The following is a 57,247-nucleotide window of genomic DNA, read 5'->3' as shown; positions in this document are numbered from 1 at the left end:
TAAAGTAGCGCTGTTGCCCTCAAGCTCACATCCTTGCCAGGTTACGGCTATATAGTAATTATTATCATATGCTAATGATAATAATTATCATTCAATTAAGAAAAAGGCAATCTTTCGACCGCAAAAATCTGGTAATAAGAAAACGGAAACGGGATTTTGCAATATGACTCTCTGTCCGGGCTCCGCTTTGCCAGTAAATCCGAGAGGGGTGGCAGAATGCGCCTACTGAACGGAGGTTTTACAAAACAGGAATAGAGGAAATTAATTATTTTTCAAGGCGTTAATGACAAGAAACACCCAGGTAAGATGGTATAGCACGGTTCAGGGTTCACCGGCGCTTCTCTGCCGACGGCGAACCGTTCTTACAGTTTGCCAGCGACTTTCCGTCAGGGTAATGGCGGGATCGGATACGATTGTAGTCATTCGGTATATGACAATGAAAGTGATGTTGGCGCCAACATACAAAGCGCCTGATAATATTTATCAGGCGCTTTGCAGACAGAAAACCATTAAACATCGGTTTCTCGTTCCCCAGGATCTACCGGGAAAAATGGCAACCCACAGTTAGTGGGTTTTACTGCCGTGTCTTGAGAAGTACCTTCTTGTATTCCCAAGTCGTCCAGGAGACGCCGCAACCAATAAAGTTCAATCGCCTGCACTTTTCTCTGTCGTTTGTCTTCCCTTTCAGAAGGCGGGCGAATATCAGACTCATGAGTACATGTAACACAATAACCTTTTAACTCTATCCACTTAGGCTTAGGGGGATCCTTAGGCTCGGGAGGCGTCGGGCTGGCAACGCACGAACAGGCACTTATACATCCAGGCATAACGTTTTCCTTTTCAAACAATTCGCTTTAGTTGGAAGTTCTACTTGAGAAAATAGGAATGGTTATTCAGATATTTTTACCGTCGCATACTCCTGTAATAATAAAAGATACTGTAAATAATTTACTCTCAGCTACTATTCAGTAGCAGATTGTTATTCTTACATTGCTTTTATTTCAGATTTACGTCAAAAAGGGCTAAATATTTTCACTATAAAATTCGTTAAAGAGTGTTTGTGTACTTGTAGACATTGTGGCGTCTTCGGTACGCAAATGGGTTAGTGTACAATCTTTAAAACAGGTATTATTTAAATTAGCCTCAGCCAAATCAGCCCCGTCCAGGTTCGTAGAAATGAAACTCGCCTTTCGCAGATTTGCCCGGGTTAAGACAGCGTCTTCCATAATTGCAGCCATTATAGTAGCACCCTGTAATGTCGCACCGCTCATATCAGCACGTATAAGGGTTGCGCCTGAAAGATTAGTGTGATCCATATTTGCACCGGAGCAATTACATTCTATCATGCTACAGCCTAACAGACTCGCGTGTTGTAAATTGGCGCCAGTAAGATTAGCGTGATCGAGGGTAGCGCCACACATAATGCTATCTTCCAGACAGGCGTTCTTGAAATTACTGTCGCCTAATGATGTTCCCGATAGATTTGCGCCCTTAAAATTTGCACCTTCACAATCCGCCATAAACAGCACTGCCCCCTCTAAATTTGCGTCGCTTAAGTCTGCGTCACATAAATTTTCTGCCGTCAGATTTGCTCCGATAAGGACAGCGCCTTTAAGATTCATGCCTCCCTGGGCAGTTAATATTACAGAATCCTGAGGGAGAGAAAATTCGCATCTGAATAGTAAAGCTCGGCATATTTTTTCAAAAGAGGCAAGCGGAATTTCTCTTGTCTCAGAATGGTCGCCTTTACTGACCCGTACAATAACTTGTCCAGCTTCGTTATTCTCACCAGGAAGATTAAATTCGACACGATACCCATCCATATCATCCAGTATGATGTTTTCTGGCAACGGAGCACCTCTGTCAGGCATTGTACTTTTCAATGTTTCAGCCATAGTCTCTATCAATTCATGATATTGTGTTTCATTTCTCCGACGTATCCCACCACAGGTAAAAAAATTAATGATATGTTGCAGAATAGTTTTGGGCGAGGTAGCTTGCCGCATAGCAGCAGAAGTCCCCGCGCCAAAAGCAGATGTAGCCATACCAGCCAGACTATCGAGTGAACGCTGCATATATTTTCTCCCAGAGAGAGCAACACAGTACATGATAAAATTTATCATATAGATTTGCATTTAGAGATAAGGTGAATACCCCCTTTACGTCTGGTTACATAATAACGTATCACGACGCGTTGCTGTCTGGCTTACACAATAGCAGCCAAATAAATATATTGGCTTATACTCGTCATACTTCAAGTTGCATGTGCTGCGGCTGCGTTCCCTCACCCCAGTCACTTACTTTAGTAAGCTCCTGGGGATTCGCTCGCTTGTCGCCTTCCTGCAACTCAAATTATTTAGAGTATATAACATTATTTAAAATAATAAACACGGCATTCGTTTTAATACTACGTTCAGGACTCATCCCACTCATTAGCAGAAAACCTATTAAAAAGCGTGTTCAGGCGTTTTATTGCTACCATTGATAAACTGTTTAACAACATCGTCTGTACAGGCCTTCTTCGTTGCCTTTACGTTTAACTCAATCAGGCTACCGTCTCGGTTATAAGTCTATCGAGTAGTAGGGACGTAGTATGACGATGCAGCCAAGTGATATGGAAAGATATAATCCATTATTAATGTTAAAAGAAGTCATGGCGCAGACGCCTTATCGCCATAAACGCTGGGGAGAGCGTAAGTTTCGCTATAAATTTGTATTACGTTGCCTTATTAACCCCGTAACGACAATTAAATACTTCAATGAATTATGCCATCTGTCTCAGCCCAGAACGCTGATCATTCATCGTCCACTGTTGCCGGCAAAAATCCAGCGGCCCTATTTGTATACCGGACTTAGCATGCGTTGCCGGGCAAGGGCTATTCTGGAACACTACCAGTTCGTTCAGTCCTTTCCGGAAAATAAAATTAAAAAGATCCTCCTGTCCGAGGAACAAATCTTACTCGCTCACCTGGAAGGAAAAAACGGTGCTCTGGTAGATATCTACTGCGGTCCCTGTGGCTATGACAGAGAAGGTGAACTGACATTAACGCTGTGCTTCAATGATACGCCGTTGGCACGTTTATCATTTTCCTTTATCCGCCATGAAGGGAAGCAAATAGCGCTGGTTGCCGGGTTACAAGGGCCCAGTAAACATGTCGGCCCACAAGTCATACGTAACGCCACCAAAGATTGTTACGGTCTCTTTCCTAAACGGATGCTGTATGAAGCATTTGCGACATTGATGCAGGCCTGTAATGTCGACGAGATTTATGCGGTAAGTGAAAACAACCATGTTTATCGTCAACTCCGGTACTTATTCCAGAAGAAAAAAACTTTTGTGGCCAGCTATAGTGAATTCTGGGAGTCGCTAAACGGCGTTAAGAAAGGTGCCTTATATCATCTGCCATCACAGGTGATGCGTAAAGCGCCTGAAAGTATCCCCAGCAAAAAACGCGCAGAGTATCGGAAACGCTATCATATTCTGGATACAATAATACAAGAGGTTAACAGCCTCTCCCGGTAGAACTATTTCATACGCGGATGTGCAGATCCTGCTACCGTTCAGCGGAGCTCTTTGAAATCTGTATCGCTACTGGATGGTTAAATACAGAATGGCTTGCGAGTGAAAAGCGCGGCATTAAACCGTCGCTTTCACTCATGCTATGATCAACATCTTAATCTTATTCCCTTCACCATAACGTCATCGATTAGCATGTTAACCATTAAATACAAGCTAAACATTTTTCACTTTTTTATTTGGTTGAGCGAAAAAATAATACAAAATAGCATTTTCAGTAAGCTAAGTCAGGAGTTTTGGTGAAAATACAAGAAGTTAAGCGTATATTAACCCGCTGGCAACCGTCTTCCTTTTCCCTATACCGGGAGGTGTTTACGCAATACGGCGGTAGTATCAATATGCACCCAGATATTGTGGATTATTTCATGAAGCGCCATAACTGGCATTTTAAATTCTTCCACTATAAAGAAGATGATAAGATTAAAGGCGCCTACTTTATCTGTAATGATCAGAATATTGGCATCCTGACGCGCAGAACCTTCCCGCTATCTTCAGATGAGATACTTATTCCGATGGCGCCAGATTTACGCTGCTTCTTGCCCGATCGTACTAACCGACTTTCGGCGTTGCATCAGCCACAAATACGCAATGCCATATGGAAACTCGCCAGAAAGAAACAAAATTGTCTGGTCAAAGAAACGTTCTCTTCTAAGTTTGAAAAAACACGCCGTAATGAATATCAGCGGTTTCTTAAAAAAGGCGGAAGTGTAAAAAGCGTTGCTGATTGTTCTTCTGATGAACTGACTCATATTTTTATCGAGTTATTTCGGTCTCGTTTCGGCAATACTTCATCCTGCTATCCCGCTGATAACCTTACCAACTTTTTTAGTCAACTGCATCACCTTCTGTTTGGGCATATTCTTTATATTGAAGGGATACCCTGTGCATTTGATATCGTACTGAAATCTGAAAGCCAGATGAACATCTACTTTGACGTATCTAATGGTGCAATTAAAAATGAGTTCAGGCCACTCAGTCCCGGCAGCATACTAATGTGGCTAAATATTAACCGTGCCAGACATTACTGCCAGGAAAGACAAAAAAAATTACTTTTTTCCATCGGCATACTAAGGCCTGAATGGGAATATAAGCGCATGTGGTCGACCCCCTATTTTACCGGAAAATCGATTTGCTAAAAAGAAAGCCTGGACGTAAATATGTTTTTTACGTCCAGATTTTTCATAAGTCCTGATGAACTGATAAAAAACGAAAGTTTAATCATAATTTGAAAAATAAGTTAACCACCATATAATCATAATGACAATTACTCGAAATTCACTTACACTATACTCGGTTTTATGGAATTGATTAACACGGTATGTTACAGATAACGTGCTAAAAAGCGTGCAGCGGTTATACATTTTCATATGTGTGTGTCATTAACCTGGCGTCAGGAACAGATGATGATGACAACTACCCTTTTATCTCTTCTGGCCTGGCATACCGTCAGTAGATTAAAGGAGTAGCCTTGCTTTATGGCATTACAAAAATGCGGGTGGGGTCGATGCTCAATGTATACGTTATTTGTAACAACGCTCTTGTGCATAAACAATACGTTATTGCCAACAGCACTGAACGGGTACAGTGGTTCTTGCTGACAACAGGCTTAAAGATCGCCTTAACACGGGATACCTGATAACTGGATTATATTATGACACATGCAGACTGGCTGATTCTTGGGTATACAACTGTTATTATTATTTTTGGTATTGTATGTTATATCGGATTGCTTAAATTGATAACGAAAGGCAAGCATGAAAAATAACGCACTTACCGGGAAGAATATACTCTCAGGAGATAAAATGCTTCGGCAATGATATGACACCACTGCCGAAATGCTATTTTTAAAGAAATCAATCAGGTATTGAGGGTGATTTTATCATAGCCGCGCCAGCGATAATTCAACAACGAGAGCAGCCAGAATAGCACAAAAGCACCCACTACCCAGAAGCCCACATTCCCCATATGATCGTTAAGCGTGCTGACGGTCTGCCAAAATGTTCCGCTTAACTGTAACGCATCATCAATCAACCCCAGCGCCTCAAGCCCGCCAATCGCCAGCGCGACAATGACGGATGCGGCGGTAATGGTCATATTATAATAAAGCTTACGTAATGGATGCGAGAAAGCCCAACCGTAAGCGCCGACCATGACAAAGTTATCCAGGGAATCCACCAGCGCCATCCCGGCGGTAAACAGCACAGGAAAAATCATCATCGACCAGAGAGATAGCCCCTGGTTGGCTGCTGAAGCGGAAATGCCCAGCAACCCAACCTCGGTTGCGGTATCAAATCCCAGACCAAACAGAAAACCGACAAAATACATATGCCAACTGGAAGTGACCAAAAGAAACGTACGCTGAAATATACGCGTCATCAGCCCGCCAGGTATCGCCTCGTCATGCGCCCTCACTGACTCGCCGCGGGTAACCGAGCGAAATTGCCGCCAGACGTTGAACAAAATAAACAGGTTAAGCAGGGCCATCGCCAGCAGAAAAAAAGCGGAAACAGCCGTACCAATCAACGAACCATATTGATGCAAAACATCAATACGATCGCGAAATGCCATCGACGTCACAACAATCGCCAGACATGCCAGAACGACAATGGTCGAATGACCCAATGAAAAAAACGCCCCCACGCCTAAAGGCGTTTTACCCTGCTGCATCAGTTTACGGGTGACGGTATCGATGGCTGCGATATGATCGGCATCAACCGCATGACGCAGCCCAAAGCTATACGCCAGTATGGCTGCGCTTAGCATGACTGCATGGTGATGAAAAACACAGAACGCCCAAATCCAGGCCAGGATGTTAACCCCGACAAGAAAGACGGTTAATGCTATTCCCCGTCGTTTAGTATGATTATTCATGCCCCTGCACCCACTATAGTTTTAATTAACGCTACGGTTTGTAGGGGGAATGTATGATCATTTGATTAAAACGTCACACCTCAAGATGCGACTTTTTGTAAACGTGCTTTACCGCTGACACATTTGTGCGCATTACTGCGGAACAAGGCTTAAAAAGCGTATCCGAACGTATAACCCTCCCAACGCTTCACTACGGGAAAAATGGGGATGAGTACGGTGCAGGCGTGCGATATCATTGACCAAAGCCAGACCAATACCCGCCCCGGCCACATTTCCTACGTTATCGAGCCGGTGGAACGGCTGTAGCGCCAGATGGATATGTTCATCATCAATGCCGGGGCCGCTATCTTCGACAACCAGCGTCACGGCATCGCCATCCCGTTCAAGCCGCGCGGTGACGATGCCTTGCTCAGGCGTGTATTTCAGCGCATTATCCAGCAAGTTTCCGCATAGCTCGCTAAGCAGTACCTCATCCCCCTCGATCCACATCGCTTCCTGTTCGCCTTCGTAGCCCAGGTCGATATGTTTACTCCGCGCCTGCGCCAGGCGGGTAAAGCAGCCGCTCTGTACGATATCGTACAGATTCACCGGGGAAAAGCGCCGCTCGCCCTGCTCTTTATGCTTTACCGCAGAAAGTTGCAACAATCTTTCCGTGAGCTGAATGGTACTATCCAGCGTTACGCTCATCGCCTGCAGACTTTCGTACCAGTGATGAGGGTGCTGGCTGGCTAACGCCACCGCCGCCTGCGTTTTTAACACCGCCAGCGGCGTTTTTAACTGGTGAGAAACATCGGCACTAAAGCGTTCCTGCCGGGAGAGAATGCCGCGGAGCCTGTCAATGTAGCGATTAAACGCCACGATTAACAAGCGTGTTTCCGACCACGGCAGCAGTTCCGGCAGCGGCGTTAACAGACCCGGTTCGCGGCGTACCATTAATGACGAAAGTTGACGCATAGGGCGCAGGATCCGGCGTAATAACCAGCCAACCAGCACCAGGGTCAGCAGCACCAGCAGCCCCTGTGAGATCCAGGAAGAGAACAGCAGTTGGCCCGCCAGATAACGACGGGACTGCAGCGTCTCTGCGACATAAATCTCCGCCATGCCGATAATGCCGCCTTCGTTGACCGGCTGTAGCAAACGCGCCACGCGGATCGCCTCGCCGCGATACTCGGTATGATAGAACCACGCCAGCGCCGGATAAAGCCGGGTACGGGGAGTAGCGGGCGGCATGGCGGGCAGATCGTCATAACCGGAAATGACCTTTCCGGAAGGGTCGACGACTTTGTAATAGAGTCGATCATTCATATTAAGCTCGAAGCTATCCAGCACCACCCAGGGCACGTTAACTTCCAGATGGTTATTGCGCACCACCAGCCGTTCCGATACCGTTCGCGCCGAGGAGAGCAATGTACGATCATAAGCCTGAGTGGCGGCCTGTAGCGCATTGACATAACTGTTAAACGCCGACAGCCCCCATAGCAGAATCAGCGGCAACCCCAGGAACAGTAAGAGTTGCAGGTACAACGATTGCGGCTTAACCCACTTCATCGCCGCGCTCCAGCACATAACCCAGGCCGCGCAGCGTCGTAATTCGTACATCGCTTCCCTGGAGTTTTTTACGCAGTCGATGAATATAAAGTTCGATGCTTTCAGGGCTTACCTCATCGTTCAGGCTGAACACCTGTTCAAAAAGCTGCTGACGCGAAACCGGCCGCGTTCGTCGGTACATCAATACGGTTAAGAGCGCCTGCTCACGCGGCGTCAGCGCTAACGGCTGTCCCTGTAACAGAAAATACCCTTCATCATGAAAGATCAATTCACCCAGTTGCTGAACTTCATGAACCTGCCCAGCGCTGCGTCGGAGCAAGGCCCGTAAACGAGCATCCAGCTCTTCCAGTTCAAAGGGTTTCGGCAGATAGTCATCCGCGCCGACGTTGAGACCTTTTACGCGATCCGCCACCGCGCTTCGCGCCGTGAGCAACAAAACGGGCAAGGTCTGACCGCGTTTACGCAGCCGTTGCACCACCTCCAGTCCATCCATTCCCGGCATATTGATATCCAGCACCGCCAGAGCGTACATTTCACTGTGCAGAAGATGGTCAGCCGCCAGGCCGTCAAATACGCAGTCCACGGCAAAGCCGTTTTGCACCAGCGCTTTCTCCAGCCAGTGAGCCAGCTCACGGTTATCTTCCGCCAATAAGAGACGCATATCACATCCTGTAAAGTTTCTGCCGCATTGAAAGGGAATTGAAAGGTTATTGTTTTAACAATCACGCAACCGAACTGCTACATGTCGGCTCACATAATCACAAAAATCTTCTTCCGAACCTGAAAAATCCGGACGTCCGGCGTGAGGATAAAAAATGAAAAAACAATTACTTCGTACCCTTACTGCAAGCATTTTATTAATGAGTACCTCTGTTCTGGCGCAGGAGGCGCCGTCGCGAACGGAATGTATCGCGCCAGCCAAACCTGGCGGCGGTTTCGACCTCACCTGTAAGCTGATTCAGGTGAGTTTGCTGGAGACTGGCGCTATCGAGAAACCCATGCGGGTAACGTATATGCCCGGAGGCGTCGGCGCTGTGGCCTATAACGCGATAGTCGCCCAACGCCCTGGCGAACCTGGGACTGTGGTCGCCTTTTCCGGCGGTTCGCTGCTCAACCTGTCGCAGGGGAAATTTGGTCGCTACGGCGTGGATGATGTGCGCTGGCTGGCAAGCGTGGGCACTGATTACGGCATGATCGCCGTGCGTGCGGATTCCCCGTGGAAAACGCTGAAAGATCTGATGACGGCGATGGAAAAAGATCCCAACAGCGTGGTCATTGGCGCTGGCGCCTCTATTGGCAGCCAGGACTGGATGAAGTCGGCATTGCTGGCGCAAAAGGCGAACGTCGACCCGCACAAGATGCGCTACGTTGCCTTTGAAGGCGGCGGCGAGCCGGTGACGGCATTAATGGGCAACCATGTTCAGGTTGTCTCCGGCGATCTCAGTGAAATGGTGCCTTATCTGGGCGGCGACAAAATCCGCGTGCTGGCCGTCTTTTCAGAAAATCGTCTGCCGGGCCAGCTTGCCAATATCCCTACCGCTAAAGAACAGGGCTACGACCTGGTGTGGCCGATTATTCGCGGCTTCTACGTCGGGCCCAAAGTCAGCGATGCCGATTACCAGTGGTGGGTGGACACCTTCAAGAAGCTCCAGCAAACCGACGAGTTTAAAAAGCAGCGCGATCTGCGCGGCCTGTTTGAGTTCGACATGACCGGCCAGCAGCTCGATGACTACGTGAAAAAACAGGTTACTGATTACCGTGAACAGGCGAAAGCCTTCGGACTCGCGAAATAATCGCGGAGGCAATGATGAGCGATCGTATCTTTGCGGGTATCTGGCTGTTGCTCTGTATCGCCGGGCTATTCATCGCCTGGCAGATCCAAAGCGAATACAGCTATGAACCCGTCGGCCCCCGCCCTTTTCCGCTGGGGATTATCGGCCTGATGGCGCTCTGCGCGCTGGCGCTGTTATTGCGCCATCCCGACACGGTGAGCTGGCCGCGCCGCCATGTTCTGCAAAAGCTAATTACCATGATCATCATCCTGTTGATGTATGCCTGGGGATTCGAATGGCTGGGTTTTCCCATCGCCACCGCGCTTCTCACCATGGTTATCGGGATGCTGTTCGGCGCCACGATTCCGGCGGCGGGTATCTCCGGCGCGGTATTAGGCATTCTGCTGTGGTATGCCTTTGACCGGCTGCTTGATGTCACCTTACCTCTCGGCGCCTGGCTGAGTTAACGGAGCAACGATGGATACCTGGATATATCTTTCTCAGGGCTTTGCGGTGGCAATGACGCCGGAAAACCTGGTTATCGCGTTGATTGGCTGCTTCGTGGGCACGATCGTCGGTCTGCTGCCGGGCCTGGGACCGATCAACGGCGTGGCAATCTTACTGCCGCTGGCCTTTGCGTTGCATCTGCCTGCGGAGTCGGCGCTAATTCTGCTGGCGACGGTGTACATTGGCTGTGAGTATGGCGGCAGGATCTCCTCCATATTGCTCAACGTCCCCGGCGATGCGGCGGCGATCATGACGGCGCTGGACGGTTACCCGATGGCGCAGCAAGGAAAAGGCGGCGTAGCGCTGTCGATTTCCGCAGTCAGCTCATTTTTCGGTTCATTAATCGCTATCGGCGGCATCATTCTGTTCGCCCCTTTACTGGCGCAATGGTCGCTGGCCTTCGGTCCGGCGGAATATTTCGCCTTAATGGTTTTTGCCATCGCCTGTCTTGGCAGCATGATGGCGCAAAATCCGCTTAAATCATTTCTGGCAGCGCTGATCGGTCTTGGCCTTGCGACCGTCGGCGTCGACGCCAACACCGGGGTTTATCGCTTTACCTTTGACAGCGTTCATCTTTCCGACGGCGTACAGTTTATCGTCGTGGTGATCGGCCTGTTCTCGGTATCAGAAATACTTTTAATGCTGGAACATACCAGCAGCGGGCAAACAATGGTCCGCAAAACGGGTCGAATGTTGTTCAACCTGAAAGAAGGCGCGCAGTGTATCGGCACCACCCTGCGTTCTTCGGTAATCGGCTTTTTTGTCGGCGTATTGCCCGGCGCCGGGGCGACCATCGCCAGCGCCATTACCTATATGACCGAGAAAAAACTCAGCGGCAACAGCGATAGCTTCGGCAAAGGGGATATTCGCGGCGTCGCGGCGCCGGAGGCGGCAAACAACGCCTCTGCCTGCGGCTCCTTCATCCCGATGCTGACGCTGGGCGTTCCCGGTTCCGGCACTACGGCAGTGATGATGGGGGCGCTGACGCTGTACAACATCACGCCAGGCCCGGCAATGTTCACCGAACAGCCGGATATCGTCTGGGGACTCATCGCTGCGCTGCTGATTGCGAACGTGATGCTGCTGATCATGAATATCCCGTTGATCGGTCTGTTCACCCGTATGCTCACCATTCCGCTGTGGTTCCTGGTACCCGCCATCGCTGCCGTATCGGCGGTAGGGGTGTATGCGGTACACAGCACCACCTTCGATCTGGTGCTGATGGTCGCGCTCGGCGTGTTAGGGTACATTTTACGTAAAATGCACTTCCCCATGTCGCCGCTGATCCTGGGATTCGTACTGGGGGAAATGCTGGAGCAGAACCTGCGCCGCGCACTCTCTATCAGTAACGGCAATATGGCGATTTTGTGGCAAAGCGGCGTTGCCAAAGCCCTGCTGATCATGGCGATCATGGTCATTGTCGTACCGCCAGTGTTACGTCTGATCCGTAAACACAGCCGTAAACCGCAGGTTGACGCCGGTTAATTGACTGCTGAAATACGTTGTACTTGTCCGGCCTACGCGCTCATGTGCCAGGCCGGGCAACCCCGCCAGCATCACTCTCCCCATAACTCGCTCATTTTACCCCCCTTCTTGCCGTTGTCAGGCTCGTGGCACCGTTAACCTCACCTTTCGCATTGTTAAATATTTGTTGTTTTTGATCACAATAATTAAACAAAAGCGGTTATTTCATACGCGTTCCTGAAAAATGTCGATATTTTTAATTTATGGCTACGAAATGAGCATCGCCATGTCTCCCTGACCATCTACCGAGAGGAATGATTCTGATGAATGCACTGACTGCCGTAAAAGCGAACACAGATGATTTAGCCCAACGCCATACTGGTTTCACCCTTGCCCCTTCGGCGCAGTCGCCGCGCCTGCTGGCGTTAACGTTTACGGCGGATACCACAAGACAATTTCTCCATCAGGTTGCGCAGTGGCCGGTGCAGGCGCTGGAATACAAATCTTTCTTACGTTTTAAAATCGGCAAGATCCTCGACGATCTGTGCGGCAATCAGCTACAACCGCTGTTGATCAAAACGCTCCTCAACCGTGCACAAGGCGCGCTGTTGATCAGCGCCGAAGGGATCGATGATGTCGCACAGGCAGAAGAGATGGTCAAACTGGCGACGGCGGTGGCGCATCTTATTGGTCGCTCCAACTACGATGCGATGAGCGGCCAGTATTACGCGCGTTTCGTGGTCAAAAACGTCGACAACTCCGACAGTTATCTGCGCCAGCCCCACCGCGTAATGGAACTGCACAATGACGGCACCTATGTTGAGGAGGTGACCGACTACGTGCTGATGATGAAAATCGACGAACAAAATATGGAAGGCGGTAATTCGCTGCTGCTGCACCTTGATGACTGGGAACATCTGGAGTCGTTTTTTACCCATCCGCTGGCGCGTCGCGTCATGCGCTGGGCGGCGCCGCCAAGCAAAAATGTTAGTCATGACGTCTGGCACCCGGTGTTTGATGTCGACCAACAAGGCCGCCCGGTCATGCGTTATATCGACCAGTTCGTCCAGCCAAAAGACTTTGAAGAAGGCGTCTGGCTCAGCGAGCTTTCAGACGCGCTGGAAACCAGTCAAAACATCCTCTCCGTGCCGGTACCGGTCGGCAAATTCCTGCTGATTAACAATCTATTCTGGCTACATGGACGCGATCGTTTTACGCCGCATCCTGACTTGCGTCGCGAGCTGATGCGCCAGCGCGGTTACTTCGCCTACGCCGCCAGCCATTATCAAACTCACCAATAAGCGCCACGGCGAAGGAATTACGCGGATGTATGATTTTGTGATTATCGGCGGCGGCATTATCGGCATGTCGACCGCCATGCAACTTATTGATCTCTATCCGGATGCGCGCATCGCGTTGCTGGAAAAAGAGTCCGCGCCAGCCTGCCACCAGACCGGGCATAACAGCGGCGTGATCCATGCCGGGGTGTACTACACGCCCGGCAGCCTCAAAGCGCGGTTTTGTCTGGCGGGCAATCAGGCGACCAAAACCTTTTGCGATCAAAACAACATCCGCTACGACACCTGCGGCAAAATGTTGGTCGCCACCTCGGAGCTGGAAATGGCGCGGATGCGCGCGCTATGGGAGCGGACGGCGGCCAACGGCTTAGAGCGCGAGTGGTTAAGCGCGGCGGAGCTGCGTGAACGCGAACCCAATATCATTGGCCTGGGCGGGATTTTTGTCCCTTCCAGCGGGATTGTCAGCTATCGCGATGTCGCGACGGCCATGGCGAACCGCTTTCAGGCCAAAGGCGGCGAGATCATCTACCATGCCGAGGTCAGCGCGCTGACAGAACATGCCGCTGGCATTGTTATTCGCACCTCGCAAGGTCGGGAAATAGAAACCGCTACGCTTATCGGCTGTGCAGGACTGATGGCGGATCGGCTGGTCAAAATGCTGGGCGTGGAGCCCGGTTTTATTATCTGCCCTTTCCGCGGCGAGTACTTTCGTCTGGCCCCGCGACACAACCGGATCGTTAACCATTTGATCTACCCGATCCCCGATCCGGCAATGCCGTTTCTCGGCGTCCATCTTACCCGCATGATCGACGGCAGTGTCACGGTCGGGCCGAATGCGGTGCTGGCGCTTAAACGCGAAGGCTACCGTAAGCGCGACGTTTCCTTCACCGACACCCTGGAGATTTTCCGCTCCGCCGGCATTCGCCGCGTACTGCAAAACCATCTGCTTTCCGGGCTGGGCGAGATGAAAAACTCGCTGTGCAAAAGCGGCTATTTGCGGCGAGTACAAAAGTATTGCCCCAGCCTGACCGTCAACGATCTCCAGCCCTGGCCGGCAGGCGTGCGGGCGCAGGCGGTTTCACCGGACGGCAAACTGATTGATGATTTTCTGTTTGTCACGACGCCGCGTTCCATTCACACCTGTAACGCCCCCTCCCCGGCGGCGACATCAGCGATACCTATCGGCGCGCATATCGTCAGCAAAGTTCAGGCGCTACGCGAAAGCCAGAGCAACCCCGGACGTACGCTGCGTGCGGCACGCAGCGTGGACGCACTACACGCCGCATTTACCCGTTAACCCTTCAGACAGGAAGCAATTATGCAACTTAACGACTCTACCCTGTTCCGCCAGCAGGCCTTTATCGATGGCGACTGGCGCGACGCGCGCGGCGGCGATGTCATCCCCGTGAGCAACCCCGCCAACGGGAAACCGCTTGGCAATGTGCCCAAAATGGGGGCGGAAGAGACGCGCGACGCCATCAACGCCGCCAATCGCGCCCTGCCCGCCTGGCGCGCGCTCACCGCCAAAGAGCGAGCCAATATCCTGCGTCGCTGGTTCAATCTGATGATGGAACATCAGGACGATTTGGCGCGTCTGATGACGCTGGAACAGGGTAAACCGCTGGCGGAAGCGAAAGGCGAAATTAGCTACGCCGCCTCGTTTATTGAATGGTTCGCCGAAGAGGGGAAACGTATCTATGGCGACACGATTCCAGGTCATCAGGCCGATAAACGGCTGCTGGTGATTAAGCAGCCCATCGGCGTCACCGCCGCGATTACCCCGTGGAACTTTCCCTCGGCAATGATCACCCGTAAAGCCGGCCCCGCGCTGGCCGCAGGCTGCACAATGGTACTCAAACCCGCCAGCCAGACGCCGTTTTCCGCGCTGGCGCTGGCGGAACTGGCCCGGCGCGCCGGAATTCCCGCAGGCGTATTTAACGTCGTTACCGGTTCGGCAGGCGATATCGGCGGCGAGCTGACCAGCAACCCGCTGGTACGCAAACTGTCGTTTACCGGCTCGACGGAGATTGGCCGCCAGCTAATGGAACAATGCGCCAAAGACATTAAAAAAGTGTCGCTGGAGTTGGGCGGCAATGCGCCGTTTATCGTCTTTGACGATGCCGATCTGGATAAAGCCGTTGAGGGCGCGCTGGCTTCGAAGTTTCGCAACGCCGGGCAGACCTGTGTCTGCGCCAATAGATTGTATGTTCAGGACGGCGTTTACGATCGTTTTGCGGAAAAACTCAACCAGGCGGTAAATAAGCTCGCGGTCGGTGACGGCCTGCAAGCCGACGTCGCTATCGGGCCGCTGATTGATGAAAAAGCCGTGGCGAAAGTCCAGGAACATATCGCCGACGCGCTGGAAAAAGGCGCCCGCGTCATTACGGGCGGTGAAGCGCACAAATTGGGCGGCAACTTCTTTCAACCGACCATTCTGGCGGATGTTCCTGATAACGCGAAAGTCGCCAAAGAAGAGACATTCGGGCCGCTCGCGCCTCTGTTCCGCTTCAGCGACGAGGCGGACGTCATCAGGCAGGCTAACGATACTGAATTCGGCCTGGCAGCCTATTTTTATGCACGCGATTTAAGCCGCGTTTTCCGCGTCGGCGAAGCGCTGGAATACGGCATCGTCGGTATTAATACCGGCATTATCTCCAACGAAGTCGCGCCTTTCGGCGGCATTAAGGCCTCCGGATTAGGCCGTGAAGGTTCCAAATACGGCATCGAAGATTATTTAGAAATCAAATATATGTGCATCGGCCTTTAACAGGAGAGTCGCTAATGAATACCAATAACGCTTTAATGCAGCGCCGTCATAACGCCGTTCCTCGCGGCGTGGGCCAGATTCACCCAATTTTCGCCGAGCGGGCGGAAAATTGTCGGGTCTGGGATGTCGAAGGCCGTGAGTATCTCGATTTCGCGGGCGGCATTGCCGTCCTGAACACCGGTCATTTACATCCGGGCATTGTTTCAGCGGTCGAAGCGCAGTTGAAGAAACTGTCCCATACCTGTTTTCAGGTGCTGGCCTATGAACCGTATCTGGCGTTGTGCGAACGCATGAACCAGAAGGTACCGGGCGATTTCGCCAAAAAAACGTTGCTGGTCACGACCGGTTCAGAAGCGGTTGAAAACGCCGTGAAAATCGCCCGCGCGGCAACAAAACGCAGCGGCGCTATCGCGTTTAGCGGCGCTTACCACGGTCGTACCCACTACACGCTCTCTCTGACCGGGAAAGTACACCCGTACTCTGCTGGTATGGGATTGATGCCAGGCCATGTCTACCGCGCGCTTTATCCTTGCCCGCTACACAACATCAGCGACGACGACGCGATCGCCAGCATTGAACGCATCTTTAAAAATGATGCCGCGCCGGAAGATATCGCCGCCATTATTATTGAGCCGGTACAGGGCGAAGGCGGATTTTACGCCGCCTCTCCCGCGTTTATGCAGCGACTGCGCGCGCTATGCGACCAACACGGCATTATGTTGATTGCCGACGAAGTGCAAAGCGGCGCGGGCCGGACCGGTACGCTGTTCGCCATGGAACAGATGGGCGTTGCGGCAGATATTACCACGTTTGCGAAATCGATCGCCGGCGGCTTTCCGCTGGCAGGCGTTACCGGCCGGGCAGACGTGATGGACGCTATCGCGCCGGGCGGGCTGGGCGGCACCTATGCCGGAAACCCGATTGCCTGCGCCGCCGCGCTGGCGGTACTGGACATTTTCGAGCAGGAAAATCTACTGCAAAAGGCGAATACGCTTGGCAAAACGCTGCGCGATGGCCTGATGGAGATAGCGGAAACGCACCGTGAGATTGGTGACGTGCGCGGACTGGGCGCCATGATCGCCATTGAGTTGTTCGAAAATGGCGACCCCGGCAAACCGAACGCGGCTCTGACCGCCGACATTGTGACCCGCGCCCGCGAGAAAGGGTTAATTCTGCTCTCCTGCGGTCCTTACTACAACATCTTGCGCATCCTCGTTCCACTCACTATTGAGGCCTCGCAGATTCGGCAAGGCCTGGAGATTATCGCCCAGTGCTTTGATGAGGCGAAACAAGCGTAATGTCCAATAAGCAGCGTCGGGTGGCGACGTAACTGTCTTATCCGGCCTACAAAAACCGTTTCGATTGTAGGCCGAATAAGCCAGGCGCCATCCGGTAAACGAGCGCAATAACAATAAAGAGGTTTTAGGATGGGGCAATTGTCAGAATCACATGCATTAGGGGGCGGGCTGAAATCACGCCACGTCACCATGTTATCGATCGCCGGCGTCATCGGCGCCAGCCTGTTTGTCGGTTCCAGCGTGGCGATTGCGGAGGCCGGCCCTGCGGTACTGCTGGCCTATCTGTTCGCAGGACTTTTAGTCGTCATGATTATGCGAATGCTGGCTGAAATGGCCGTCGCCACACCGGATACCGGTTCTTTTTCCACCTATGCGGATAAAGCGATCGGCCCCTGGGCCGGGTATACCATCGGCTGGTTATACTGGTGGTTTTGGGTGCTGGTTATTCCGCTGGAGGCCAATATTGCCGCCATTATTCTGAATTCATGGATACCGGGTATTCCGGTATGGCTATTTTCATTAGTGATTACGCTTGCCTTAACCGGAAGCAATTTATTGAGCGTCAAAAATTACGGCGAGTTCGAATTCTGGCTGGCGCTATGTAAAGTAATTGCCATTCTGGCGTTTATCGCGCTGGGCGCGACAGCGATTAGCGGTTTTTATCCGTATGCTGAGGTAAGCGGTATCTCCCGGCTATGGGATCACGGTGGTTTTATGCCTAACGGCTTCGGCGCGGTGTTAAGCGCCATGTTGATCACCATGTTCTCTTTTATGGGCGCGGAAATCGTCACTATTGCTGCCGCGGAATCCGATACGCCGGATAAACATATCGTACGCGCCACCAATTCTGTTATCTGGCGAATTTCCATCTTTTACTTGTGTTCCATTTTTGTGGTGGTGGCGCTGATCCCGTGGAATATGCCGGGTCTGAAAAGCGTAGGTTCGTACCGCTCGGTACTGGAGCTGCTTCATATTCCGCACGCAAAATTCATTATGGACTGCGTGATTTTGTTGTCGGTGACCAGTTGTCTGAACTCCGCATTATATACCGCCTCCCGGATGCTCTATTCCCTTAGCCGCCGCGGCGATGCGCCTGCGATAATGGGAAAAACTAACCGTAGCAAAACGCCCTGGGTAGCGGTTCTCCTCTCTACCGGCGCGGCCTTTTTAACCGTTATCGTCAATTATTATGCCCCGGCAAAAGTGTTTAAATTTCTTATCGACAGTTCCGGCGCCATCGCGCTGCTGGTCTATCTGGTGATTGCGATTTCGCAATTGCGGATGCGTAAAATTCTGCTGGCGCAGGGCGGAGAAATTAAGCTGAAAATGTGGCTTTATCCGTGGCTCACCTGGCTGGTTATCGGCTTTATCTGCTTTGTCCTGGTGGTGATGCTGTTTCGACCGGCACAGCAACTAGAAGTCATTTCGACCGGGCTGTTAGGGCTGGGCATAATAGGTACTGTCCCCATTATGTCTCGCTGGAAAAAACTGATAAGGTGGCAAAAAGCCCCCCTGCAAAACCTACGTTAGTTATTCCCGGCGTCAGCCGGGAAGCTTCTCAGGAGTAAAAGATGACCGCCCTTTCCCAACCGACGGCCATAGATGGCTATCGCTGGCTTAAAAATGACATTATTCGCGGCACTTATCAGCCGGATGAGAAACTGCGGATGAGTTTATTAACCGCCCGCTATGCGCTTGGCGTAGGGCCGCTGCGCGAGGCGCTGTCACAACTGGTGGCGGAACGGCTGGTCACCGTGGTGAATCAAAAAGGCTATCGCGTGGCATCCATGTCAGAGGCGGAACTCCTCGATATTTTTGACGCGCGCGCCAATATGGAAGCGATGCTGGTACGCCTGGCGATTGAACGCGGCGATGATGCGTGGGAGGCGGAGATCCTGGCGCGAGCGCATATGCTCAGTAAACTGGAAGCCAGCGATGCCAGTGAACATATGCTCGATGAATGGGATCAGCGCCACCAGGCGTTCCATTCCGCCATTGTCGCCGGGTGCGGCTCCCACTATCTGCTACAGATGCGCGAACGCTTATTTGACCTGGCGGCCCGCTACCGCTTTATTTGGTTACGTGAAACCGTTCTGTCCGTCGAGATGCTGGAAGATAAACATATCCAGCATCACACGCTAACCGAAGCGATACTGGCGCGCGAGGCGGCACGCGCCAGCGAATTAATGCGTCAGCATTTGCTGACGCCGATTCCCATTATTCGCCAGGCGATGGCAGGGAAAATGTAGCCTGGCGCGGCCTGATAGCCATTATTCTTCAGGAATACGCAACACTTGTCCCGGATATATTTTTTCCGGGCTTTTCAGCATCGGTTTATTTGCCTCGAAGATTTTATTATACAGATTGGCGTTACCATACACTTGCTTTGAAATAGCGCTCAGGGTGTCGCCTGATTTTACGGTATAAAACTGACTTTCAGCCGCTGGCGTCGTGGTTTTAACCTGATCGTCAACGCTGCTAATCCCGGCGATATTCCCCACGGCAACCAGAATTTTTTCTTTTGCCTCCTGACTCAGCCCATCCCCCGTCACTGTCGCTTTTCCATCCGCAATTTGCACATTCACTTTATCAGCGTCGGGTATTCCCGTTTTATTTAAATGTTCCTGGACTTTTTTCGCCTGATCGTCCTTATCATGATTAGCGGTTACCGCGTCCCAGAGTTTTTCACCTGCATCTTTTACAAAATTGAAAAGTCCCATATTCACCTCGCTTGTCAAAAATACACACAAAGAAAAGTGTAGCAGAGGGAATGAGGTTATCCTGATAAGCGGCGCTTATGCGCCGCCGGTGGCCGGTAATTAATGACGCATCTGAACCCAAAATGCGTGGATAAGCCCCGGAATATATCCGAGTAATGTCAGCAGGATATTAAGGATAAATGCCCAACCGAACCCTTTTCCTAAAAGTACGCCGAGCGGAGGCAAAATAATCGTAAATACAATTCTCCAGAAACCCATATACACTCCATACAAGCAAAATTAGTCATTGTTTAAAAAGAGATTTTATCTCTAAGCATAGTCAGTTTACCTGAGCCTGCCAGTCGCGCGCCGCGCTTTTACCCTCCTTTACGCTTTTTACGCTGGCATCAGGTTGATGTTTATTTTAGAATTAACTAAATTTAGAAAATACTTAAATAACTATGACAGAGCTTGAACAACTTCAGGCCAGCGCAGAACAGGCGGCGGCCCTGCTCAAAGCGATGAGCCACCCAAAAAGATTACTGATTTTATGTATGCTTTGCGGTTCGCCAAAAACCAGCGCAGGCGAACTGGCGCGCATTACCGGGCTAAGCCCCTCCGCGACGTCGCAGCATCTGGCGCGGATGCGGGAAGAAGGGCTGATTGATAGTCAACGCGATGCCCAGCGCATTCACTATTTCATTAAAAATGAGGCGGTTAATACGCTTATCGCCACGTTAAAGAATCTCTATTGTCCATAAGGAGGCACGATGTCCATTGGGATAGTTTCCCCCCGTGAGGCGCAAGCGCTGATAGCGCAAGGCGCGAAACTGATTGATGTACGCGACGCCGACGAATATCTGCGCGAGCATATTCCACATGCGCAACTGGCGCCGCTTTCCCGGCTTGAACAGGGCGATTTGCCCGCCAATCTGCGAGCGGAACAGATTATTTTTCACTGTCAGTCAGGTAAACGAACCAGCAGCAATGCAGCAAAACTACAGGCCATTGCCGCCCCAGCTCAGGTCAGTCTACTGGAAGGCGGTATCGACGGATGGAAAGCGGCAGGATTGCCCGTCACAGAAGACAAATCGCAACCGTTGCCGCTGATGCGTCAGGTGCAAATCGCCGCCGGCGGGTTGACGTTGCTTGGGGTGATTCTGGGCTATACGGTCCACGGCGGCTTTTTCCTCATTAGCGGTTTTGTCGGGGCCGGGTTAATGCTGGCAGGCATGACCGGCTTCTGCGGAATGGCGCGACTACTGGAAAAAATGCCCTGGAATACCCGTACTCATTAAGCGGTACCTTCACCACGCGTCGGTAAGTGTGTAGTAGACTGAAGGCGGGTTTATAGCATTGTTCAACAGGAGGGCGTGATGTTCACACCAGGCGATTTTGTACAGCCCCGAATGGGGGGGCCGAAACTGAAAGTGATTGAAGTCAACGAGGATCATATTGTCGCGGTACAGGTCGGTAATGAGCAGGGCGAAAAATTGATCCTCAAAGCGGCAGATGTCACCCCCTATTGCGAAGAGGGCGATTTTGGCGTGTGCTGATTTATCAGAATGAGCATGGCGCAACGTTCCCTGAGTCCCGATTAATAGAGACAGGAAACGAAGCGCCATCAGTTAAAGGTTATCCGTGATTAGATTAAGAAATCATCCAGAGATTTCCCCGCCGCCAGCGCCTGGGCAATCGGTTTAGGCGTACGACCTTGTCCGGTCCAGGTTTTTTCTTCGCCATTGAAATCAGTAAAACGATATTTTGCCGGACGCGGCTGGCGCTTTTTAGCAGAACGCGGCATTGCTGAATCCATGGCAAATAACTCTTCCGGGTTAATACCGTCTGCTTTCATCAGCTCCAGAAAGGCATTAATTTTCTCCTGCTTCTCGGCAAGCTGGCGTTGCTGCAATTCTTCTTCTTCGCGTCTTTCTTTAGTGACAACCCTGAATTTTTCGAGCATTTCTTCAAGAACGTCAATGGAGAATTCGCGAGCCATAGCGCGCAGCGTGCGGATATTATTTAAGTTCTGTAACATCAAATTCATATCAATAAAAACCTTTTAACGCAGAAAACAAAAACTATTACAGGCGGTATTGTATGCGATTATTGATTATATTTCCAGATCCTAAAGTTCATACAGATATACTCAGTATAACTCGATTAATTATATTAATCTGTTAACCAGAAGGTTATATTCATTACCCCCTGTGTGTTTCAGGTTATTCTGCCTACGGTATATCTGTAGGTTTCCCGTTCGGCTGTTTATACCCTTCATTCTTCAAGTTGCTTATGTGTTGGCTACGGATTACCCGGCCCATCCATAGGCCTCGCCCTGACGGGTCGTCGCACGCGACGTTCAAATCTGCTCCCCGCAGATTTGTCGCTCCCCCCCCAGTCACATCGTTATCTATGCTCCTGGGGATTCACTCCCTTGCCGCCTTTAAACAACTCGAAATCCATAGCGTATATAGCGTATTGCGTATCTCAGTAACCGCGGTGGCCCTCACGGTGGCTGACCTTATACAGAAGTGAATATTTCAGCACAATAATAGATTAACCATTCAAAAATCATCATCAGAGCTTTATGCTAAAAATGCCCCTGCAATAGCTATAATTATGCTGAGAAAAGTAGAGCGCGTGCCGTTAGCCGAGAATACATCGCATCTGACAACATTTGGAATGTGGCTGAAAATCGCCAGAAAAACAATGCATTATAATGCATTGATTTAAAAGTAATTAATGACTAACAACAACGAAAATCTCGCCGCGAGCAAAAAACAAACAAACACAGAGTATTTTATCGACAAAAAGCCTATAAATAAAAATATTACACTAGTTGATAGTTATTATATAGGGATATACTCTATGCAAAGACAAAAGTGCTTTATGATTTCACTACCAACCATCACCTCATTCTGATTGATACGCCACAAGGAGCATTAACATGTTCTCTCCACAGTCACGCTTGCGTCATGCCGTAGCAGACACGTTTGCGATGGTTGTTTACTGTTCTGTTGTGAACATGTTGATCGAGATATTCCTCTCCGGAATGAGCTTTGAGCAGTCGCTTTCTTCCAGGCTGGTGGCGATACCTGTCAACATTTTGATTGCATGGCCATACGGCGTTTACCGCGATCTGATTATGCGCGTCGCGCGTAAGGCAAGCCCGGCGGGATGGGCCAAAAACCTGGCGGATGTATTGGCTTATGTCACCTTTCAGTCACCCGTTTATATTATCATCTTGCTGACCGTCGGTGCCGGCTGGCATCAGATAGTGGCCGCCGTGAGTTCAAACATTGTTGTTTCAATGTTAATGGGCGCGGTTTATGGCTACTTCCTGGATTATTGTCGTCGCCTGTTTAAAGTGAGCAGCTATCATCAGGCTAAGGCATAAGTTAACGTCGCGACTGGCTTTGCCAGTCGCGCTTTTAGTCGCTTTTTTCGTCGCCAAAAAGCCCATTCAGATAACGTTCTAACGCTATTCGGGAGCTAAAGCCGTGGGGAATACCGTAATGTTCGTGGGTCTCGCCGCCTAAATAGAGCGGAAAATTTTGGTAGTGATCGCAGGTTTTAATATCCGAAGCCGGGTCAGCCAGTGATGAGCTACGGTCTTTTAATCTGGGGTGAATGATCAGCGCGGTACGCCCCATACGCGCCTCGCGGTTAACATAAACATAATTCTCGCCGCGTCGATAACCATACGTCTTATTCGTCACCACATCGACGGTAAACCCTGCCTTTTCCAGTACCCGCGCCACCTCGTCAGGTCGTAAATACATATTTTATCCTCATTCTCTTTTACTGCGGGCTTACCTTACCCGATAGCGCGTTATCAACGCTTTCAGAAAAGTCCAGAAACGCATGATATCGCCGTAACAAGCCTCAGCAGGTAAAAATATGAACTACACTGAAAGCTACATCGAAATCAATGGAGGATCATATGCTTAACAAACCGAACCGAAACGACGTCGATGATGGTGTTCAGGATATTCAGAATGATGTCAATCGATTAGCCGACAGTCTGGAAGATGTCCTTAAATCCTGGGGAAGCGATGCGAAAGACGAAGCCGAGGCTGCGCGACGTAAAGCACAGGCGTTGCTGAAAGAGACCCGAGCGCGGATGCAGGGTCGTACTCGCGTAAAACAAGCCGCCTGTGATGCGATGGGGTGCGCGGATACGTTTGTGCGTGAAAAACCCTGGTGTAGCGTAGGAACCGCCGCAGCGGTAGGGATTTTTATCGGGGCGCTGCTTAGCCTGCGTCGCTAACGACGTGCGCTGCCGGATGGCGACATACTTTATTGGGCCTGCATCATTGCCGCAGGCCCAGGTCGCGCCATTCGGCGAAACGGTTACCGTATCGCCTGCCGAAGCTGCCATGCGACCTGTTTCGCCATGGCGGCGGAAGTAATATTGGTAAACGACAGTAAAATGCCCCCCTTTCCTGACGAAACCACTCGCCAACGGCTTAGCGCCTGTACCGCCAGTCCGGCCTGATTCGCTTTCGCTACCTGCGCTTTATCATCGCCTTCAACCTCAATAACCAGTTGAATACCGCCTTTCTGTAATGTCACGACAAATCCCTGTTCTGCCAGCGCCTCTTCAATCCATAACCGTCGCTGAGCATAATGTTGACGCATCTTTTTCAGATGCCGCCAGAAATGGCCATCACGGATAAAATCAGCCAGCGTGTGCTGCCATAACAACGGTACGCTACAGGGCATCAGCGACACCTGCTGGCGGAAAGGCTCAATCTGCTTTATCGGCACCACCAGCCAGGCGGTACGTAATGCCGGAAAGAGCGACTTACTGAACGTTCCGGCGTAAATCACTCGCTGCGGGGCATCCAGACTCTTGAGCGGCGGAAGCGGTTTACCGTGATAACGAAATTCGCTGTCGTAGTCATCTTCAATAATCCAGGCCTGCACATTCGCCGCCCATGCCAGAAGTTGCCGTCGGCGAGTTAACGACAGCGCCACCCCCAACGGACTTTGATGGGCGGGCGTCACCAATGCAAAGCGTCCCTGCGGGCAATCCCGCATCCCCGCCGCGACATTCAGCCCATCGGCATCGACCGGAATCGGCGCCAGCGTAATCCCCTCCTGCGTTATCACCGGGCGAATTAACGGAAAGCCGGGATCTTCCACCCACATGCTGTCTCCCGGCACAGACAATGTACGCAGGATTAGCCGCATAGAATCCGCATAACCGGAGGTAATAAATACCTGTTCCGGCAGACATTCAATGCTACGCGAAACCCGCAGGTAATCGACTATCGCCTGGCGCAAAATCGCCTCGCCGCAGACGTCGCCTAATGCCAGATCGAAGCGTGTCTGCGTGCGCAACCGACGCCCCATTACTCGCGCCCACTTCTCGCGTGGAAAGAGATCCAGCGCCGGTAACCCCATCTGAAAGGGTTTCGGCTCCGGACTTTCTCCGGCAAAAACAGCGGGTATCGGCGGCGCCGTCTCAAACCGTAGAGCGTTGCTCACAAACGTGCCTGCCTGGCCACGTCGCTCCAGCCAGCCCTGCGCCACCAGCTCGCCATAGGCATTTTCCACCGTGGCGCGAGAAACGCCCAGTTCCTGCGCCCACGTCCGACTGGAAGGCAAACGCGTTCCGGGCGCGAGTTCTCCTTGCTCAATGGCCGTTTTTAACTGACGAGCGATGTGCTGATAGCGCGGCATATGGTCTGCTTTTTCTGTAAAAATATGGCTCTCTTTTACAGACCATTATAGTGCTACAGTGCTCGTCATCAACACGAGGAGAAACATGATGACGACGTTACGCCAACCCTATTATGAACTGAGCCCGGAGGTTTATAGCGCTCTGGTGCAGGCGAAAAACGCGCTGGAAAAGAGCACGCTTGACCTCACTCTAATGGAGCTGATTTACCTGCGTGTTTCGCAAATAAATGGCTGTGCATTTTGCCTGGAGATGCACAGTAAAGCGCTGCGTAAGGCTGGCGTAAATCAAGCTAAATTAGATGCGCTGGCAGGATGGCGGGTAAGCCACCATTTCAGCGAGCAAGAGTGCGCGGCGTTAGCCTGGGCGGAATCGGTGACGTACATTGCTGAAACCCACGCCGAAGATAATGTTTACCTGCCGCTGCTCGATCATTTCAGCGCGCGTGAAATCAGCGATCTGACCTTCGCCATCGGTTTAATGAACTGCTTTAACCGTCTGGCGATCGGTATGCGAATGTGACGCATTGTTGCCGGATGGCGCTGATGTCAGCCAACTCTGTTATGCGTCAACCTGCAGGCCGGATCGGGCGTTCACGCCGACATCCGGCAAAAATTAGCCATGCCGCCCCTACCCCGCTGCGTTCATCAGCGACGTTAAAATCAATCGAAAATTCCCATATCTTGTATGGTTGAATCTTAATTCAACTACATCTAGTATTCCCTGTATCAATACACGACAATCCGACGCGTTTCATCGCGCCGTTTTCTCATTTTAAATGGAAATACGAATCATGAGCATTACTATTTACACTCGCAATAACTGTGTTCAGTGCCACGCCACAAAGCGGGCGATGGAAAGCCGTGGATTTGAATTTGAGATGGTGAACGTCGATCTGGTGCCGGATGCAGCGGATACGCTCCGGGCGCAAGGGTTTCGTCAATTACCGGTGGTGATGGCGGGCGATTTGAGCTGGTCTGGCTTCCGCCCGGACATGATTAACCGTCTGCACCCGACACCCCACGCGGTAAACGCATGAGCGCGCTCGTCTACTTCTCCAGCAGCTCTGAAAATACGCACCGTTTTATGCAGCGTCTGGGGCTGCCTGCCACGCGTATTCCGCTCAATGAACGGGAGCGAATTCAGGTAGACGAACCGTACATTCTGGTTGTGCCGTCATACGGCGGCGGCGGGATGGCCGGTGCGGTGCCGCGACAGGTGATCCGCTTTTTAAATGATGAACACAACCGGGCGCGCATTCGCGGCGTCATTGCCTCCGGTAATCGCAATTTCGGCGATGCCTGGGGATGCGCTGGCGATGTGATAGCACAAAAATGCGGCGTACCCTGGCTGTACCGCTTTGAGCTCATGGGCACACAACGCGACATCGATAACGTCCGAAAAGGAGTAAATGAATTTTGGCAACAACTACCCCGGAGCGCGTAATGCAGGAAACCATGGATTACCACGCCCTGAACGCGATGCTGAATCTTTATGATAAAGCAGGCCATATTCAGTTCGACAAGGACCAGCAGGCGATCGACGCCTTCTTTGCCGCCCACGTCCGCCCGCATTCCGTGACGTTTGCCAGCCAGCATGAACGTCTGGAGACGCTGGTTCGGGAAGGGTATTACGATGACGCCGTCCTCGCGCGTTACGACCGCGCCTTCGTCCTCCGCCTGTTCGAGCACGCCCACGCCAGCGGCTTTCGCTTCCAGACGTTTCTTGGCGCCTGGAAGTTCTATACCAGTTACACGCTGAAAACCTTCGACGGCAAACGTTATCTGGAACACTTTGAAGATCGGGTGACAATGGTGGCGTTGACGCTGGCGCAGGGTGACGAAACGCTGGCCACCCAACTGACCGATGAAATGCTTTCTGGTCGCTTTCAGCCCGCCACCCCGACTTTTTTAAATTGCGGCAAACAGCAGCGTGGGGAACTGGTCTCCTGCTTCCTGCTCCGTATCGAAGACAATATGGAGTCGATCGGGCGGGCGGTGAATTCGGCGCTACAACTCTCCAAACGCGGCGGCGGCGTCGCGTTTTTACTCTCCAATCTGCGCGAGGCGGGCGCGCCGATCAAACGCATTGAGAATCAGTCTTCCGGCGTGATCCCGGTGATGAAAATGCTGGAAGACGCGTTTTCGTATGCCAACCAGCTTGGCGCGCGCCAGGGGGCCGGCGCGGTTTATCTCCATGCGCACCACCCGGATATTCTGCGTTTTCTGGATACCAAACGGGAAAACGCTGACGAAAAAATCCGGATCAAAACGCTCTCTCTCGGCGTGGTGATCCCGGACATCACCTTCCGGCTGGCGAAAGAAAACGCGCAAATGGCGCTCTTTTCGCCCTATGACGTACAACGACGCTACGGCAAACCGTTTGGCGATATCGCCATTAGCGAACGGTACGATGAATTAATTGCCGATCCGCACGTGCGTAAAACCTATATTAACGCCCGCGACTTTTTTCAAACACTGGCGGAAATTCAGTTCGAATCCGGGTATCCCTACATCATGTTTGAAGATACGGTAAACCGCGCGAATCCCATTGCTGGGCGCATTAATATGAGTAATCTGTGCTCGGAAATTTTACAGGTCAATAGCGCCTCCCGTTACGACGATAACCTTGACTATACCCACATCGGGCATGACATCTCCTGCAATCTCGGCTCGCTGAATATCGCTCACGTCATGGATTCACCGGACATTGGTCGTACCGTAGAAACCGCTATTCGCGGCCTGACGGCGGTGTCGGACATGAGCCATATACGCAGCGTGCCCTCAATAGCCGCCGGTAATGCCGCCTCTCATGCCATCGGTCTGGGCCAGATGAATCTGCATGGCTATCTGGCGAGAGAAGGCATTGCCTACGGTTCGCCGGAGGCGTTGGATTTCACCAATCTCTATTTTTACACCATTACCTGGCATGCCGTGCATACTTCAATGCGGCTAGCCCGCGAACGCGGCAAAACCTTCGCCGGATTTGCGCAGTCGCGCTATGCCAGCGGCGACTATTTTACGCAGTATTTACAGGACGACTGGCAACCGAAAACAGCGAAAGTCAGGGCGCTATTTGCCCGCAGCGGCATTACGCTGCCCACACGAGAAATGTGGCTAAAGCTGCGCGACGATGTGATGCGCTATGGCATCTATAACCAAAATTTGCAGGCGGTGCCGCCGACCGGTTCGATTTCTTACATTAATCATGCAACCTCCAGCATTCATCCGATTGTGGCCAAAATTGAGATTCGCAAAGAGGGCAAAACCGGGCGTGTGTATTACCCCGCGCCGTTTATGACCAATGAAAATCTGGACATGTATCAGGATGCTTACGATATCGGTCCGGAAAAAATTATTGATACCTATGCCGAGGCCACGCGCCACGTCGATCAAGGGCTGTCGCTCACCCTGTTTTTCCCCGATACCGCCACGACCCGCGATATCAACAAGGCGCAGATCTATGCCTGGCGAAAAGGTATTAAGTCACTGTATTACATCCGGCTTCGCCAGTTGGCGCTGGAAGGTACTGAAATTGAAGGCTGCGTATCCTGCGCGCTATAAGGAAAGCCATATGAAATTATCTCGTATTAGCGCCATCAACTGGAACAAGATCCAGGACGACAAAGATCTGGAGGTGTGGAACCGGCTGACCAGTAACTTCTGGCTGCCGGAAAAAGTGCCGTTGTCGAATGATATTCCGGCCTGGCAGACGCTGAGCGCCGCCGAACAGCAGCTCACCATTCGCGTGTTTACGGGTCTTACGCTGCTCGACACTATCCAGAACATCGCAGGCGCGCCGTCGTTAATGGCAGATGCCATCACGCCGCATGAAGAGGCAGTGCTGTCGAACATCAGCTTTATGGAAGCGGTACACGCCCGCTCTTACAGTTCTATTTTTTCCACGCTGTGCCAGACGAAAGAGGTTGATGCCGCCTACGCCTGGAGCGAAGAAAACCCGCCGCTTCAGCGTAAGGCGCAGATTATTTTGGCTCATTACGTCAGCGATGAACCGCTAAAGAAAAAAATTGCCAGCGTCTTTTTAGAGTCTTTTCTGTTCTATTCCGGCTTCTGGCTGCCAATGTATTTCTCCAGCCGCGGTAAGCTCACGAACACTGCCGACCTGATTCGTTTAATCATTCGCGATGAAGCGGTTCACGGTTATTATATTGGCTATAAGTATCAGATAGCGCTACAAAAACTATCGGCAATCGAGCGTGAAGAGTTAAAGCTTTTCGCGCTCGATTTGTTGATGGAACTGTACGACAACGAAATCTGCTACACAGAAGCGTTATATGCGGAAACCGGCTGGGTTAACGACGTCAAAGCCTTCTTGTGCTACAACGCCAATAAAGCCTTAATGAACCTGGGTTATGAGGCGTTATTTCCGCCGGAGATGGCAGACGTGAATCCCGCAATCCTTGCCGCGCTCTCGCCGAATGCCGACGAAAACCATGATTTCTTTTCCGGCTCAGGTTCATCTTATGTGATGGGGAAAACAGTCGAAACCGAAGACGAAGACTGGAACTTTTAACCTTACGGGCATGGGAAATAACGTTACATTTTCCATGCCTTTATTTCAAGCAATACCGGGTTAAATCGCGCAAATATTACAACATGTCCTACACTCAATACGAGTGACATTATTCACCTGGATTCTTCCAATTCAGGTGGATTTTTGCTGGTTGTCTCAAAAAATATCTCTCCCTCCCCATTCGCGTTCAGCCCTTATATCATGGGAAATCACAGCCGATAGCACCTCGCAATATTCATGCCAGAAGCAAATTCAGGGTTGTCTCAGATTCTGAGTATGTTAGGGTAGAAAAAGGTAACTATTTCTATCAGGTAACATATCGACATAAGTAAATAACAGGAATCATTCTATTGCATGGCAATTAAATTAGAAGTGAAGAATCTGTATAAAATATTTGGAGAGCATCCGCAGCGTGCCTTCAAATATATTGAAAAGGGACTATCGAAAGAGCAAATACTGGAAAAAACGGGGCTATCGCTTGGCGTTAAAGACGCCAGTCTGGCCATTGAAGAAGGCGAGATATTTGTCATCATGGGATTATCCGGCTCGGGTAAATCCACAATGGTACGCCTTCTCAATCGCCTGATTGAACCCACCCGCGGACAGGTACTGATTGACGGCGTTGATATTGCCAAAATATCAGACGCTGAGCTTCGCGAGGTGCGCAGGAAAAAGATTGCGATGGTCTTCCAGTCATTTGCGCTCATGCCGCATATGACCGTGCTGGATAATACGGCATTCGGTATGGAATTAGCGGGCATCGCGGCGCAAGAGCGTCGCGAAAAAGCGCTGGACGCCTTGCGTCAGGTGGGGCTTGAGAATTACGCTCACGCCTATCCGGATGAACTTTCCGGTGGGATGCGTCAGCGTGTTGGACTTGCCCGCGCGCTGGCAATCAACCCTGATATCTTATTAATGGATGAAGCGTTTTCCGCCCTCGATCCATTAATTCGTACCGAAATGCAGGATGAGCTGGTGAAATTACAGGCGAAACATCAGCGCACCATTGTCTTTATTTCCCACGATCTTGATGAGGCTATGCGTATTGGCGACAGGATTGCCATTATGCAAAATGGCGAGGTCGTACAGGTTGGTACGCCGGATGAGATCCTGAATAATCCGGCAAATGATTATGTCCGCACGTTCTTCCGTGGCGTGGATATTAGTCAGGTCTTTAGCGCCAAAGATATTGCCCGTCGCAGTCCGGTCGGCTTAATTCGTAAAACGCCAGGTTTTGGTCCCCGTTCGGCACTGAAATTATTACAGGATGAAGACCGTGAATATGGTTACGTCATTGAGCGTGGCAATAAATTCGTGGGCGTCGTGTCCATCGACTCATTAAAAGCGGCATTAAGCCAGGCGCAAGGGATTGAAGCGGCGCTTATCGACGACCCTTTAGTCGTTGACGCGCAAACCCCACTCAGCGAGTTGCTCTCTCACGTCGGCCAGGCGCCCTGCGCGGTGCCGGTTGTCGATGAAGAACACCAGTATGTTGGCATTATTTCAAAACGTATGTTGCTACAGGCTTTAGATCGCGAGGGGGGTAACAATGGCTGATCAAACGAATCCGTGGGATACCGCACAGGTGGCCGATACTACGACGCAAACGGCTGATGCCTGGGGAACACCGGCAGGCGTAGCCACGGACGGCGGCAGTACCGACTGGTTGAACAGCGCGCCCGCGCCAGCCCCTGAACACTTTTCTCTTCTGGACCCGTTCCATAAGACGCTGATCCCGCTGGATAGCTGGGTCACAGAGGGAATCGACTGGGTCGTCACCCATTTCCGTCCCCTTTTTCAGGGGATTCGTGTGCCGGTGGATTACATCCTTAACGGCTTTCAGCAACTGCTGCTGGGAATGCCCGCCCCTGTGGCGATTATTCTCTTTGCGCTGATTGCCTGGCAGGTTTCCGGCGTGGGCATGGGGATCGCAACGCTGATATCGCTGATCGCCATCGGCGCGATCGGCGCCTGGTCGCAGGCGATGATTACCCTGGCGCTGGTATTGACCGCCCTGTTGTTCTGCGTCGTGATCGGATTACCGATGGGAATCTGGCTGGCGCGCAGCCCGCGCGCGGCCAAAATAGTTCGTCCGCTGCTGGATGCGATGCAGACCACGCCCGCGTTTGTCTATCTGGTGCCGATTGTCATGTTATTCGGCATCGGTAACGTGCCGGGCGTGGTGGTGACGATTATTTTTGCTCTACCGCCGATTATACGCCTGACGATCCTGGGCATTAACCAGGTGCCTGCCGACTTAATTGAAGCGTCGCGCTCGTTCGGCGCCAGCCCGCGCCAAATGTTGTTCAAAGTGCAACTACCGCTGGCGATGCCCACCATTATGGCAGGCGTTAATCAGACGCTGATGCTGGCTCTCTCGATGGTCGTCATCGCCTCGATGATTGCGGTCGGCGGGCTTGGCCAGATGGTATTACGCGGCATTGGTCGTCTTGATATGGGGCTGGCAACCGTCGGCGGCGTCGGCATTGTGATTCTCGCCATCATTCTGGACCGTCTGACGCAGGCCGTCGGGCGCGACTCGCGTAGCCGCGGTAACCGTCGCTGGTATACCACCGGTCCTGTTGGGCTAATCACCCGCCCTTTCGTTAAGTAACTCTCCTGACGCCCGGTGACATTGCGCTTACCGGGCTTACAACTCCCTACCATAATTAAAGGAACAACGATGCGACATACCGTGATATTTGCCTCAGCGTTTGCCACCCTTGTCACCGCCAGCGCTTTCGCTGCCGACCTGCCTGGCAAAGGCATTACCGTTCAACCTATCCAAAGCACGATTTCTGAAGAGTCCTTCCAGACGTTACTGGTCAGCCGGGCGCTGGAAAAGTTGGGTTATACCGTAAATAAGCCGAGTGAAGTCGATTACAACGTAGGCTATACCTCCATCGCCTCTGGCGATGCGACGTTTACCGCCGTGAACTGGCAGCCGCTGCATGATGATATGTATGCCGCAGCAGGCGGAGACAACAAGTTTTACCGCGAGGGCGTCTTCGTCTCCGGCGCTGCGCAGGGCTATCTGATCGATAAAAAAACTGCCGAGCAGTACAACATCACCAATATCGCTCAGCTAAAAGATCCGAAAATCGCCAAAATCTTCGATACCAATGGCGACGGAAAAGCGGACATGATGGGCTGCTCGCCGGGCTGGGGCTGCGAAGCCGTGATCAATCACCAGAATAAAGCGTTTGATCTGCAAAAAACCGTTGAGGTCAGCCACGGTAACTATGCGGCGATGATGGCTGATACCATTACCCGTTTTAAAGAAGGCAAGCCGGTGCTGTATTACACCTGGACCCCGTACTGGGTGAGCGACGTAATGAAGCCGGGTAAAGATGTCGTCTGGCTACAGGTGCCGTTCTCCTCTCTGCCGGGCGAACAGAAAAATATTGATACTAAACTGCCGAACGGCGCGAACTATGGGTTCCCGGTTAATACCATGCATATTGTCGCCAATAAGGCATGGGCGGAGAAAAACCCGGCGGCGGCGAAACTGTTCGCCATCATGAAGCTGCCGCTGGCGGATATCAACGCGCAGAACGCCATGATGCATGCCGGTAAATCGTCTGAAGCCGATGTTCAGGGTCACGTGGACGGCTGGATCAACGCCCACCAGCAGCAGTTTGACGGCTGGGTGAAAGAAGCGCTGGCCGCGCAGAAATAAGATCGTTTTTTATGCCGGATAAGGCGCAGTTCATGCGCCGCTATCCGGCCAACGCAATCTCTCCTCAAAGCGCACGATTCATCACGTCACCGTTCCCCTTTATTCATCAACATCCGCTATGATTGTTTTCCCAGGAAATAATTATCTGAATCACGATTACCATAATGACGAAACCCACTCATGAGCTTAGCCCGGCGCTGATCGTTTTAATGTCTGTGGCCACGGGGCTGGCGGTCGCCAGCAACTACTACGCCCAGCCGCTGCTTGATACCATCGCGCATCACTTTTCGCTTTCCGCCAGCTCCGCAGGGTTTATCGTTACCGCCGCGCAGTTGGGCTATGCCGCTGGCCTGTTGTTTCTGGTGCCGCTCGGCGACATGTTTGAACGCCGAACGCTGATTGTCTCCATGACGTTGCTGGCGGCTGGCGGAATGCTGATCACCGCCAGCAGTCAGTCGCTTAGCATGATGATACTCGGAACGGCCTTAACCGGACTGTTCTCCGTGGTGGCGCAGATTCTGGTTCCGCTGGCCGCCACGCTTGCGACGCCCGCCACCCGCGGTAAAGTGGTCGGCACCATTATGAGCGGCCTGTTGCTGGGGATCCTGCTGGCGCGAACGGTCGCCGGACTGCTGGCAAACCTCGGCGGTTGGCGCACCGTATTTTGGGTAGCGTCGGCGCTGATGGCGCTGATGGCCGTCGCGTTGTGGCGCGGACTGCCAAAGCTCAAATCCGACACCCATCTTAACTACCCGCAGCTGTTGGGTTCTGTATTCAGCCTGTTTATTCACGATAAGCTGCTGCGTACCCGCGCGCTGCTGGGCTGTCTGACCTTTGCTAATTTCAGCATCCTCTGGACGTCAATGGCCTTTTTGCTCGCCGCGCCGCCGTTTAGCTATTCCGAGGGGATGATTGGCCTGTTTGGCCTGGCGGGGGCCGCCGGCGCTTTAGGCGCGCGTCCGGCGGGCGGATTTGCCGATAAAGGTAAATCTCACCTCACCACCACATTCGGCTTACTGCTGCTGTTACTCTCCTGGCTGGCTATCTGGCTTGGGCACACCTCGGTACTGGCGCTGATTATTGGCATTCTGGTACTGGACCTCACCGTTCAGGGGGTACATATCACCAATCAGACGGTCATCTATCGTTTGCATCCGGATGCGCGTAACCGGCTCACCGCCGGCTATATGACCAGCTACTTTATCGGTGGCGCCGCGGGGTCGCTGATTTCCGCCTCCGCCTGGCAACATGCCGGCTGGGCCGGCGTTTGTCTGGCGGGTGTTACGGTAGCCTTACTTAATTTACTGGTCTGGTGGCGAGGTTTTCACCGACAGGAAGCCGTAAATTAAGCGGATAGTGAGCGTTTACCTTTGTTTAAGCTCCTTAGGGTGTTAAGGAGCTCCCCAGTCTGTTAAGGTTATGCTATTCATTTATCATGGTTATTTTTATACCGGTGAAGAATAATATAATTCTATGGAAAGCCCTGCATCCCCATCTGCTCCCAGGCCAATAGCGCCCGTTCAAGGATTCGAAGGTCGTTCACCGATAGCTATCCGTGATATTCCGGTGGCTTTTGCATCGGGTTGTAAGGCCGTTTACCCGGCTTTCGCCCCTCCCGCTTATCGTTCTCTCCTGATTTTTTCATGCAGGCACTCACGCTTTTCTCGTCATTCCTGGATTTGCCGCAGGCGGCGCTTTACCGGGCCCAATGTTCCCGCTGGCGTCTCAGTCTGCGTATCATTGGTTGCTTTATAGCCTGAAAGAATGATTTTGTATTAATAATACATTTACTTTATTTGTCACTGTCGTTACTATATCGGCTGAAATTAATGAGGTCATGCCCAAATGGATAGTTCGTTTACGCCCATTGAACAAATGCTAAAATTTCGCGCCAGCCGTCACGAAGACTTTCCTTATCAGGAAATTCTTTTGACTCGTCTTTGTATGCACATGCAAGGCAAGCTCCTGGAAAACCGCAATAAGATGCTGAAGGCTCAAGGGATTAACGAGACGTTGTTTATGGCGTTGATTACGCTGGAGTCTCAGGAAAACCACAGTATTCAGCCGTCTGAATTAAGCTGCGCGCTGGGTTCATCTCGCACCAATGCGACACGCATTGCAGATGAGCTGGAAAAACGCGGCTGGATTGAGCGTCGTGAGAGCGATAACGACCGCCGTTGCCTGCATCTGCAATTAACGGAGAAAGGTCAGGCATTTTTGCAAGAAGTGCTTCCGCCTCAGCATCATTGTCTGCATCAACTCTGGTCATCACTTAGCACTGCCGAAAAAGATCAACTTGAGCACATCACTCGTAAACTCCTGACGCGTCTTGATCAAATGGAGCAGGAAGGCACTGTTCTTGAGGCGCTGCGCTAAAGCGCCGACCCGCTCAAAAATCCAGATTAATAACAGGAAAGCGGACAGGCCGGCACGCGTTACTGCTGGCCTTTCTGACAACAGGTCGGCTCAGCCGATGTGAATAATAAGATCGTGGAGAACAACATGAGCGCAAATGCGGAGATCCAAACCCCGCAGCAACCGGCTAAGAAGAAAGGCAAACGCAAAACAGCGCTGCTACTTCTTACCTTGCTCTTTGTTATTATTGCCGTGGCATATGGAATTTATTGGTTTTTAGTATTGCGTCATATTGAAGAGACAGATGATGCTTACGTGGCAGGGAACCAGGTTCAAATCATGGCGCAGGTGTCAGGCAGCGTGACGAAAGTCTGGGCTGATAACACCGACTTTGTAAAAGAGGGCGATGTTCTGGTCACGCTCGATCAGACTGACGCCAAACAAGCGTTTGAAAAAGCCAAAACGGCGCTGGCCTCCAGTGTGCGCCAGACGCACCAGTTGATGATTAACAGCAAGCAGTTGCAGGCGAATATCGACGTGCAAAAAACCGCCCTGGCGCAAGCGCAAAGCGACCTTAACCGTCGTGTGCCGCTGGGTAATGCCAATCTTATTGGCCGTGAAGAGCTGCAACACGCCCGCGATGCCGTCGCCAGCGCGCAGGCACAGCTGGATGTCGCCATTCAACAGTACAATGCCAACCAGGCAATGATACTCAACAGTAAACTGGAAGATCAGCCCGCGGTTCAACAAGCGGCGACCGAAGTGCGTAACGCCTGGCTGGCGCTGGAGCGTACTCGCATCGTCAGCCCAATGACTGGTTATGTCTCCCGCCGTGCCGTCCAGCCTGGCGCGCAAATCAGCCCCACCACGCCGCTGATGGCCGTGGTGCCTGCAACCGATCTGTGGGTGGACGCTAACTTTAAAGAAACCCAATTAGCGAATATGCGCATTGGGCAGCCAGTGACGGTGATTACTGATATTTATGGCGACGACGTAAAATACACCGGTAAAGTCGTCGGTCTGGATATGGGAACAGGCAGCGCCTTCTCCCTGCTGCCCGCGCAAAATGCGACGGGTAACTGGATTAAAGTGGTTCAACGTCTGCCGGTACGCGTCGAACTGGACGCCCGCCAGTTAGAACAACATCCGCTGCGCATTGGTTTATCGACGCTGGTCACCGTGGATACCGCTAATCGCGACGGTCAGGTACTGGCCAGCCAGGTACGAACGACGCCGGTTGCCGAAAGTAACGCACGCGAAATTAATCTCGCGCCGGTCAATAAACTGATCGACGACATAGTGCAGGCTAACGCGGGTTAATCCTGAGGTGCGTGTGATGCAACAGCAAAAACCGCTGGAGGGCGCGCAGCTCGTCATCATGACGATCGCGCTGTCGCTGGCGACATTCATGCAGGTGCTGGACTCCACCATTGCCAACGTGGCGATTCCGACCATCGCCGGGAACCTGGGTTCTTCCCTAAGCCAGGGGACATGGGTTATCACCTCTTTCGGGGTGGCGAACGCTATCTCGATTCCCTTAACCGGCTGGCTGGCGAAACGTTTTGGCGAAGTCAAACTGTTCATGTGGTCGACGGTCGCCTTTGCCGCGGCCTCCTGGGCCTGTGGCGTATCCAGCAGCCTGAACATGCTGATCTTCTTCCGCGTGGTGCAGGGCGTGGTCGCCGGGCCGCTGATTCCGCTCTCGCAAAGCCTGTTGCTGAATAACTATCCGCCTGCAAAGCGCTCCATTGCGCTGGCGCTCTGGTCAATGACCGTCATTGTCGCGCCGATTTGCGGCCCGATTCTGGGGGGCTATATCAGTGATAATTACCACTGGGGATGGATTTTCTTCATCAACGTGCCGATTGGCATCGCCGTCGTCCTGATGACGTTACACACGCTGCGCGGACGTGAAACGCATACCGAACGGCGACGTATTGACGCCGTCGGGCTGGCGTTACTGGTGATTGGCATCGGCAGCCTGCAAATTATGCTCGATCGCGGTAAAGAGCTGGACTGGTTCTCCTCGCAGGAAATTATCATCCTGACCGTGGTCGCCGTCATCGCCATCAGTTTCCTGATCGTCTGGGAACTGACCGACGATCACCCTATCGTCGATCTTTCTCTTTTTAAATCGCGTAACTTCACGATTGGCTGCTTGTGCATCAGCCTTGCCTATATGCTCTATTTCGGCGCCATTGTTCTACTGCCGCAGCTTTTGCAAGAGGTGTACGGCTATACCGCAACGTGGGCAGGTCTGGCGTCGGCGCCAGTCGGCATTATTCCGGTAATTTTGTCGCCGATTATCGGACGCTTCGCGCATAAACTGGATATGCGCAGGCTGGTCACGTTCAGCTTCATTATGTACGCCGTCTGTTTTTACTGGCGCGCCTGGACGTTCGAACCGGGTATGGATTTCGGCGCTTCCGCATGGCCGCAGTTTATTCAGGGATTTGCCGTCGCCTGCTTCTTTATGCCGCTGACCACCATTACGCTCTCCGGGTTACCGCCAGAACGGCTGGCGGCGGCATCAAGCCTGTCGAACTTCACGCGAACGCTGGCGGGCTCCATCGGCACCTCGATTACCACCACTATGTGGACCGATCGTGAGTCGCTACACCATGCGCAGCTCACGGAGTCGATTACGGCGTATAATCCAAACGCTCAGGCTATGTACGATAAACTGGAAGGCTTAGGGATGACGCACCAACAGGCGTCAGGCTGGATAGCCCAGCAAATCACGAATCAGGGGCTGATTATTTCCGCCAACGAAATCTTCTGGATGTCGGCGGGGATCTTCCTGGTGCTGCTCGGCCTGGTGTGGTTCGCCAAACCGCCCTTCGGTGCGGGAGGCGGCGGTGGCGGCGCGCACTAACTATCTGATAAAAGGGATCTGCGGATCCCTTTTTTAGTAGACCAACAATCAGAAGAAATATTTGAATCTCAGACGCCCGCCGTAACGCGCATCTTCACTGTTATCGCCATTATTCGGATTGGCCTCTACCCATGAAGCATAGGCACCGAGGTAGATGTTAAAGTTTTTCATATCCATCACGTTGGGGAATAAATATGAGGCATGAATAGTGTGAATATCATAATTGCCGGGATCGGTGATCCAACAATCGTCCTCACAAACGGCATCGATATTGGTAGCATTGAAGGCTTCGATTTTGTTATGCGCATAGATATAACCCAGTTCAAATCGATGCCACAGCGCATTCACCCCAGCGGTAAAATCTGTCTCATCGGTCGCATCCATATAGGCGGTATTCAGGTTAATCACTGCGCCATCTTCCGGGTCAGTTTTTTGACCATTCCAGGTCATGGTAAAACCATAGCCCGTACGATCTGACTGATCGATCCACTTCCCATTCTCATAATAGCCATAGGCGTTGTTAACGACGTTACTTTCCATCGCTATCGCCGTTGAAAAACGCCCGTTTTGCCAGGCGATAACCGGACGGACGTAAGCCACATTTTTATCGTTGCTCAAATCCATTCCGTGGTACTGCTTCTCGGTATATAACGTACTGCCATTTTCCAGCAATGTGTTAACTTCGAAATACCAGTTGTCGATGGTTTTACTCAGCAGGAAGTTACCCCCACTGTCGCTACGTCCCCGTCCTTCTTTCATCATATAGATATAGCCGTAACCGTCACTGTAAAGATCGTTCGCTGTATTCCCCGAATATTCAATAAACGTATCCTGATTCAGCGGGAACATATCGTAGGCTTCAAAACGACCAACCTTAATTTTCCAGTCATTCTCACGACCAAAGAAGAAAACGGCATCATCAAGGTTCATTTTTCCGGTCAGGTCCGCCAGAGGCTGTACAGAGAATCCGGCAAAATTACCGTTGTCCAGCCGCTGGTAGCCATCAAAGCCCAGCAACAAGCGCCCGTTAATATCCCAGCGTTCATTGGTTCCTGATGCCCAATCTTTATTCGCTGACGTTCTCATCGAGGTCAGGCTACCGGAACGGCTTGCCGCATCCATATTAAATTCGACATCGCCATAGAACTTAATATCGCTGAATCCGGATAAGGTCAGCTTCGGCGGCGTTTTATCTGCTGCAATGGGCTCGGCGGACTGGACATTCACCGTCGGCGTAGCGGCGACCTGCTGCTGTTTCAACGAGCGAATTTGCGCCTCGGCATCGGATGCCCGTTTTTCAGCATTAACAACACGTTGCTCCAGTTCAGCCAGACGCTGCTCAATAGTGATATTATTCGCTGCCCAAAGGTTATGAGAAAAGCAAGCACCGATCATCAGCGCCAAATATTTAGCCTTCATTTTTTATCCCTTAAGTTTGATGTATACCAGATAAGATTTGCTAAAAACCCCATCGACCGGCTATTAGTAGAGTCTTGTTATTACCTGGATATCTGGCGCATTCCATTATGTTTTTCTATTAATTATTTATGATTTTTAGTTTATGTGATCAATACACTCTGGCATCGTGAGTTATCCGCCTTTTCTGTTTACCAGATCACATTTTATTATTTAACAGGCCAGGCATTACTTAATTTAAAATGTATTCCTGCCGCAAATATAATAAATACAAATTATATTAAGCAATAAAAAACCCCGGTCATAAACCGGGGTTAATTTAAATACTGGAACCGCTCACCAATAAGACTAAATATGCAATTCCTGCAGTTTTTCTTTCGGCAGCGCCAGCTCTTTATTGCTGTTCACGCGCACATCACGCTCCAGAATATGACGGGCAATGTCCTGCGCTTCACTGAGCGAGTGCATCTGATACGTACCGCACTGGTAAACGTTCAGCTCCGGGATCTGGTTTTGATCCTGCACTTTCAGCACATCCGCCATCGCCGCTTTCCAGGCGTCGGCAACACGCTGCTCGTCCGGCGTGCCAATCAGGCTCATGTAGAAACCGGTACGGCAGCCCATCGGCGAGATATCGATAATCTCAACGCCGTTACCGTTGAGGTGGTCGCGCATAAAGCCAGCAAACAGATGCTCAAGCGTATGAATCCCTTTTTCCGGCATCACTTCTTTGTTCGGAATGCAAAAACGCAGATCAAACACGGTGATTGCGTCGCCATGCGGGGTGTTCATCGTTTTTGCAACCCGGACCGCCGGCGCTTGCATCCGGGTATGATCGACTGCGAAGCTATCTAATAATGGCATTTAGTCACCTCCGATAATTTTTTAAAAATAAACTGAACTCTTTGTTCCGGGGCGAGTCTGAGTATATGAAAGACGCGCATTTGTTATCATCATCCCTGTTTTCAGCGATGAAATTTTGGCCACTCCGTGAGTGGCCTTTTTCTTTTGGGTCAGGCGTGTTTTGCAAGCCATGCGGCAAACGGCTCGGTATCCGCCGCCTCAATCTCCTGCTGACGACGTACTGAAGCGTCACGTTCAGCAATAAACTCTTCTTCCTGTAAAATCTCCAGCGGCTCTTCGCGTAACAGATTACGGTAAGCCTCACCGAACGCTTTCCCGGTGCCGCCAATGCCTTCATCAATCATAGACCGTAGGATCCGGGCGGAGAATGTCAGTTCAGGATTATCAAAGCAGGCGACCAACTCGTCACACACCTTTTGATACTCCTCTCCCCCGTGGATACTGTCCAGCGTTTGCGCCACGCGTTTCAGATCGCGGAAAAGATCTTTCCCGACTTTGGGCAGCGGGAACTGCGCAGTTTCACAGCCAATGCCTAACGTCAGGCCCGGCTTACGCCCTTCCAGAATAACGCGATTCCAGTTAGTACGCGTACATAACAGCTCATCGCTACTCATTTCCGGCGCATCGGCCAATACGCACCAGACCATAAACAGATCGAGGAAGCGCACCTGTTGCTCGTCTACGCCGATCGGTGAGAACGGATTAATATCGAGAGAACGAACTTCAATATACTCAATACCACCACGCAGAAGCGCGTCAGAAGGCGATTCGCCGCTGCGCGTCACGCGCTTGGGACGAATGGGCGCGTACAGCTCATTTTCAATTTGCAGAACGTTGCTGTTAATCTGTAGCCGCTTACCGTCTTTTTCCACACCAATCCGCGCGTACTCCTCGGAAGGGGTTTTAATCGCCCGCTTCAGACCTGCCACATACTCATGCAAATCGTTAAACGTAATTCCGAGATTGCTTTGCGACTTATTGGTATAGCCCAAATCACTCAAACGCAGCGACGTCGCATACGGCAGGTAGTACATGCCGCAGTCCGTTTTTTCAAACGGTAATGTGGTTGGCTTTCCTTGCAGGAAAGAGGAGCAAATGGCCGGAGACGCGCCAAACAGATAGGGGATGACCCAGCCAAAACGGTAATAGTTGCGAATCAGACGAAAATAGCCGGCAGAAATTTTTTCTTTTGCCGCTTCGCCTTCCGTAACGCCGCATTTCGCCTGCCAGAACGCCATCGGTAATGAAAAATTGTAATGTACGCCGGAGATGGTTTGCATCAAGGCGCCATAACGATTTTTCAGCCCTTCGCGATAGAGCGTCTTAAAGCGCCCGGTATTGGATGTGCCGTACTGCGCCAGCTCTATGTCCTGCCCTTCCGCAATATAGCAGGGCATACTTAATGGCCACATCCGCTCATCGCCCAGTTTCCTGGCCGTATACCGATGGAGATCGCGCATAAAAGTGAGCATATGCTGGATATCGCCATCGACTGGCGTAATAAACTCCAGTAGGGCTTCCGCAAAATCCGTGGTAATCCATTTATGGGTCAGCGCTGAACCTAACGCTTCAGGATGACCTGTTGTCGCCAGCGTGCCATCAGCATTGACACGCAGCGTTTCGCGCTCTAACCCGCGCTGTATCCCCTTTAACGCCTGAGGATGTTTTTCCAGCCAGGCCAGAGCCTGTGATACGTCCGGGATCAAATTGACCTCCCGCCTGTCCAAATCGTTTTAATAAGCATAACTGTAATGGCGGCCATACATGCCAAACCTACAATTATTACCACCACATCATGCCCTGAACCGTCGCCGCTGCGAGCGCAACATAGCGCAGCGCCTTACCAAGACACAAAAAAAAGATCGTCCGCCCCCACGGGATGCGCATCCATCCCGCTAACAGGCACAACAAATCACCGATGACCGGCATCCAGCTTAATAATAGTGTGGCTGCGCCATAACGCTTTAGCCAGCCAGTCGCTTTTTCCTGCCAGCGCGACGTTTTGCGCAGCGGAAAGAAACGCCCAAGAATAACGTTAGTTACCCCTCCAAGGCTATTACCCATTGTTGCTGTTAAGACTAAGACCCAGGGATGGCTGACGCCGGAGACCAGCATAGCAACCAAAACCACCTCAGAATTACCGGGTAACAGCGTCGCGCTGAGAAAACTACTGGCAAACAGAGACAGGAGCGACAGTCCGTCACTCACAATAGTCGAACATCCACGGCATCCATTCCCGCCGCCCGCGCCGCCTGTAAACCAAAATCGGCATCTTCAAATACCACGCACTGCGTCGGCATGACGCCCATCTGCTGGGCGCACAGTAGGAAGGTGTCAGGCGCAGGTTTGTGATGCTGTACGTGATCTGCCGCCACAACCGCATCAAAATAACGACGCAGCCCCAGATGCGCTAACAAGGCTTCCGCGATAGCGCTTTCGCTACCGGTACCGACCGACATGGGACGCCGCCCATGCCACGCTTTAACCACCTCAACCAGCGGCAGCGGTTCTACGCAGTCCAGCAGGATGCTTTTTACCGCGTCGGTTTTCTCACGCGCCAGTGACAGGGGATCAAGATCGGCATGGTTAAGCTCAATGATTGACTGGGCGATAAGCCAGGTTGGCGAACCGTTAAGCGCGACCATTGCCTGTTCATCAAAACGAAGACCATAGCGCCCCAAAACCTCACGCCACGCTTTGCGATGCGTGGGTTCGGTATCCAGGAGAGTACCGTCCATATCAAAAATCAAACCAGCATAACGTGCGTACATCGTGTTCTCGCAAACCGAATAACCAGACAGTACTTTATCGCAATTGGTTGATTTTGTCGCTAATAGAGATGAAGAGGTATGTTCAGGATAAGGGGAAAAGCGATTGCGGGGCAGTGACGTATCCGGGAGGATTATTCGCCTTATGGGCCGTTGCTGACGCAACGTTACCCTTCTGATACCAGCGGTGATTATCGCTATCTTATCTGCATCTTCATCGCTGAAAGTATGGAGAATAAAGTATGGAGAATATGGTGCATCCGGGAGGATTCGAACCTCCGACCGCTCGGTTCGTAGCCGAGTACTCTATCCAGCTGAGCTACGGATGCATCGGGAAACTTACTTTACTGCAGATTTTGATACCGCGGGAAAGCCGTATCAAGTAAGGGATGGTGCATCCGGGAGGATTACTCGCCTTACGGCTCGCCCTTCGGGCCGTTGCTGACGCAACGTTATCCTTCCTGGTGCCAGCGGTGATTACCGCTATCTTATCCGTATCTTCATCACTGAAAGTACGGAGAATATGGTGCATCCGGGAGGATTCGAACCTCCGACCGCTCGGTTCGTAGCCGAGTACTCTATCCAGCTGAGCTACGGATGCATCGGAAAACTTGCTTTACTGCCGATATTGATACCGCGGTGAAAGCCGTATCAAGTAAGAGATGGTGCATCCGGGAGGATTCGAACCTCCGACCGCTCGGTTCGTAGCCGAGTACTCTATCCAGCTGAGCTACGGATGCATCGGGAAACTTACTTTACTGCAGATTTTGATACCGCGGGAAAGCCGTATCAAGTAAGAGATGGTGCATCCGGGAGGATTCGAACCTCCGACCGCTCGGTTCGTAGCCGAGTACTCTATCCAGCTGAGCTACGGATGCAAATGGCGGTGAGGCGGGGATTCGAACCCCGGATGCAGCTTTTGACCGCATACTCCCTTAGCAGGGGAGCGCCTTCAGCCTCTCGGCCACCTCACCACACGCCTCTTACGAGTGCTTCGAAGAACTTGTTCTGCTCATCGTCGCTGCGTGGCGCACATATTACTTTCTGGGACTTATAAGTCAAACAATTTTTCCAGAGCTTTTATCGTTTGCACACTTCACGCTCAATTAGTCTGTAAAAAAGCCAAAAAGAGTGTTTTATCAACAGATAATTTGATGACACGCTGGCCGCCAAAAGCGCACCATATCAACAATGAGGTTGAAAAAAGTCATGAAGGGACAACGCGGGCGAGCGAGAAGAGAGGCTGCGTCTCACCCGAAAAGTGAGACGCGAAAACCTTAGTAACTGGACTGCTGGGATTTTTCAGCCTGGATACGCTGGTAGATCTCTTCACGATGGACAGAAACTTCTTTCGGGGCGTTCACGCCAATACGCACCTGGTTGCCCTTCACCCCTAAAACTGTCACGGTGACCTCATCGCCAATCATGAGGGTCTCACCAACTCGACGAGTCAGAATCAGCATTCTTTGCTCCTTGAAAGATTAAAAGAGTCGGGTCTCTCTGTATCCCGGCATTATCCATCATATAACGCCAAAAAGTAAGCGATGACAAACACCTAAGGTGTAAGCAGTCATGGCATTACATTCTGTTAAACCTAAGTTTAGCCGATATACAAAACTTCAACCTGACTTTATCGTTGTCGATAGCGTTGAAGTAAACGCCGCAGCATGGGCTGCGGCGCCAACGAACGCTTATAATTATTGCAATTTTGCGCTGACCCAGCCTTGTACACTGGCTAACGCTGCAGGCAGAGCTGCCGCATCCGTACCACCGGCTTGCGCCATGTCCGGACGACCGCCACCCTTACCGCCCACCTGCTGAGCGACCATCCCAATCAATTCCCCTGCTTTAACCCGGTCGGTCACATCCTTCGACACGCCCGCAATCAGAGAAACCTTACCTTCAACAACCGTTGCCAGTACGATAACGGTAGACCCCAGTTGATTTTTCAGATCATCAACCATGGTTCGCAGCATTTTCGGCTCAATACCAGCAAGCTCGCTGACCAGGAGCTTCACGCCGTTGAGATCGACCGCTTTACTGGAAAGATTTGCACTCTCCTGCGCTGCGGCCTGGTCCTTCAACTGCTGCAACTCTTTTTCCAGCTGACGTGTACGTTCCAGCACGGCGCGCACTTTGTCGCCCAGATTCTGGCTGTCGCCCTTCAGCAGATGCGCAATATCGTTTAAGCGATCGCTTTGCGCGTGAACGGTGGCCATAGCGCCTTCACCGGTTACCGCCTCAATACGACGAATGCCCGCTGCGGTGCCGGACTCAGAGATAATACGGAATAGACCGATATCACCGGTACGACTGGCGTGAGTACCGCCGCACAGTTCGGTAGAGAAATCGCCCATGCTCAGAACGCGTACACGTTCGTCATATTTCTCGCCAAACAGCGCCATGGCCCCTTTCGCCTTCGCCGCGTCGAGATCCATGATGTTCGTTTCAATCGGCAGGTTGCGGCGAATTTGCGCATTCACCAAATCTTCAACCTGACGAATCTCCGACGGCTTCATCGCTTCATTGTGCGAGAAGTCGAAACGCAGCACTTTATCGCTAACCAGCGAACCTTTCTGCGCAACGTGTGTCCCAAGCACCTGGCGCAACGCCGCGTGCATCAGGTGCGTGGCGGAGTGGTTCAGACGGATACGTGCGCGGCGCGCTTCATCTACGTCAGCCTGTACCGCATCGCCCACTTTCAGAGCGCCCGCAGACAATTTGCCGATATGACCAATCGCCTGACCATATTTTTGCGTGTCGTCCACAGCGAAAGTAAATCCAGCGCCTTTCAGCTCGCCTTTATCGCCAACCTGACCGCCTGATTCCGCATAGAATGGGGTCTGATCCAGCACGACAACTGCTTCCTGTCCCGCGTTAATCACTTCAACCGCTTTACCATCGACAAACAGCGCGGTCACTTTGCCGTTCAGTTCCAGATGGTCATAACCTTTAAATTCAGAAGCGCTGTCAACGCGGATCATCGCGTTGTAGTCCGCGCCAAAACCGCTAGCTTCGCGCGCGCGACGGCGTTGCTCTTCCATAGCGGCTTCAAAACCGGCTTCGTCGACTTTGATATTGCGCTCACGGCAGACGTCCGCCGTTAGATCGACCGGGAAACCATAAGTATCATACAGACGGAAAGCGGTTTCGCCGTCCAGGGTGTCGCCCTGCAATTTCGCCAGTTCTTCATCCAGCAGCGCCAGACCGCGCTCCAGCGTACGGGCGAACTGCTCTTCTTCCGTTTTCAGAACCTGCTCGACCTGCGCCTGCTGACGTTTCAACTCTTCGCCTGCGGAGCCCATTACCTCAATCAGCGGCCCAACCAGCTTGTAGAAGAAGGTCTCTTTCGCGCCCAGCATGTTGCCGTGACGCACCGCGCGACGAATAATGCGACGCAGCACATAGCCACGGTTTTCATTCGACGGCAGCACGCCATCGGCAACCAGGAATGCGCAGGAACGGATGTGGTCGGCGATAACACGCAGCGATTTATTACCCAGATCGGTGGCGCCGGTGACTTTCGCTACCGCTTCAATCAACGTGCGGAACAGGTCGATGTCATAGTTAGAGTTAACGTGTTGCAGTACCGCGGCAATACGCTCCAGCCCCATACCGGTATCTACAGACGGTTTCGGCAATGGTTCCATCGTCCCGTCAGCCTGACGGTTGAACTGCATAAAGACGATGTTCCAGATCTCAATATAGCGATCGCCGTCTTCTTCCGGGCTTCCCGGAGGGCCGCCCCAGATGTGGTCGCCATGATCGTAGAAGATTTCGGTGCACGGACCGCAGGGACCGGTGTCGCCCATCTGCCAGAAGTTATCCGATGCGTATGGCGCGCCTTTATTGTCGCCGATGCGGATAATACGCTCGCGCGGGATGCCGACTTCTTTTTCCCAGATCTCATAGGCTTCGTCGTCGGTTTCATAAACGGTGACCCATAAACGCTCTTTTGGCAGAGCAAACCAGTTTTCACCGGTCAGTAATTCCCATGCGAACTGAATGGCGTCGTGTTTGAAGTAATCGCCGAAGCTGAAGTTGCCCAGCATTTCGAAGAAAGTATGGTGACGTGCAGTGTATCCGACGTTTTCCAGATCGTTGTGTTTACCCCCCGCGCGTACGCAACGCTGGGAAGTGGTTGCACGGGAATAATTACGTTTATCGAGCCCAAGGAAAACATCCTTGAACTGGTTCATCCCAGCATTGGTAAACAACAGAGTGGGGTCATTGTTAGGCACCAGGGAACTGCTGGCAACTACCTGATGCCCTTTACTATGGAAAAAGTCGAGAAACGCCTGACGGATCTCAGCGGTGCTCTTGCTCATAATTATCCTGAAATCAAGCTACACTTCATCCTTCAGGCCGCCTCTGCGTTGGCTGCGAGTTTCCCGGTCACGCGTTCCCGAGGCTCACTTGCCGCTTTGATGCGGCTTGAATGATTTTGTGTATTTAAGGAATATTCGTCGCAGACGCTGTTCGCCGTTAAGCAACCCGCGTCCAGACGGAAAAAGTGGGAATAAGATAAGTTTTCTTTACCGGGAAGTAAAATCCCGTATGCGCTCAATCTGCAAAATTTCGCCATATTTGCTGGATATCGTCCATCAGATACCCGCGATAGAGCAAAAAGCGCTGTACCTTAACCTTTTCTGAAAAGTTTGAAGGGAGCGGCTCGCCATATTTGCGAACGGCCTGTTCATGTGCCATTTCACTCCAGTCAATTTCACATTCTCGCATCGCTTTTTCAGTCGATTCACGGGAAATGCCTTTCTGATTCAATTCCTGGCGAATACGCGCCGGGCCATAGCCTTTGCGGCTACGACTGGCGATAAAGCGCATCACGAAGCGCTCGTCATCAAGATAGTGATGTTCGTGGCACCAGGCGATCACGCGTTCATAATCGTCTGCCGTCGCATCAATCTCTTCCGGCCCATTTTTGCCCATCACCGGCGCGGAGAGTTTACGCCGTAATTCCTGCTCGCTGTGATCGCGGACAGCAAGAATACGTACCGCACGATCAAGGAGACGAGCATAAGCGGGACGGCGCGATGTGGGTTCACTCATAAAAAACCTTAACAGGGAGAAATGCCAAAAGGGCCGCATAAATGCAGCCCTTGATGGTAATTTAACGTTTTGCTGAATGGCGGCTTCGTTTTGCCCGACCCACCATCACCTGATGATTAAAAATCTTCGTTGGTTTCTGCAACGCCTTCGCTATCGTCAACGGCGAAATCGGGCGTGGCATTCTGATTACTCAACAGTAATTCACGAACCCTTTTCTCGATCTCTTTCGCTGTCGCCGGGTTCTCTTTCAGCCAGGTAGTCGCGTTCGCTTTACCCTGGCCAATCTTCTCGCCGTTGTAGCTGTACCATGCGCCCGCTTTCTCGATCAGCTTCTCTTTCACGCCCAGGTCAACCAGTTCGCCATAGAAGTTGATGCCTTCACCGTAGAGGATCTGGAACTCGGCCTGCTTAAACGGCGCGGCGATTTTGTTTTTCACCACTTTCACACGCGTTTCGCTACCCACGACATTATCGCCCTCTTTCACCGCGCCAATACGACGGATATCAAGACGAACAGAGGCGTAGAATTTCAGCGCGTTACCGCCGGTGGTGGTTTCCGGGTTACCGAACATCACGCCAATCTTCATACGGATCTGGTTGATGAAAATCAACAGCGTGTTGGACTGTTTCAGGTTCCCCGCCAGCTTACGCATCGCCTGGCTCATCATACGCGCCGCGAGGCCCATGTGAGAGTCGCCGATTTCGCCTTCGATTTCCGCTTTCGGCGTTAGCGCCGCTACGGAGTCGACCACAATGACGTCCACCGCGCCTGAACGCGCCAGCGCGTCACAGATTTCCAGCGCCTGCTCGCCGGTATCCGGCTGAGAACAGAGCAGGTTATCGATATCGACGCCCAGCTTGCGTGCGTAAACGGGGTCAAGCGCGTGTTCCGCATCGATAAACGCACAGGTTTTACCTTCACGCTGCGCAGCGGCAATCACCTGCAGCGTCAGGGTCGTTTTACCGGAAGATTCCGGCCCGTAAATTTCGACGATACGCCCCATCGGCAGACCGCCCGCACCGAGTGCGATGTCCAGTGAAAGCGAACCGGTGGAGATAGTTTCCACATCCATAGAACGGTCTTCACCCAGACGCATGATGGAGCCTTTACCAAATTGCTTTTCAATTTGGCCCAGTGCTGCCGCCAACGCTTTCTGTTTGTTTTCGTCGATAGCCATTATTACTCCTGTCATGCAACTTGGTATTGAACCGGATAGTGAATTCGTACTGTTGAAGCAATTATACTGTATGCTCATACAGTATCAAGTGTTTTGTAGAAATTGTTGCCACAGGGTTTGTAGCGCGTACGTCGTCGCCTGTCGACGCACCGATTCACGGTCGCCGCTGAAGCATTCCCGACGCGTAATCCCTTCTCCGCTGACGCTGGCGAAAGCAAACCACACCGTACCAACCGGCTTTTCTTCACTGCCGCCATCCGGCCCGGCAATCCCGCTAATAGCGACAGCAAAATCGGCGCGAGCGGCCTTCAGCGCCCCGATCGCCATTTCGACCACTATGGGTTCGCTGACCGCGCCATGCTGCGCCAGAGTCTCTTCACGCACGCCAATCATCTGCGCTTTGGCTTCATTACTATAGGTGACAAAGCCGCGTTCAAACCAGGCGGAGCTTCCGGCGATGTCGGTAATGGCTTTCGCCAGCCAGCCGCCGGTACAGGACTCTGCTGTCGTTACGGTCGCCCCGCGCGCTTTTAACGCCAGCCCGACCTGCTCGCTAAGCCGCATCAGTTCACTGTCAGTCATCATGACCTCTGTCAGTTAGAAATCCTGCCGCACAAGATAGCACTTTCTCACCAGAGATGGGGACGAGCAGTCGATTTTACGAGTCGGATTCCGAAAAAATGCCAGCAGGTTATTTATGCAGAATGAAATGAGGTAGCACATGACTAAATAGCAGTACCATGTCGCTAAATTTACACGCACGGAGAGAAAGCAAGGATGTCACTCAAAAAAACGGAAAGCACACAGCACAAACTGAAACAAACCACCCAACTACGGCTATGGGCCACAATTGGCGGCGTCTGTTCACTTGTCATGGGAGTACTGAATATATTGTCGTCAGGCTATTTTGAACCGTATGACGGCGGTCAAATTATCTTAGGCCTGGGATGTCTGGGATATAGTCTGGCACTATCAAAGAAGATATCCCACTTGCAGGCAGAGAATCAGCCCAAAAAGCCATAATAATAGCGGAGGGGGTGCTCCCCTCCCTAAGCGTAAATTAGCGCACCCGCGCCAGCGCTACCGCCTGGCCCAGTTGCCAAACCGCCATCGCATAATGCGTGCTGTGGTTATATCGGGTAATGGTGTAGAAGTTCGGCAGGCCGTACCAGTACTGGTAGCCCGTACCGATATCCAGACGCAGCAGGCTGGCTTCCTGATGATTGCCCAACGATTGCTGCGGCGTTAAGCCTGCGGCGGCAAGCTGAGAGAGGCTGTATTTTGTTTTGAAACCATTCGCCAGTCCCGGCGCCTGACCATTCGCCAGCACCGCAACCGTATCGCCTTTCACCCAACCATGCGCCTTGAAGTAGTTCGCCACACTGCCGATGGCATCTACCGGATCCCACAAGTTAATGTGCCCATCGCCATTGAAATCGACCGCATATTCTTTATAGGAAGACGGCATAAACTGGCCGTAGCCCATCGCGCCCGCAAAGGAACCTTTCAGATTGAGCGGATCGTCTTGCTCATCGCGCGCCATGAGCAGGAAGGTTTCCAGCTCGCCGGAGAAATATTCCGCCCGGCGCGGATAGTTAAATGACAGCGTCGCCAGCGCGTCCAGAATCCGCGTTTTCCCCATAATACGTCCCCAGCGGGTTTCCACGCCGATAATCCCCACGATGATTTCCGGCGGTACGCCGTATACCTGCCAGGCGCGGTTCAGCGCGTCTTCATACTGATTCCAGAACGCGACGCCGTTTTGCACGTTATCCGGCGTAATAAATTGTTTGCGGTAGCGCAGCCAGGCGCCATTTGGTCCGGCGGGCGGCTGAGTGGTCGGCGCTTGTCTGTCCATCAGACGCAGGACGTAATCCAGTCTTTTAGACTGCGAGAGGATCTCCTGCAGCTGCTGACGGTCGAAACCGTGTTTGCTGACCATTTTATCAATGAACTGCTGCGCATTAGGGTTGTTGGCGAAGTCGCCGCCCATTTGCATGACGTTATGCTGCGGCTCAAGCAGGAAGCCGCCGGAAGACGTGCCCGTCGTCGCTTGAGTCTCGGAAGATTTTGGCGTGCTGCTACAGGCAGCAAGCAATACGCAAAGTGGAAGTAACGCTACATAACGACGCTTGAACATGAGAGATCCATTAAACAAATTCAGCCAGGGAGAAGTATGGTAAAGCATCCCCCGCCGCACAAGGAAGCGGCACAAGAGAATAAATCACCTTTCTCCTCTTTTCAGTTTGTATCCGCTCCCCCACTCCCGCAATCTTTCAACTTAAAATATTTTTCTTTTATTTTGCGATCAAAATAACACTTTTTAATCTTTCAACATGATTACAATGAACAGGAAATTAGCAAGAAAACTAAAAACCCTACAGGAGAGAACAATGATCGAAACCATTACACATGGTGCGGAGTGGTTCATCGGGTTATTCCAGAAAGGCGGAGAGGTGTTTACCGGTATGGTGACAGGTATTCTTCCTCTACTGATAAGCCTGCTGGTTATCATGAATGCGCTCATCAATTTTATCGGCCAGCAGCGTATTGAGCGTTTTGCCCAACGTTGTGCCGGAAATCCGCTATCCCGTTACCTGCTTTTACCGTTTATCGGGACATTTGTTTTTTGTAATCCGATGACCCTGAGCCTGGGACGCTTTATGCCGGAGAAGTACAAGCCGAGCTATTACGCGGCGGCCTCCTATAGCTGTCACTCCATGAACGGTCTGTTTCCACATATCAATCCCGGCGAACTGTTTGTTTATCTGGGTATCGCCAGCGGACTCACCACGTTAGGGCTTCCTCTCGGCCCGCTCGCGGTGAGCTATCTGCTGGTAGGTCTGGTGACGAACTTCTTCCGCGGTTGGGTCACCGATCTCACCACCGCTATTTTTGAGAAAAAAATGGGGATTCAACTTGAGCAGAAAGTTCATCTGACAGGAGCGGTATCATGACACGGGTTCGTATTGAGAAAGGCGCCGGCGGCTGGGGCGGCCCGCTTGAACTGGACGTTACGCCAGGCAAAAAGATCGTCTATATCACAGCCGGTACGCGCCCGGCGATCGTCGACAAACTGGCGCAACTAACAGGCTGGCAAGCGGTGGACGGCTTTAAAGAAGGCGAACCGCCGGAAGCGGAAATCGGCGCGGCCATTATCGACTGCGGCGGTACGCTGCGCTGCGGTATCTATCCGAAACGCCGGATTCCAACCATTAATATTCACTCGACGGGTAAGTCCGGCCCACTGGCGCAGTATATTGTTGAGGATATTTATGTCTCCGGCGTAAAAGAAGAAAACATTACTCTTGTCGGCGAAACGCCTGCCAGTCCCCAGCCTGCCAAAACGACATTAGGACGTGACTACGACACCAGCAAAAAAATCACCGAGCAGAGCGACGGGCTGCTGGCAAAAGTCGGTATGGGAATGGGCTCCGCCGTGGCGGTACTGTTCCAGTCCGGTCGCGACACCATTGATACGGTCCTGAAAACAATCCTGCCGTTTATGGCGTTCGTTTCGGCGCTGATCGGCATCATTATGGCCTCAGGTCTTGGCGACTGGATCGCCCACGGCCTGGCGCCATTAGCCAGCCATCCACTGGGGCTGGTGACGCTGGCATTGATCTGCTCTTTCCCGCTGCTGTCGCCCTTTCTCGGCCCTGGCGCGGTTATCGCTCAGGTCATTGGCGTCCTGATCGGCGTTCAGATAGGCCTGGGCAATATCCCCCCGCATCTGGCGCTTCCCGCCCTGTTCGCGATTAACGCGCAGGCGGCCTGCGACTTTATCCCGGTCGGCCTGTCACTGGCGGAAGCGAAACAAGACACCGTTCGCGTCGGCGTACCTTCTGTGCTGGTCGGACGCTTCCTGACTGGCGCGCCCACGGTACTTATCGCCTGGTTTGTTTCCGGCTTTATCTATCAATAAGAGGTTCAGACATGAGCGTGATTTATCAAACCACCATCACCCGTATCGGCCAGAGCGCGAAGGAGGCGCTCGGCGAACAGATGCTGATTACGTTTCGGGAAGGCGCGCCGGCGGATATCGAAGAATTTTGCTTCATCCATTGTCATGGCGAACTGACCGGCGCGCTGCAGCCTGGCGCGCGGTGTGAATTGGGCCAACATTGCTATCCGGTCACGGCGGTCGGCAGCGTAGCCGAGCAAAACCTGCGTGAACTGGGGCATATCACTTTGCGCTTCGATGGTCTGCGTGAAGCGGAATTTCCCGGCACCGTACACGTTGCGGGGCCTGTACCGGACGATATCGCGCCGGGCTGTATTTTGACGTTTGTCGCTTAAGGAGAAAAAACATGAATCAAGTTGCCGTTGTCATTGGCGGAGGCCAGACCCTGGGGGCATTCCTTTGCCGTGGGCTTGCAGAAGAAGGATACCGCGTGGCGGTCGTTGATATTCAAAGCGATAAAGCCGCGAATGTCGCCCAGGAAATTAACGCCGATTTTGGCGAAGGTATGGCGTACGGTTTTGGCGCCGACGCCACCAGCGAGCAGAGCGTGCTGGCGCTTTCCCGCGGCGTAGACGAGATTTTCGGGCGCGTCGATCTGCTGGTTTACAGCGCGGGTATCGCCAAAGCGGCGTTTATCAGCGATTTCCAGTTGGGCGATTTTGACCGCTCGCTACAGGTGAATCTGGTGGGCTATTTCCTCTGCGCCCGTGAGTTTTCCCGCCTGATGATCCGCGACGGCATTCAGGGGCGCATTATTCAGATTAACTCTAAATCCGGCAAAGTGGGCAGTAAACACAACTCCGGCTACAGCGCGGCGAAATTCGGCGGCGTGGGGTTAACCCAGTCTCTGGCGCTGGATCTGGCGGAATACGGCATTACCGTACACTCGTTGATGCTCGGCAACCTGTTGAAATCGCCGATGTTCCAGTCACTGCTGCCGCAATACGCCACTAAACTGGGCATTAAGCCCGACGAGGTGGAGCAGTATTACATTGATAAGGTACCGCTCAAACGCGGGTGTGATTATCAGGATGTGCTGAACATGCTGCTATTTTATGCCAGCCCGAAAGCGTCTTATTGCACCGGGCAGTCGATCAACGTAACCGGCGGTCAAGTGATGTTCTGACCGTGAATTGCCGGATGGCGCCGTAGGCCGGATAAGACGGTTACGCCGCCATCAGGCAAACCAACAGGAGCACATTATGGTTTCCACTCTGATTACCGTCGCCGTTATCGCCTGGTGTGCGCAACTGGCGCTGGGCGGCTGGCAGATTTCCCGCTTTAATCGGGCTTTCGATAAACTTAGCCAACAGGGGCGGGTCGGCGTCGGGCGCTCCGGCGGGCGTTTTAAGCCCCGGGTGGTGGTTGCCGTGGCGCTGGACGAACAGCAGCGGGTGACGGACACTTTATTGATGAAAGGCCTTACGGTATTCGCCAGACCGGTTAAAATTGCCGCAATGCAAGGAAAACATTTGCATGAATTACAGCCTGATGTGATCTTTCCCCATGATTCGCTCGCGCAGAATGCACTATCATTGGCGCTTAAACTGAAACATGGGTAATTTCGTTGTGAATGCGTATAGCTTGCGAAATTATCATTTTGCAACCAATACCCTAAATAATTCGAGTTGCAGGAAGGCGGCGACGCAGTGAATCCCAGGAGCGTACATCAGTACGTAACCGGGGTAAGCGAGGAAAGCCAACGCACATGCAGCGTGAAGTATGACGGGTAAATACATAAGTCAGGGTAATCACGCCTATGAAACCTCGTCAGCGTCAGGCCGCGATTCTGGAGCACCTGCAAAAACAGGGAAAATGCTCGGTTGAAGAACTGGCCCAGTACTTTGACACGACAGGCACCACTATCCGTAAAGATCTGGTCATTCTGGAAAATGCCGGAACCGTCATCCGCACCTATGGCGGCGTGGTGTTGAATAAAGAAGAGTCCGATCCGCCTATTGATCACAAAACGCTTATCAACACCCACAAAAAAGCGCTGATAGCCGCAGCCGCTGTGAAATATATCCATGATGGCGATTCCATTATTCTGGACGCCGGAAGTACCGTGTTACAGATGGTGCCGTTGCTTTCGCGTTTTAGCAACATCACAGTGATGACCAACAGCCTCCATATTGTCAACGCGCTATCGGAACTGGACAACGAACAAACTATCCTGATGCCCGGCGGCACCTTCCGTAAAAAATCGGCGTCGTTTCACGGTCAACTGGCGGAAAACGCCTTTGAGCAATTCAGCTTTGATAAACTATTCATGGGAACTGACGGTATTGACCTGAATGTCGGTGTGACCACGTTCAATGAGGTTTACACCGTCAGTAACGCAATGTGCAATGCAGCACGCGAGGTGATTCTGATGGCGGACTCCTCAAAATTTGGTCGTAAAAGCCCCAATGTGGTGTGCAGTCTGGAAACCGTCGACAAACTGATCACGGACGCGGGGATCGATCCGGCATTTCGTCAGGCGCTGGAAGCAAAAGGGATTGAAGTAATCATAACCGGAGAAAGCAATGAGTGATGCACTACTAAACGCGGGCCGTCAGACCTTAATGCTGGAGCTACAGGAAGCCAGCCGTCTGCCGGAGCGTCTGGGCGATGATTTTGTCCGCGCCGCCAATATCATTATTCACTGTGAAGGCAAAGTGATCGTTTCCGGCATTGGCAAGTCAGGTCATATTGGTAAAAAAATCGCCGCGACGCTTGCCAGTACCGGTACTCCCGCTTTTTTTGTTCATCCGGCGGAAGCACTGCATGGCGATCTGGGGATGATTGAAAGCCGCGACGTGATGTTATTTATCTCCTATTCCGGCGGCGCAAAAGAACTCGACCTCATCATCCCGCGTCTGGAAGATAAATCCGTCGCGCTGCTGGCGATGACCGGTAAACTTCACTCTCCGCTGGGGCGAGCGGCAAAAGCCGTTCTGGATATTTCCGTCGAGCGAGAAGCCTGCCCGATGCATCTGGCGCCGACATCCAGTACCGTCAATACGCTGATGATGGGCGATGCGCTGGCGATGGCGGTCATGCAGGCGCGCGGTTTTAACGAAGA

Annotated in this window: 56 protein-coding genes and 5 tRNA genes (1 of these 61 running past the window's edge); 36 read left to right on the top strand and 25 right to left on the bottom strand. The window is 52.0% G+C overall.

The window, feature by feature from the left end; all coding sequences use genetic code 11:
- Positions 1-1,022: 1,022 nt before the first annotated feature.
- Positions 1,023-2,075, bottom strand: a complete 1,053-nt coding sequence (gene pipB2, locus ACLJR2_RS03475) for an SPI-2 type III secretion system effector PipB2 (protein WP_023201826.1) — start codon at positions 2,073-2,075, stop codon at positions 1,023-1,025.
- A 518-nt stretch (positions 2,076-2,593) separates the two neighbouring features.
- Here pipB2 and ACLJR2_RS03470 point away from each other — a divergent pair.
- Together ACLJR2_RS03470 and ACLJR2_RS03465 are read left to right on the top strand one after the other, a co-directional pair.
- Positions 2,594-3,523 carry a VirK family antimicrobial peptide resistance protein gene (locus ACLJR2_RS03470; RefSeq protein WP_000178730.1) on the top strand — a complete coding sequence of 310 codons (930 nt, stop codon included), beginning with the start codon at positions 2,594-2,596 and terminating at the stop codon, positions 3,521-3,523.
- Positions 3,524-3,816: 293 nt separating this feature from the next.
- Complete coding sequence (locus ACLJR2_RS03465) at positions 3,817-4,713, top strand: antimicrobial resistance protein Mig-14 (protein ID WP_000701505.1); 897 nt, start codon at positions 3,817-3,819, stop codon at positions 4,711-4,713.
- A gap of 721 nt (positions 4,714-5,434) precedes the next feature.
- Here ACLJR2_RS03465 and ACLJR2_RS03460 read toward each other — a convergent pair.
- The 3 genes from ACLJR2_RS03460 to tctD all read right to left on the bottom strand — a co-directional run bounded on the left by ACLJR2_RS03460 (position 5,435) and on the right by tctD (position 8,657).
- A complete protein-coding gene (locus ACLJR2_RS03460) occupies positions 5,435-6,448 on the bottom strand; it encodes a HoxN/HupN/NixA family nickel/cobalt transporter (RefSeq protein WP_001059348.1) in 1,014 nt (337 codons plus the stop codon).
- Between the two features lie 132 nt (positions 6,449-6,580).
- Positions 6,581-7,996 (bottom strand): sensor histidine kinase, encoded by a 1,416-nt coding sequence (locus tag ACLJR2_RS03455; protein WP_000872342.1) that lies wholly within the window; start codon positions 7,994-7,996, stop codon positions 6,581-6,583.
- Complete coding sequence (gene tctD, locus ACLJR2_RS03450) at positions 7,983-8,657, bottom strand: transcriptional regulator TctD (RefSeq protein WP_001237934.1); 675 nt, start codon at positions 8,655-8,657, stop codon at positions 7,983-7,985. Before tctD ends, ACLJR2_RS03455 begins: the two co-directional genes overlap by 14 nt.
- A 154-nt stretch (positions 8,658-8,811) precedes the next feature.
- Here tctD and ACLJR2_RS03445 point away from each other — a divergent pair, with 154 nt between their 5' ends.
- From ACLJR2_RS03445 to csiR, 9 genes are all read left to right on the top strand, one after another.
- Positions 8,812-9,789, top strand: coding sequence for a Bug family tripartite tricarboxylate transporter substrate binding protein (locus tag ACLJR2_RS03445; RefSeq protein WP_000744413.1), 978 nt, complete (start codon positions 8,812-8,814; stop codon positions 9,787-9,789).
- 11 nt (positions 9,790-9,800) lie between these two features.
- Positions 9,801-10,235 carry a tripartite tricarboxylate transporter TctB family protein gene (locus ACLJR2_RS03440; protein WP_001574835.1) on the top strand — a complete coding sequence of 145 codons (435 nt, stop codon included), beginning with the start codon at positions 9,801-9,803 and terminating at the stop codon, positions 10,233-10,235.
- A gap of 10 nt (positions 10,236-10,245) precedes the next feature.
- A complete protein-coding gene (locus ACLJR2_RS03435; RefSeq protein ID WP_000382034.1) occupies positions 10,246-11,760 on the top strand; it encodes a tripartite tricarboxylate transporter permease in 1,515 nt (504 codons plus the stop codon).
- 302 nt (positions 11,761-12,062) lie between these two features.
- A complete protein-coding gene (gene glaH / locus ACLJR2_RS03430) occupies positions 12,063-13,040 on the top strand; it encodes a glutarate dioxygenase GlaH (protein ID WP_000993100.1) in 978 nt (325 codons plus the stop codon).
- Positions 13,041-13,065: 25 nt separating this feature from the next.
- Positions 13,066-14,334 carry an L-2-hydroxyglutarate oxidase gene (lhgO, locus tag ACLJR2_RS03425; RefSeq protein WP_000271892.1) on the top strand — a complete coding sequence of 423 codons (1,269 nt, stop codon included), beginning with the start codon at positions 13,066-13,068 and terminating at the stop codon, positions 14,332-14,334.
- Between the two features lie 21 nt (positions 14,335-14,355).
- Positions 14,356-15,804, top strand: a complete 1,449-nt coding sequence (gene gabD / locus ACLJR2_RS03420; RefSeq protein WP_001176532.1) for an NADP-dependent succinate-semialdehyde dehydrogenase — start codon at positions 14,356-14,358, stop codon at positions 15,802-15,804.
- Between the two features lie 14 nt (positions 15,805-15,818).
- Positions 15,819-17,102, top strand: a complete 1,284-nt coding sequence (gabT, locus tag ACLJR2_RS03415) for a 4-aminobutyrate--2-oxoglutarate transaminase (RefSeq protein WP_001095556.1) — start codon at positions 15,819-15,821, stop codon at positions 17,100-17,102.
- Between the two features lie 129 nt (positions 17,103-17,231).
- Positions 17,232-18,632, top strand: a complete 1,401-nt coding sequence (gene gabP / locus ACLJR2_RS03410) for a GABA permease (RefSeq protein ID WP_000531282.1) — start codon at positions 17,232-17,234, stop codon at positions 18,630-18,632.
- A gap of 41 nt (positions 18,633-18,673) precedes the next feature.
- Positions 18,674-19,351: a DNA-binding transcriptional regulator CsiR gene (csiR, locus tag ACLJR2_RS03405; RefSeq protein ID WP_000126152.1), complete on the top strand. Its 678-nt coding sequence runs from the start codon at positions 18,674-18,676 to the stop codon at positions 19,349-19,351.
- 21 nt (positions 19,352-19,372) lie between these two features.
- Here csiR and lysM read toward each other — a convergent pair whose 3' ends face one another.
- Positions 19,373-19,822, bottom strand: a complete 450-nt coding sequence (lysM, locus tag ACLJR2_RS03400) for a peptidoglycan-binding protein LysM (protein ID WP_000522406.1) — start codon at positions 19,820-19,822, stop codon at positions 19,373-19,375.
- 99 nt (positions 19,823-19,921) lie between these two features.
- Positions 19,922-20,080 carry a YqaE/Pmp3 family membrane protein gene (locus ACLJR2_RS03395; RefSeq protein WP_000508175.1) on the bottom strand — a complete coding sequence of 53 codons (159 nt, stop codon included), beginning with the start codon at positions 20,078-20,080 and terminating at the stop codon, positions 19,922-19,924.
- 182 nt (positions 20,081-20,262) lie between these two features.
- Here ACLJR2_RS03395 and ACLJR2_RS03390 point away from each other — a divergent pair, with 182 nt between their 5' ends.
- The 3 genes from ACLJR2_RS03390 to ACLJR2_RS03380 all read left to right on the top strand — a co-directional run bounded on the left by ACLJR2_RS03390 (position 20,263) and on the right by ACLJR2_RS03380 (position 21,357).
- Complete coding sequence (locus ACLJR2_RS03390; RefSeq protein WP_000137433.1) at positions 20,263-20,562, top strand: ArsR/SmtB family transcription factor; 300 nt, start codon at positions 20,263-20,265, stop codon at positions 20,560-20,562.
- Between the two features lie 9 nt (positions 20,563-20,571).
- Positions 20,572-21,099, top strand: a complete 528-nt coding sequence (locus ACLJR2_RS03385) for a rhodanese family protein (RefSeq protein WP_000022011.1) — start codon at positions 20,572-20,574, stop codon at positions 21,097-21,099.
- 78 nt (positions 21,100-21,177) lie between these two features.
- Positions 21,178-21,357: a hypothetical protein gene (locus ACLJR2_RS03380; RefSeq protein WP_000494936.1), complete on the top strand. Its 180-nt coding sequence runs from the start codon at positions 21,178-21,180 to the stop codon at positions 21,355-21,357.
- Positions 21,358-21,446: 89 nt separating this feature from the next.
- Here ACLJR2_RS03380 and stpA read toward each other — a convergent pair whose 3' ends face one another.
- Positions 21,447-21,848: a DNA-binding protein StpA gene (gene stpA / locus ACLJR2_RS03375; protein WP_001051100.1), complete on the bottom strand. Its 402-nt coding sequence runs from the start codon at positions 21,846-21,848 to the stop codon at positions 21,447-21,449.
- A gap of 900 nt (positions 21,849-22,748) precedes the next feature.
- On the opposite strand from stpA, the gene alaE reads away from it, so the two are divergent.
- Positions 22,749-23,198, top strand: coding sequence for an L-alanine exporter AlaE (gene alaE / locus ACLJR2_RS03370; protein ID WP_000492669.1), 450 nt, complete (start codon positions 22,749-22,751; stop codon positions 23,196-23,198).
- Between the two features lie 34 nt (positions 23,199-23,232).
- Here the strand turns inward: alaE and ACLJR2_RS03365 are convergent, their stop codons facing one another.
- The gene (locus ACLJR2_RS03365) at positions 23,233-23,583 is read right to left on the bottom strand and encodes a DUF2002 family protein (protein ID WP_000281304.1); all 351 of its coding nucleotides are present in this window, start codon (positions 23,581-23,583) and stop codon (positions 23,233-23,235) included.
- A 161-nt stretch (positions 23,584-23,744) separates the two neighbouring features.
- On the opposite strand from ACLJR2_RS03365, the gene ACLJR2_RS03360 reads away from it, so the two are divergent.
- Entirely contained in the window at positions 23,745-24,071 is a 327-nt protein-coding gene (locus tag ACLJR2_RS03360) for a DUF883 domain-containing protein (protein WP_001519557.1), read from the top strand.
- Between the two features lie 83 nt (positions 24,072-24,154).
- Here the strand turns inward: ACLJR2_RS03360 and ACLJR2_RS03355 are convergent, their stop codons facing one another.
- Positions 24,155-25,489 carry a PLP-dependent aminotransferase family protein gene (locus ACLJR2_RS03355; protein WP_001535008.1) on the bottom strand — a complete coding sequence of 445 codons (1,335 nt, stop codon included), beginning with the start codon at positions 25,487-25,489 and terminating at the stop codon, positions 24,155-24,157.
- An 88-nt stretch (positions 25,490-25,577) separates the two neighbouring features.
- Here ACLJR2_RS03355 and ACLJR2_RS03350 point away from each other — a divergent pair, with 88 nt between their 5' ends.
- From ACLJR2_RS03350 to emrB, 12 genes are all read left to right on the top strand, one after another.
- Positions 25,578-26,009 (top strand): carboxymuconolactone decarboxylase family protein, encoded by a 432-nt coding sequence (locus ACLJR2_RS03350; protein ID WP_000209809.1) that lies wholly within the window; start codon positions 25,578-25,580, stop codon positions 26,007-26,009.
- Positions 26,010-26,280: 271 nt separating this feature from the next.
- Positions 26,281-26,526 (top strand): glutaredoxin-like protein NrdH, encoded by a 246-nt coding sequence (gene nrdH, locus ACLJR2_RS03345; RefSeq protein WP_000028871.1) that lies wholly within the window; start codon positions 26,281-26,283, stop codon positions 26,524-26,526.
- Positions 26,523-26,933, top strand: coding sequence for a class Ib ribonucleoside-diphosphate reductase assembly flavoprotein NrdI (gene nrdI / locus ACLJR2_RS03340; protein WP_001275401.1), 411 nt, complete (start codon positions 26,523-26,525; stop codon positions 26,931-26,933). The genes nrdH and nrdI overlap by 4 nt, the downstream gene beginning before the upstream one ends.
- A complete protein-coding gene (gene nrdE / locus ACLJR2_RS03335; RefSeq protein ID WP_000246622.1) occupies positions 26,906-29,050 on the top strand; it encodes a class 1b ribonucleoside-diphosphate reductase subunit alpha in 2,145 nt (714 codons plus the stop codon). Before nrdI ends, nrdE begins: the two co-directional genes overlap by 28 nt.
- A gap of 10 nt (positions 29,051-29,060) precedes the next feature.
- Entirely contained in the window at positions 29,061-30,020 is a 960-nt protein-coding gene (gene nrdF / locus ACLJR2_RS03330; protein ID WP_000777901.1) for a class 1b ribonucleoside-diphosphate reductase subunit beta, read from the top strand.
- 354 nt (positions 30,021-30,374) lie between these two features.
- Positions 30,375-31,577, top strand: coding sequence for a glycine betaine/L-proline ABC transporter ATP-binding protein ProV (proV, locus tag ACLJR2_RS03325; RefSeq protein ID WP_000985529.1), 1,203 nt, complete (start codon positions 30,375-30,377; stop codon positions 31,575-31,577).
- Positions 31,570-32,634: a glycine betaine/L-proline ABC transporter permease ProW gene (gene proW / locus ACLJR2_RS03320; protein ID WP_000775021.1), complete on the top strand. Its 1,065-nt coding sequence runs from the start codon at positions 31,570-31,572 to the stop codon at positions 32,632-32,634. The genes proV and proW overlap by 8 nt, the downstream gene beginning before the upstream one ends.
- A gap of 69 nt (positions 32,635-32,703) precedes the next feature.
- A complete protein-coding gene (gene proX / locus ACLJR2_RS03315; protein WP_001216618.1) occupies positions 32,704-33,699 on the top strand; it encodes a glycine betaine/L-proline ABC transporter substrate-binding protein ProX in 996 nt (331 codons plus the stop codon).
- 164 nt (positions 33,700-33,863) lie between these two features.
- Entirely contained in the window at positions 33,864-35,048 is a 1,185-nt protein-coding gene (locus tag ACLJR2_RS03310) for an MFS transporter (protein ID WP_000165758.1), read from the top strand.
- Positions 35,049-35,544: 496 nt separating this feature from the next.
- Positions 35,545-36,075 (top strand): transcriptional repressor MprA, encoded by a 531-nt coding sequence (gene mprA / locus ACLJR2_RS03305; protein ID WP_000378431.1) that lies wholly within the window; start codon positions 35,545-35,547, stop codon positions 36,073-36,075.
- Positions 36,076-36,201: 126 nt separating this feature from the next.
- Positions 36,202-37,374, top strand: a complete 1,173-nt coding sequence (gene emrA / locus ACLJR2_RS03300; RefSeq protein ID WP_001275600.1) for a multidrug efflux MFS transporter periplasmic adaptor subunit EmrA — start codon at positions 36,202-36,204, stop codon at positions 37,372-37,374.
- Between the two features lie 16 nt (positions 37,375-37,390).
- Positions 37,391-38,929, top strand: a complete 1,539-nt coding sequence (gene emrB, locus ACLJR2_RS03295) for a multidrug efflux MFS transporter permease subunit EmrB (protein ID WP_001187297.1) — start codon at positions 37,391-37,393, stop codon at positions 38,927-38,929.
- A gap of 48 nt (positions 38,930-38,977) precedes the next feature.
- On the opposite strand, the gene ACLJR2_RS03290 is transcribed toward emrB, so the two are convergent.
- From ACLJR2_RS03290 to pncC, 15 genes are all read right to left on the bottom strand, one after another.
- Positions 38,978-40,348: a carbohydrate porin gene (locus ACLJR2_RS03290; protein WP_000645133.1), complete on the bottom strand. Its 1,371-nt coding sequence runs from the start codon at positions 40,346-40,348 to the stop codon at positions 38,978-38,980.
- A 345-nt stretch (positions 40,349-40,693) separates the two neighbouring features.
- Positions 40,694-41,209 (bottom strand): S-ribosylhomocysteine lyase, encoded by a 516-nt coding sequence (gene luxS, locus ACLJR2_RS03285; RefSeq protein ID WP_001130194.1) that lies wholly within the window; start codon positions 41,207-41,209, stop codon positions 40,694-40,696.
- Positions 41,210-41,358: 149 nt separating this feature from the next.
- Positions 41,359-42,915, bottom strand: a complete 1,557-nt coding sequence (gene gshA / locus ACLJR2_RS03280; protein ID WP_000611821.1) for a glutamate--cysteine ligase — start codon at positions 42,913-42,915, stop codon at positions 41,359-41,361.
- A 76-nt stretch (positions 42,916-42,991) separates the two neighbouring features.
- Complete coding sequence (locus tag ACLJR2_RS03275) at positions 42,992-43,417, bottom strand: YqaA family protein (protein WP_001279499.1); 426 nt, start codon at positions 43,415-43,417, stop codon at positions 42,992-42,994.
- The gene (gene yqaB / locus ACLJR2_RS03270; RefSeq protein ID WP_000271291.1) at positions 43,414-43,980 is read right to left on the bottom strand and encodes a fructose-1-phosphate/6-phosphogluconate phosphatase; all 567 of its coding nucleotides are present in this window, start codon (positions 43,978-43,980) and stop codon (positions 43,414-43,416) included. Before yqaB ends, ACLJR2_RS03275 begins: the two co-directional genes overlap by 4 nt.
- Before the next feature lie 249 nt (positions 43,981-44,229).
- Positions 44,230-44,306, bottom strand: a tRNA-Arg gene (locus ACLJR2_RS03265).
- A gap of 195 nt (positions 44,307-44,501) precedes the next feature.
- Positions 44,502-44,578: transfer RNA gene (locus tag ACLJR2_RS03260), tRNA-Arg, on the bottom strand.
- 62 nt (positions 44,579-44,640) lie between these two features.
- Positions 44,641-44,717 (bottom strand) — tRNA-Arg (locus ACLJR2_RS03255).
- Positions 44,718-44,778: 61 nt separating this feature from the next.
- Positions 44,779-44,855: transfer RNA gene (locus ACLJR2_RS03250), tRNA-Arg, on the bottom strand.
- A gap of 3 nt (positions 44,856-44,858) precedes the next feature.
- Positions 44,859-44,951 (bottom strand) — tRNA-Ser (locus ACLJR2_RS03245).
- A gap of 303 nt (positions 44,952-45,254) precedes the next feature.
- Entirely contained in the window at positions 45,255-45,440 is a 186-nt protein-coding gene (csrA, locus tag ACLJR2_RS03240) for a carbon storage regulator CsrA (protein WP_000906486.1), read from the bottom strand.
- A 234-nt stretch (positions 45,441-45,674) separates the two neighbouring features.
- Positions 45,675-48,305 carry an alanine--tRNA ligase gene (gene alaS, locus ACLJR2_RS03235; RefSeq protein WP_000047232.1) on the bottom strand — a complete coding sequence of 877 codons (2,631 nt, stop codon included), beginning with the start codon at positions 48,303-48,305 and terminating at the stop codon, positions 45,675-45,677.
- 235 nt (positions 48,306-48,540) lie between these two features.
- Positions 48,541-49,041, bottom strand: a complete 501-nt coding sequence (gene recX, locus ACLJR2_RS03230; protein ID WP_001294861.1) for a recombination regulator RecX — start codon at positions 49,039-49,041, stop codon at positions 48,541-48,543.
- A gap of 116 nt (positions 49,042-49,157) precedes the next feature.
- Positions 49,158-50,219, bottom strand: coding sequence for a recombinase RecA (gene recA, locus ACLJR2_RS03225; RefSeq protein WP_000963150.1), 1,062 nt, complete (start codon positions 50,217-50,219; stop codon positions 49,158-49,160).
- 84 nt (positions 50,220-50,303) lie between these two features.
- Positions 50,304-50,801 (bottom strand): nicotinamide-nucleotide amidase, encoded by a 498-nt coding sequence (gene pncC / locus ACLJR2_RS03220; RefSeq protein ID WP_001534285.1) that lies wholly within the window; start codon positions 50,799-50,801, stop codon positions 50,304-50,306.
- Between the two features lie 195 nt (positions 50,802-50,996).
- Here pncC and ACLJR2_RS03215 point away from each other — a divergent pair, with 195 nt between their 5' ends.
- A complete protein-coding gene (locus ACLJR2_RS03215) occupies positions 50,997-51,242 on the top strand; it encodes a hypothetical protein (protein WP_000053775.1) in 246 nt (81 codons plus the stop codon).
- Between the two features lie 37 nt (positions 51,243-51,279).
- On the opposite strand, the gene mltB is transcribed toward ACLJR2_RS03215, so the two are convergent.
- Positions 51,280-52,359 carry a lytic murein transglycosylase B gene (mltB, locus tag ACLJR2_RS03210; RefSeq protein WP_000476825.1) on the bottom strand — a complete coding sequence of 360 codons (1,080 nt, stop codon included), beginning with the start codon at positions 52,357-52,359 and terminating at the stop codon, positions 51,280-51,282.
- 253 nt (positions 52,360-52,612) lie between these two features.
- Between mltB and srlA the strand changes: the two genes are divergently transcribed.
- From srlA to gutQ, 7 genes are all read left to right on the top strand, one after another.
- Positions 52,613-53,176, top strand: a complete 564-nt coding sequence (gene srlA / locus ACLJR2_RS03205; protein WP_000573335.1) for a PTS glucitol/sorbitol transporter subunit IIC — start codon at positions 52,613-52,615, stop codon at positions 53,174-53,176.
- A complete protein-coding gene (locus ACLJR2_RS03200) occupies positions 53,173-54,144 on the top strand; it encodes a PTS glucitol/sorbitol transporter subunit IIB (RefSeq protein ID WP_000199039.1) in 972 nt (323 codons plus the stop codon). Before srlA ends, ACLJR2_RS03200 begins: the two co-directional genes overlap by 4 nt.
- A gap of 11 nt (positions 54,145-54,155) precedes the next feature.
- Complete coding sequence (gene srlB / locus ACLJR2_RS03195) at positions 54,156-54,518, top strand: PTS glucitol/sorbitol transporter subunit IIA (RefSeq protein WP_000111553.1); 363 nt, start codon at positions 54,156-54,158, stop codon at positions 54,516-54,518.
- 11 nt (positions 54,519-54,529) lie between these two features.
- The gene (gene srlD / locus ACLJR2_RS03190) at positions 54,530-55,309 is read left to right on the top strand and encodes a sorbitol-6-phosphate dehydrogenase (protein WP_001077372.1); all 780 of its coding nucleotides are present in this window, start codon (positions 54,530-54,532) and stop codon (positions 55,307-55,309) included.
- 76 nt (positions 55,310-55,385) lie between these two features.
- Positions 55,386-55,745 (top strand): transcriptional regulator GutM, encoded by a 360-nt coding sequence (gene gutM / locus ACLJR2_RS03185; protein WP_000255198.1) that lies wholly within the window; start codon positions 55,386-55,388, stop codon positions 55,743-55,745.
- Between the two features lie 197 nt (positions 55,746-55,942).
- Positions 55,943-56,716, top strand: coding sequence for a glucitol operon DNA-binding transcriptional repressor SrlR (gene srlR, locus ACLJR2_RS03180; protein ID WP_000804536.1), 774 nt, complete (start codon positions 55,943-55,945; stop codon positions 56,714-56,716).
- Positions 56,709-57,247: the 5' portion of an arabinose-5-phosphate isomerase GutQ gene (gene gutQ, locus ACLJR2_RS03175; protein WP_001278201.1), read on the top strand. Its footprint extends 427 nt past the window's final position; the window shows 539 of its 966 coding nt (coding positions 1-539); the start codon lies at positions 56,709-56,711; its stop codon lies off the right edge, out of view. The genes srlR and gutQ overlap by 8 nt, the downstream gene beginning before the upstream one ends.

The sequence above is a fragment of the Salmonella sp. SAL03688 genome (assembly GCF_046551895.1).
Classification (GTDB): Bacteria; Pseudomonadota; Gammaproteobacteria; order Enterobacterales; family Enterobacteriaceae; genus Salmonella; species Salmonella enterica.
The sequence above is the reverse complement of the archived record's forward strand: the minus strand, read 5'-3'. Positions and strand labels throughout refer to the sequence as shown.

Coding starts and splice junctions, on each gene's coding strand:
- pipB2 (WP_023201826.1), bottom strand. CDS start 2,075: ATGCAGCGTTCACTCGATAGTCTGGCTGGTATGGCTACATCTGCTTTT.
- ACLJR2_RS03470 (WP_000178730.1), top strand. CDS start 2,594: ATGACGATGCAGCCAAGTGATATGGAAAGATATAATCCATTATTAATG.
- ACLJR2_RS03460 (WP_001059348.1), bottom strand. CDS start 6,448: ATGAATAATCATACTAAACGACGGGGAATAGCATTAACCGTCTTTCTT.
- ACLJR2_RS03455 (WP_000872342.1), bottom strand. CDS start 7,996: ATGAAGTGGGTTAAGCCGCAATCGTTGTACCTGCAACTCTTACTGTTC.
- tctD (WP_001237934.1), bottom strand. CDS start 8,657: ATGCGTCTCTTATTGGCGGAAGATAACCGTGAGCTGGCTCACTGGCTG.
- ACLJR2_RS03445 (WP_000744413.1), top strand. CDS start 8,812: ATGAAAAAACAATTACTTCGTACCCTTACTGCAAGCATTTTATTAATG.
- ACLJR2_RS03440 (WP_001574835.1), top strand. CDS start 9,801: ATGATGAGCGATCGTATCTTTGCGGGTATCTGGCTGTTGCTCTGTATC.
- ACLJR2_RS03435 (WP_000382034.1), top strand. CDS start 10,246: ATGGATACCTGGATATATCTTTCTCAGGGCTTTGCGGTGGCAATGACG.
- glaH (WP_000993100.1), top strand. CDS start 12,063: ATGAATGCACTGACTGCCGTAAAAGCGAACACAGATGATTTAGCCCAA.
- lhgO (WP_000271892.1), top strand. CDS start 13,066: ATGTATGATTTTGTGATTATCGGCGGCGGCATTATCGGCATGTCGACC.
- gabD (WP_001176532.1), top strand. CDS start 14,356: ATGCAACTTAACGACTCTACCCTGTTCCGCCAGCAGGCCTTTATCGAT.
- gabT (WP_001095556.1), top strand. CDS start 15,819: ATGAATACCAATAACGCTTTAATGCAGCGCCGTCATAACGCCGTTCCT.
- gabP (WP_000531282.1), top strand. CDS start 17,232: ATGGGGCAATTGTCAGAATCACATGCATTAGGGGGCGGGCTGAAATCA.
- csiR (WP_000126152.1), top strand. CDS start 18,674: ATGACCGCCCTTTCCCAACCGACGGCCATAGATGGCTATCGCTGGCTT.
- lysM (WP_000522406.1), bottom strand. CDS start 19,822: ATGGGACTTTTCAATTTTGTAAAAGATGCAGGTGAAAAACTCTGGGAC.
- ACLJR2_RS03395 (WP_000508175.1), bottom strand. CDS start 20,080: ATGGGTTTCTGGAGAATTGTATTTACGATTATTTTGCCTCCGCTCGGC.
- ACLJR2_RS03390 (WP_000137433.1), top strand. CDS start 20,263: ATGACAGAGCTTGAACAACTTCAGGCCAGCGCAGAACAGGCGGCGGCC.
- ACLJR2_RS03385 (WP_000022011.1), top strand. CDS start 20,572: ATGTCCATTGGGATAGTTTCCCCCCGTGAGGCGCAAGCGCTGATAGCG.
- ACLJR2_RS03380 (WP_000494936.1), top strand. CDS start 21,178: ATGTTCACACCAGGCGATTTTGTACAGCCCCGAATGGGGGGGCCGAAA.
- stpA (WP_001051100.1), bottom strand. CDS start 21,848: ATGAATTTGATGTTACAGAACTTAAATAATATCCGCACGCTGCGCGCT.
- alaE (WP_000492669.1), top strand. CDS start 22,749: ATGTTCTCTCCACAGTCACGCTTGCGTCATGCCGTAGCAGACACGTTT.
- ACLJR2_RS03365 (WP_000281304.1), bottom strand. CDS start 23,583: ATGTATTTACGACCTGACGAGGTGGCGCGGGTACTGGAAAAGGCAGGG.
- ACLJR2_RS03360 (WP_001519557.1), top strand. CDS start 23,745: ATGCTTAACAAACCGAACCGAAACGACGTCGATGATGGTGTTCAGGAT.
- ACLJR2_RS03355 (WP_001535008.1), bottom strand. CDS start 25,489: ATGCCGCGCTATCAGCACATCGCTCGTCAGTTAAAAACGGCCATTGAG.
- ACLJR2_RS03350 (WP_000209809.1), top strand. CDS start 25,578: ATGACGACGTTACGCCAACCCTATTATGAACTGAGCCCGGAGGTTTAT.
- nrdH (WP_000028871.1), top strand. CDS start 26,281: ATGAGCATTACTATTTACACTCGCAATAACTGTGTTCAGTGCCACGCC.
- nrdI (WP_001275401.1), top strand. CDS start 26,523: ATGAGCGCGCTCGTCTACTTCTCCAGCAGCTCTGAAAATACGCACCGT.
- nrdF (WP_000777901.1), top strand. CDS start 29,061: ATGAAATTATCTCGTATTAGCGCCATCAACTGGAACAAGATCCAGGAC.
- proV (WP_000985529.1), top strand. CDS start 30,375: ATGGCAATTAAATTAGAAGTGAAGAATCTGTATAAAATATTTGGAGAG.
- proW (WP_000775021.1), top strand. CDS start 31,570: ATGGCTGATCAAACGAATCCGTGGGATACCGCACAGGTGGCCGATACT.
- proX (WP_001216618.1), top strand. CDS start 32,704: ATGCGACATACCGTGATATTTGCCTCAGCGTTTGCCACCCTTGTCACC.
- ACLJR2_RS03310 (WP_000165758.1), top strand. CDS start 33,864: ATGACGAAACCCACTCATGAGCTTAGCCCGGCGCTGATCGTTTTAATG.
- mprA (WP_000378431.1), top strand. CDS start 35,545: ATGGATAGTTCGTTTACGCCCATTGAACAAATGCTAAAATTTCGCGCC.
- emrA (WP_001275600.1), top strand. CDS start 36,202: ATGAGCGCAAATGCGGAGATCCAAACCCCGCAGCAACCGGCTAAGAAG.
- emrB (WP_001187297.1), top strand. CDS start 37,391: ATGCAACAGCAAAAACCGCTGGAGGGCGCGCAGCTCGTCATCATGACG.
- ACLJR2_RS03290 (WP_000645133.1), bottom strand. CDS start 40,348: ATGAAGGCTAAATATTTGGCGCTGATGATCGGTGCTTGCTTTTCTCAT.
- luxS (WP_001130194.1), bottom strand. CDS start 41,209: ATGCCATTATTAGATAGCTTCGCAGTCGATCATACCCGGATGCAAGCG.
- yqaB (WP_000271291.1), bottom strand. CDS start 43,980: ATGTACGCACGTTATGCTGGTTTGATTTTTGATATGGACGGTACTCTC.
- csrA (WP_000906486.1), bottom strand. CDS start 45,440: ATGCTGATTCTGACTCGTCGAGTTGGTGAGACCCTCATGATTGGCGAT.
- alaS (WP_000047232.1), bottom strand. CDS start 48,305: ATGAGCAAGAGCACCGCTGAGATCCGTCAGGCGTTTCTCGACTTTTTC.
- recX (WP_001294861.1), bottom strand. CDS start 49,041: ATGAGTGAACCCACATCGCGCCGTCCCGCTTATGCTCGTCTCCTTGAT.
- recA (WP_000963150.1), bottom strand. CDS start 50,219: ATGGCTATCGACGAAAACAAACAGAAAGCGTTGGCGGCAGCACTGGGC.
- pncC (WP_001534285.1), bottom strand. CDS start 50,801: ATGACTGACAGTGAACTGATGCGGCTTAGCGAGCAGGTCGGGCTGGCG.
- ACLJR2_RS03215 (WP_000053775.1), top strand. CDS start 50,997: ATGTCACTCAAAAAAACGGAAAGCACACAGCACAAACTGAAACAAACC.
- mltB (WP_000476825.1), bottom strand. CDS start 52,359: ATGTTCAAGCGTCGTTATGTAGCGTTACTTCCACTTTGCGTATTGCTT.
- srlA (WP_000573335.1), top strand. CDS start 52,613: ATGATCGAAACCATTACACATGGTGCGGAGTGGTTCATCGGGTTATTC.
- ACLJR2_RS03200 (WP_000199039.1), top strand. CDS start 53,173: ATGACACGGGTTCGTATTGAGAAAGGCGCCGGCGGCTGGGGCGGCCCG.
- srlB (WP_000111553.1), top strand. CDS start 54,156: ATGAGCGTGATTTATCAAACCACCATCACCCGTATCGGCCAGAGCGCG.
- srlD (WP_001077372.1), top strand. CDS start 54,530: ATGAATCAAGTTGCCGTTGTCATTGGCGGAGGCCAGACCCTGGGGGCA.
- gutM (WP_000255198.1), top strand. CDS start 55,386: ATGGTTTCCACTCTGATTACCGTCGCCGTTATCGCCTGGTGTGCGCAA.
- srlR (WP_000804536.1), top strand. CDS start 55,943: ATGAAACCTCGTCAGCGTCAGGCCGCGATTCTGGAGCACCTGCAAAAA.